Source organism: Alphaproteobacteria bacterium, assembly GCA_040220875.1.
GTDB lineage: Bacteria > Pseudomonadota > Alphaproteobacteria > JAVJVX01 > JAVJVX01 > JAVJVX01.
In genome coordinates this window covers 1-57,671 of record JAVJVX010000003.1, presented here as the reverse complement: position 1 = coordinate 57,671, position 57,671 = coordinate 1, and the positions used below count along the sequence as shown (strand labels likewise).

Annotated in this window: 47 protein-coding genes, 1 tRNA gene and 2 rRNA genes (1 of these 50 running past the window's edge); 18 read left to right on the top strand and 32 right to left on the bottom strand. The window is 60.5% G+C overall.

The genetic code is table 11. The annotated features are described in order from the left end of the window. The 4 genes from RLQ26_00320 to RLQ26_00305 form a co-directional block, all read right to left on the bottom strand. Positions 1–338, bottom strand: partial view of a succinylglutamate desuccinylase/aspartoacylase family protein gene (locus tag RLQ26_00320; GenBank protein MEQ9087169.1) — the beginning only. The gene continues 700 nt to the left of window position 1, outside the view; only the first 338 of its 1,038 coding nucleotides appear in the window; the start codon lies at positions 336–338; its stop codon lies beyond the left edge, outside the window. A gap of 3 nt (positions 339–341) precedes the next feature. Continuing rightward, a complete protein-coding gene (gene rimK / locus RLQ26_00315; protein ID MEQ9087168.1) occupies positions 342–1,247 on the bottom strand; it encodes a 30S ribosomal protein S6--L-glutamate ligase in 906 nt (301 codons plus the stop codon). Between the two features lie 60 nt (positions 1,248–1,307). Continuing rightward, positions 1,308–1,835, bottom strand: coding sequence for an ATP-dependent zinc protease (locus RLQ26_00310; GenBank protein ID MEQ9087167.1), 528 nt, complete (start codon positions 1,833–1,835; stop codon positions 1,308–1,310). Positions 1,836–1,949: 114 nt separating this feature from the next. Then, positions 1,950–2,873: a glycosyltransferase family 2 protein gene (locus RLQ26_00305; GenBank protein ID MEQ9087166.1), complete on the bottom strand. Its 924-nt coding sequence runs from the start codon at positions 2,871–2,873 to the stop codon at positions 1,950–1,952. Positions 2,874–3,087: 214 nt separating this feature from the next. Here RLQ26_00305 and RLQ26_00300 point away from each other — a divergent pair, with 214 nt between their 5' ends. Genes RLQ26_00300 through RLQ26_00290 form a run of 3 tightly spaced genes read left to right on the top strand, consistent with a single transcriptional unit; the run spans position 3,088 to position 4,499 of the window. Next, the gene (locus RLQ26_00300; protein MEQ9087165.1) at positions 3,088–3,393 is read left to right on the top strand and encodes a ferritin; all 306 of its coding nucleotides are present in this window, start codon (positions 3,088–3,090) and stop codon (positions 3,391–3,393) included. Between the two features lie 60 nt (positions 3,394–3,453). Continuing rightward, positions 3,454–4,029, top strand: coding sequence for a hypothetical protein (locus tag RLQ26_00295; GenBank protein ID MEQ9087164.1), 576 nt, complete (start codon positions 3,454–3,456; stop codon positions 4,027–4,029). A gap of 50 nt (positions 4,030–4,079) precedes the next feature. Next, positions 4,080–4,499: a nuclear transport factor 2 family protein gene (locus RLQ26_00290; protein MEQ9087163.1), complete on the top strand. Its 420-nt coding sequence runs from the start codon at positions 4,080–4,082 to the stop codon at positions 4,497–4,499. 324 nt (positions 4,500–4,823) lie between these two features. On the opposite strand, the gene RLQ26_00285 is transcribed toward RLQ26_00290, so the two are convergent. Continuing rightward, the gene (locus RLQ26_00285; GenBank protein ID MEQ9087162.1) at positions 4,824–5,558 is read right to left on the bottom strand and encodes a TerC family protein; all 735 of its coding nucleotides are present in this window, start codon (positions 5,556–5,558) and stop codon (positions 4,824–4,826) included. 128 nt (positions 5,559–5,686) lie between these two features. On the opposite strand from RLQ26_00285, the gene RLQ26_00280 reads away from it, so the two are divergent. The 5 genes from RLQ26_00280 to RLQ26_00260 all read left to right on the top strand — a co-directional run bounded on the left by RLQ26_00280 (position 5,687) and on the right by RLQ26_00260 (position 11,748). Continuing rightward, complete coding sequence (locus RLQ26_00280) at positions 5,687–5,998, top strand: DUF1971 domain-containing protein (protein ID MEQ9087161.1); 312 nt, start codon at positions 5,687–5,689, stop codon at positions 5,996–5,998. Between the two features lie 34 nt (positions 5,999–6,032). Next, positions 6,033–6,665 carry a DNA polymerase ligase N-terminal domain-containing protein gene (locus RLQ26_00275; protein MEQ9087160.1) on the top strand — a complete coding sequence of 211 codons (633 nt, stop codon included), beginning with the start codon at positions 6,033–6,035 and terminating at the stop codon, positions 6,663–6,665. A gap of 64 nt (positions 6,666–6,729) precedes the next feature. After that, positions 6,730–7,647 (top strand): non-homologous end-joining DNA ligase, encoded by a 918-nt coding sequence (gene ligD / locus RLQ26_00270; protein MEQ9087159.1) that lies wholly within the window; start codon positions 6,730–6,732, stop codon positions 7,645–7,647. 170 nt (positions 7,648–7,817) lie between these two features. Next, positions 7,818–9,758 carry a methyltransferase domain-containing protein gene (locus RLQ26_00265; protein MEQ9087158.1) on the top strand — a complete coding sequence of 647 codons (1,941 nt, stop codon included), beginning with the start codon at positions 7,818–7,820 and terminating at the stop codon, positions 9,756–9,758. Between the two features lie 136 nt (positions 9,759–9,894). Next, positions 9,895–11,748 (top strand): methyl-accepting chemotaxis protein, encoded by a 1,854-nt coding sequence (locus RLQ26_00260; GenBank protein MEQ9087157.1) that lies wholly within the window; start codon positions 9,895–9,897, stop codon positions 11,746–11,748. On the opposite strand, the gene RLQ26_00255 is transcribed toward RLQ26_00260, so the two are convergent. Beyond that, positions 11,745–13,163, bottom strand: coding sequence for an MFS transporter (locus RLQ26_00255; protein MEQ9087156.1), 1,419 nt, complete (start codon positions 13,161–13,163; stop codon positions 11,745–11,747). The genes RLQ26_00260 and RLQ26_00255 overlap by 4 nt on opposite strands. A 78-nt stretch (positions 13,164–13,241) precedes the next feature. Beyond that, a complete protein-coding gene (locus tag RLQ26_00250; protein MEQ9087155.1) occupies positions 13,242–13,685 on the bottom strand; it encodes a BLUF domain-containing protein in 444 nt (147 codons plus the stop codon). A 292-nt stretch (positions 13,686–13,977) separates the two neighbouring features. Here RLQ26_00250 and RLQ26_00245 point away from each other — a divergent pair, with 292 nt between their 5' ends. From RLQ26_00245 to katG, 5 genes are all read left to right on the top strand, one after another. Continuing rightward, positions 13,978–14,973 carry a sensor domain-containing diguanylate cyclase gene (locus RLQ26_00245; GenBank protein ID MEQ9087154.1) on the top strand — a complete coding sequence of 332 codons (996 nt, stop codon included), beginning with the start codon at positions 13,978–13,980 and terminating at the stop codon, positions 14,971–14,973. A gap of 41 nt (positions 14,974–15,014) precedes the next feature. Continuing rightward, the gene (gene modA, locus RLQ26_00240) at positions 15,015–15,845 is read left to right on the top strand and encodes a molybdate ABC transporter substrate-binding protein (GenBank protein MEQ9087153.1); all 831 of its coding nucleotides are present in this window, start codon (positions 15,015–15,017) and stop codon (positions 15,843–15,845) included. Positions 15,846–15,854: 9 nt separating this feature from the next. Further along, positions 15,855–16,544, top strand: coding sequence for a molybdate ABC transporter permease subunit (gene modB / locus RLQ26_00235; protein ID MEQ9087152.1), 690 nt, complete (start codon positions 15,855–15,857; stop codon positions 16,542–16,544). Beyond that, positions 16,541–17,662 (top strand): molybdenum ABC transporter ATP-binding protein, encoded by a 1,122-nt coding sequence (gene modC / locus RLQ26_00230; GenBank protein MEQ9087151.1) that lies wholly within the window; start codon positions 16,541–16,543, stop codon positions 17,660–17,662. The genes modB and modC overlap by 4 nt, the downstream gene beginning before the upstream one ends. Positions 17,663–17,802: 140 nt before the next feature. Next, positions 17,803–19,971 (top strand): catalase/peroxidase HPI, encoded by a 2,169-nt coding sequence (gene katG / locus RLQ26_00225; protein MEQ9087150.1) that lies wholly within the window; start codon positions 17,803–17,805, stop codon positions 19,969–19,971. 79 nt (positions 19,972–20,050) lie between these two features. Here katG and RLQ26_00220 read toward each other — a convergent pair whose 3' ends face one another. The 3 genes from RLQ26_00220 to RLQ26_00210 all read right to left on the bottom strand — a co-directional run bounded on the left by RLQ26_00220 (position 20,051) and on the right by RLQ26_00210 (position 21,691). Continuing rightward, positions 20,051–20,767, bottom strand: coding sequence for a cytochrome c biogenesis protein CcdA (locus RLQ26_00220; protein MEQ9087149.1), 717 nt, complete (start codon positions 20,765–20,767; stop codon positions 20,051–20,053). Positions 20,768–20,810: 43 nt separating this feature from the next. Continuing rightward, positions 20,811–21,212, bottom strand: coding sequence for a thioredoxin family protein (locus RLQ26_00215; GenBank protein ID MEQ9087148.1), 402 nt, complete (start codon positions 21,210–21,212; stop codon positions 20,811–20,813). A 92-nt stretch (positions 21,213–21,304) separates the two neighbouring features. Beyond that, on the bottom strand, positions 21,305–21,691 hold the full coding sequence (locus RLQ26_00210; protein ID MEQ9087147.1) for a hypothetical protein: 387 nt from the start codon (positions 21,689–21,691) through the stop codon (positions 21,305–21,307). Positions 21,692–21,794: 103 nt separating this feature from the next. Between RLQ26_00210 and RLQ26_00205 the strand changes: the two genes are divergently transcribed. After that, positions 21,795–22,235: a MarR family transcriptional regulator gene (locus tag RLQ26_00205; GenBank protein ID MEQ9087146.1), complete on the top strand. Its 441-nt coding sequence runs from the start codon at positions 21,795–21,797 to the stop codon at positions 22,233–22,235. A gap of 107 nt (positions 22,236–22,342) precedes the next feature. Here the strand turns inward: RLQ26_00205 and RLQ26_00200 are convergent, their stop codons facing one another. Continuing rightward, positions 22,343–23,314, bottom strand: coding sequence for a tetratricopeptide repeat protein (locus tag RLQ26_00200; protein ID MEQ9087145.1), 972 nt, complete (start codon positions 23,312–23,314; stop codon positions 22,343–22,345). 644 nt (positions 23,315–23,958) lie between these two features. Here RLQ26_00200 and RLQ26_00195 point away from each other — a divergent pair. The 3 genes from RLQ26_00195 to RLQ26_00185 all read left to right on the top strand — a co-directional run bounded on the left by RLQ26_00195 (position 23,959) and on the right by RLQ26_00185 (position 25,966). Next, on the top strand, positions 23,959–25,074 hold the full coding sequence (locus RLQ26_00195) for a site-specific integrase (protein ID MEQ9087144.1): 1,116 nt from the start codon (positions 23,959–23,961) through the stop codon (positions 25,072–25,074). Next, positions 25,071–25,607: a hypothetical protein gene (locus RLQ26_00190; protein ID MEQ9087143.1), complete on the top strand. Its 537-nt coding sequence runs from the start codon at positions 25,071–25,073 to the stop codon at positions 25,605–25,607. The genes RLQ26_00195 and RLQ26_00190 overlap by 4 nt, the downstream gene beginning before the upstream one ends. Before the next feature lie 65 nt (positions 25,608–25,672). Continuing rightward, positions 25,673–25,966: a DNA-binding protein gene (locus RLQ26_00185; protein MEQ9087142.1), complete on the top strand. Its 294-nt coding sequence runs from the start codon at positions 25,673–25,675 to the stop codon at positions 25,964–25,966. A gap of 65 nt (positions 25,967–26,031) precedes the next feature. On the opposite strand, the gene RLQ26_00180 is transcribed toward RLQ26_00185, so the two are convergent. The 14 genes from RLQ26_00180 to RLQ26_00115 form a co-directional block, all read right to left on the bottom strand. After that, complete coding sequence (locus RLQ26_00180) at positions 26,032–29,280, bottom strand: DEAD/DEAH box helicase family protein (protein ID MEQ9087141.1); 3,249 nt, start codon at positions 29,278–29,280, stop codon at positions 26,032–26,034. A 3-nt stretch (positions 29,281–29,283) separates the two neighbouring features. Beyond that, a complete protein-coding gene (locus RLQ26_00175; GenBank protein MEQ9087140.1) occupies positions 29,284–32,535 on the bottom strand; it encodes a site-specific DNA-methyltransferase in 3,252 nt (1,083 codons plus the stop codon). Positions 32,536–32,566: 31 nt separating this feature from the next. Then, positions 32,567–35,416 (bottom strand): SNF2-related protein, encoded by a 2,850-nt coding sequence (locus RLQ26_00170; GenBank protein MEQ9087139.1) that lies wholly within the window; start codon positions 35,414–35,416, stop codon positions 32,567–32,569. 3 nt (positions 35,417–35,419) lie between these two features. Beyond that, entirely contained in the window at positions 35,420–35,605 is a 186-nt protein-coding gene (locus tag RLQ26_00165) for a helix-turn-helix domain-containing protein (protein ID MEQ9087138.1), read from the bottom strand. A 196-nt stretch (positions 35,606–35,801) separates the two neighbouring features. Next, positions 35,802–36,986, bottom strand: a complete 1,185-nt coding sequence (locus RLQ26_00160) for a ParB/RepB/Spo0J family partition protein (GenBank protein ID MEQ9087137.1) — start codon at positions 36,984–36,986, stop codon at positions 35,802–35,804. 411 nt (positions 36,987–37,397) lie between these two features. Continuing rightward, positions 37,398–38,807, bottom strand: coding sequence for a DUF2779 domain-containing protein (locus RLQ26_00155; GenBank protein MEQ9087136.1), 1,410 nt, complete (start codon positions 38,805–38,807; stop codon positions 37,398–37,400). A gap of 66 nt (positions 38,808–38,873) precedes the next feature. Continuing rightward, the gene (locus RLQ26_00150) at positions 38,874–39,821 is read right to left on the bottom strand and encodes a phospholipase D family protein (protein MEQ9087135.1); all 948 of its coding nucleotides are present in this window, start codon (positions 39,819–39,821) and stop codon (positions 38,874–38,876) included. A gap of 1 nt (position 39,822) precedes the next feature. Beyond that, positions 39,823–41,658 (bottom strand): ATP-binding protein, encoded by a 1,836-nt coding sequence (locus tag RLQ26_00145; GenBank protein ID MEQ9087134.1) that lies wholly within the window; start codon positions 41,656–41,658, stop codon positions 39,823–39,825. Then, complete coding sequence (locus RLQ26_00140) at positions 41,636–43,294, bottom strand: DEAD/DEAH box helicase (protein ID MEQ9087133.1); 1,659 nt, start codon at positions 43,292–43,294, stop codon at positions 41,636–41,638. Before RLQ26_00140 ends, RLQ26_00145 begins: the two co-directional genes overlap by 23 nt. 84 nt (positions 43,295–43,378) lie before the next feature. Continuing rightward, the gene (locus RLQ26_00135; protein MEQ9087132.1) at positions 43,379–44,641 is read right to left on the bottom strand and encodes a DNA sulfur modification protein DndB; all 1,263 of its coding nucleotides are present in this window, start codon (positions 44,639–44,641) and stop codon (positions 43,379–43,381) included. Beyond that, positions 44,641–45,162, bottom strand: a complete 522-nt coding sequence (locus RLQ26_00130) for a hypothetical protein (protein MEQ9087131.1) — start codon at positions 45,160–45,162, stop codon at positions 44,641–44,643. The genes RLQ26_00135 and RLQ26_00130 overlap by 1 nt, the downstream gene beginning before the upstream one ends. Positions 45,163–45,183: 21 nt before the next feature. Further along, the gene (locus tag RLQ26_00125) at positions 45,184–46,008 is read right to left on the bottom strand and encodes a phosphoadenosine phosphosulfate reductase family protein (protein ID MEQ9087130.1); all 825 of its coding nucleotides are present in this window, start codon (positions 46,006–46,008) and stop codon (positions 45,184–45,186) included. A gap of 11 nt (positions 46,009–46,019) precedes the next feature. Beyond that, the gene (locus RLQ26_00120) at positions 46,020–49,418 is read right to left on the bottom strand and encodes an ATP-binding protein (protein ID MEQ9087129.1); all 3,399 of its coding nucleotides are present in this window, start codon (positions 49,416–49,418) and stop codon (positions 46,020–46,022) included. Continuing rightward, a complete protein-coding gene (locus tag RLQ26_00115) occupies positions 49,418–50,380 on the bottom strand; it encodes a DUF4007 family protein (protein MEQ9087128.1) in 963 nt (320 codons plus the stop codon). Before RLQ26_00115 ends, RLQ26_00120 begins: the two co-directional genes overlap by 1 nt. Before the next feature lie 153 nt (positions 50,381–50,533). On the opposite strand from RLQ26_00115, the gene RLQ26_00110 reads away from it, so the two are divergent. Then, a complete protein-coding gene (locus tag RLQ26_00110) occupies positions 50,534–51,721 on the top strand; it encodes a cysteine desulfurase family protein (protein MEQ9087127.1) in 1,188 nt (395 codons plus the stop codon). A 47-nt stretch (positions 51,722–51,768) separates the two neighbouring features. Here RLQ26_00110 and RLQ26_00105 read toward each other — a convergent pair whose 3' ends face one another. The 7 genes from RLQ26_00105 to RLQ26_00075 form a co-directional block, all read right to left on the bottom strand. Then, a complete protein-coding gene (locus RLQ26_00105) occupies positions 51,769–52,443 on the bottom strand; it encodes a hypothetical protein (GenBank protein MEQ9087126.1) in 675 nt (224 codons plus the stop codon). Between the two features lie 14 nt (positions 52,444–52,457). After that, on the bottom strand, positions 52,458–52,802 hold the full coding sequence (locus RLQ26_00100; protein MEQ9087125.1) for a DUF2958 domain-containing protein: 345 nt from the start codon (positions 52,800–52,802) through the stop codon (positions 52,458–52,460). A gap of 558 nt (positions 52,803–53,360) precedes the next feature. Next, on the bottom strand, positions 53,361–54,557 hold the full coding sequence (locus tag RLQ26_00095; GenBank protein ID MEQ9087124.1) for a site-specific integrase: 1,197 nt from the start codon (positions 54,555–54,557) through the stop codon (positions 53,361–53,363). Positions 54,558–54,693: 136 nt separating this feature from the next. Further along, positions 54,694–55,965, bottom strand: a complete 1,272-nt coding sequence (locus RLQ26_00090; protein MEQ9087123.1) for a site-specific integrase — start codon at positions 55,963–55,965, stop codon at positions 54,694–54,696. 150 nt (positions 55,966–56,115) lie between these two features. After that, positions 56,116–56,192: transfer RNA gene (locus tag RLQ26_00085), tRNA-Met, on the bottom strand. A 170-nt stretch (positions 56,193–56,362) separates the two neighbouring features. Then, positions 56,363–56,478 (bottom strand): 5S ribosomal RNA (gene rrf / locus RLQ26_00080). Positions 56,479–56,682: 204 nt separating this feature from the next. Further along, positions 56,683–57,671, bottom strand: a 23S ribosomal RNA gene (locus RLQ26_00075); the annotation flags it as partial.

The following is a 57,671-nucleotide window of genomic DNA, read 5'->3' as shown; positions in this document are numbered from 1 at the left end:
TTGCCGGGGAAGGCGCGGTTGAGATCGCGGCGATCCGGCAGGTAGCGGGAATGGCTGATGAAGCCGAAACCGTTGACGATGGGGATCGCCAGCAATGTGCCGCGCAACCGGGACAAGGCGGGCACATTGAGCAGCCGGCGGATGATCTCGACCCCGATGATCTCGTCACCATGAACCACACCACTGACGAACAGCGTCGGCCCCGCGCGGCGGCCGTGCACCACCTGTGTCTGCAGCGACATCGGCGTGTGGTTGGACAGGACACTGACCGGCAGGTCTACCGTCTGGCGGCTGCCGGGCGGCACGTTGACGCCGCCGATCGTGAACCCTTCCGCCATGTCCTATCCCTTGCCCTTCGTCCGGGTCTTGCCCGGGCGGGCGTTCTTTTCGATGAACTGGATGATGGTGTCGGCAACGTCGGTTCCTGTGGCTTTTTCCATACCCTCCAGGCCGGGCGACGAGTTCACCTCCATCACGAGCGGGCCGCGGTTGGCACGCAGCATGTCGACGCCACAGACGTTGAGTCCCAGCGCCTTTGCCGCCTTGACGGCCGTCGAGCGTTCGATCGAGGTGATCTTGATGGCGCGGGCCGATCCGCCCCGATGCAGGTTCGAGCGAAAGTCGCCGTCGGCACCGGTCCGCTGCATGGCCGCGATCACCTTGCCGCCAACCACGAAGGCGCGAATGTCGGACCCCGCCGCCTCCTTGATGAATTCCTGCACGAGGATATTCACATTGACGCCCCGGAACGCCTCGATCACCGATTTGGCCGAGCGCGCCGTGTCCGCCAGCACCACGCCGATCCCCTGGGTCCCCTCCAGCAGCTTGATCACCGCGGGTGCACCGCCCGCAATATCCAGCACCTGTTCGGTCACACGCGGATCATGGGCAAAGGCCGTGACCGGCAGGCCGATCCCCTCGCGCGCCAGGAGTTGCATGGAACGCAGCTTGTCGCGCGAGCGGCCGATGGCAACCGATTCGTTGAGCGGATAGACACCCATCATCTCGAATTGCCGCAGGACGGCGAGACCGTAGAACGTGATCGAGGCCCCGATCCGGGGAATGACCGCATCGTATCCCACCAGGCTTTCGCCATTATGATAAACCTCCGGCCGATAGGAGGTAATGTTCATATAACAGCGCAGAGTGTTGATGACATGGATTTCATGGCCTCGCGCCTCGGCAGCCTCCACCAGCCTCCTATGAGAGTAGAGGTCGGGATTTCGGGCCATCATGGCTATTTTCATGGACGGCTTCCTTCCGGATCAGACCCGGCGACAACGATAAAGCAAATTGGGGCAATGACCCTATTTGCCCTGGACGAAGGACCGCGCGGGATGAACGAACAGGCGCCCCGTGCGCAGCGCCGTGCGACCGACAAGCATCTCGAACCCCATGTCGCTGCGATTCGTCAGGGTCACCTCGATTTCAAACTGCCGCCCGCCAATCGCAAGTGCGGTCTTGATGACATACCGGCTCTCCACCGAGCCGCCCGAGTTCCGCACCGCGCGGCGATCCCACAAAGGGGCCCGGCACTCGATGGCAGCGTGGTCGCTCCCGCCCCTTACATGAGGCTCGACGGTAAACGCAAGCCATTCATCGCCGTTCGTCTCAAAAGGACGCAAATTGACCGCGTGGAGCGCCGAAGTCCGCGCGCCCGTGTCGATCTTGGCCTTGAGGCGGGGGACGCCGAGGTCGGGCAGCGCCACCCATTCGCGCCAGCCGACCAACCGGCCCCGGCCGATCAGGTGATCGAGATCGGCCTTGAGACTGGGCGGGCGCCGGGCGCGCGTTTTTGCCGGCGACTCCTTTGGTGAGGGCGGCTTTCTGCTCATGGCGAAACACTCGGCTGAAATACGGGTCCCGGATATTGGCCCGAAAAAGCAGACATGAGAAACCGAAACCGGCGGGCGGACATCCGGCATCCCGGGCACGGCGGCAGGTGGCCTTCAGCCGCCCTTGTCGAGCGGCAGCCCGGTATGTCGAGCCAGGGCGGCGAGCCGTTCCTCGGCCGAAGAGAGCGGGGCAAGCGCCCTCTCAAGCTCGAAAACCTTGGCCTCCACCAGCACCCGATACCAGTAGCCCTGGAGAAAGTGATAGATGAAGCCGGGCTTGCCGTCGAGGAAGCCCAGAAGCAGGAAATAGCGCCAAATGAAGTACAGCGTCGCGTTGAGAACGGCAGGCGCAACGTTATAGACATTTTCCTTCAGATACCGCTTCAGAGCCGGGCCGGAGAGTTTGTTTCCCGCTGTCATGATCTCGTCGCGCGGAAAAAGCCCGTAGCGCTGGTTGATGATCTCGACCGCCTCCCGCGTGGCATAGCGATTGTGCTTTTCCGTAAAGGCCGTGATGTCGTTCAGATTGTGGTCGGCAAAGCCGCCCCGGAAGGTCACGACCCGGCCGCGCAACAGGACGATGTGCTCGTCCATCCAGCGCTGCTCGGACCGCGCGGCGCCGTTCCGCCAGAGGCGCAGTAAGGTGACCGGGTAGCGCCCGCCCCAGCGGATCCAGCGCCCGAGAAAAATGTGCTTCCGGCGCAGCCTGATCCCCGCAATCTCCGGACCGAGGGCGCCAAGGCGGGCTTCGATCTCGCGCGCGAGATCGTCCTCGACCACCTCGTCGGCATCGAGGCGCATGACCCAGCCCGTCGTTACCCCGGCGTTTTCGAGCGCCCAGTTGAACTGCTGCGCCTGATTGACAAAATCATGCTGGAGGACGTCGGCCCCCGCGTCGCGGGCAATGCGGCAAGTGGCGTCGTTTGAGTGCGAATCGACCACGACGATCCGTGCCGCCACAGGCCGTACGCTGGCGAGGGCGCGGGCGAGATGCTTTTCCTCGTTATAGGTCAGGATGATGACTGTCAGGTCCGCCATGGGGCCGGCTCGAAACTACCCAAGTCCGTGAATTCGCAGGCAATCTAAGGGCGGGAGATTGATGACGGCAAGAAAATACGCGGGCGGCCGGCTTTACGGGGCCAGGTCAAGGCGCGATGGAGGCCGCCTTTTAGGTTAGTATATGTGAATGCTGACGCCAGCCGGCTGTGCTGGCATGCCAACAGGTTCCGGAAATTTTCCAAGAGGATAGCAGATGTCGAGTGAAGCCCTACATGCGCCGCGCGAGAGATTGAGCCCGAAGACGCTGGCCCTGCATCAGGCCATCAGATCCCTGATGGAGGAGATGGAGGCTGCCGACTGGTACCGCCAGCGTGCGGACGACTGTGAGGACGCGCCACTGAAGGCAATCCTGCTCCATAATATGCGCGAGGAGCTGGAGCATGCGGCGATGCTTATCGAATGGCTCCGTCGGAACAATCCCGATTTCGAGAAAGAGTTGAAGGACTATCTTTTTTCGAGCGGGGATATCGCGAAGATCGAGGAGGAGGTCAGCCGCTGACCCGAATAGCCCGGATCACAAGCGTGACCTGCACAAGACCTGCCTGTTAGGATCAGAAAAATGACTGATATATCGGAGCACACCCACACCGAGGTGGTCGGCGTTTTTCACGATGCGGTCAGCCTGGAAGCCGCCGTGGACGAACTTCTGAGTTCGGGCTTCGACCGCGCCGGCCTCAGTCTGCTGGCTGGCGAGAATACCGTGGCCGAGAAACTGGGCCACAGGTACTCGAAAGTGGCCGAGCTCGAGGATGATCCCGCCGCACCGCGCGCCGCCTATATATCAACCGAATCTATCGGCGATGCGGAAGGCGGGCTGATCGGCAGCCTTCTCTACGTGGGAGCCGTGACGGCTGCGGGGGCCGTGGTGGCCACGACCGGCTCGGTCCTGGCCGCCGCCGTCGCGGCTGTTTTCGGCGGCGGAGCCGGCAGCATGATCGGCACGGCGTTGGCCGATCTGGTGGGCGAACACCATGCCGATTATCTTCAATCGCAAATGGACAAGGGCGGGTTGCTCCTGTGGGTGCGGACAGGGACTCGGGCGGAAGAAATCAAAGCCCGTCGAATTCTCGAAACCCACTCGGCGGCGGACGTCCATGTCCATGAATTGCCGGCCCCGCAATCGGCGGGCTCCTGATCGCCCGGATACCAGCCGGCCTCATTTTCTCATCAGCGGAGATGCACGATATGACGGAGACACTGGAGAAGAACGCGGGCAGCCGGGCATCCACGGCGCAATGGCGCCAGGCGCGGATCATCGAATTGCTGGACGATGCCCTGACAGGGCGCGACGTGGCGCGGGTCAAGTCGTTCATCACCCCGGATTGCGAAATCGTCTTTCCCGGATTTTCCGGCACCGGACACGCCGGTGTCGACGACATGTACCGCATGATCGACCAGCTCTTCACGAGCGTGCCCACCAAATCATTCGATCTCTGGATCCATGGAGAGACTGCGGTCAACGTCCACGGCAAGCTCTTCGGTCAGATGACGGATGGTCCGTCCATCGACAATGCGCGCTACACCGACACTTTCGTATTTGATGCGGATGGCCGGATTAGCGAATGGCGCGTCTTCAATGACGTCGCCTTGCTGCTTCTGAAATAGGCCGGAAGGTGACCGGCCGGGATCGGTCCGATGAACGAGGCGGAGATGGCGGCGCTGACCGGGGCGCTCGAGGACGAAGACAAGGCGCGCGCCACCTGCGCCAGGGTGATCGAAGCCTTTGGCCCGGCCCAGCCTCTCGTAAACATTCTGGAATCCGAAGAGCGTCACGCGCAAGCGCGGCTTGCCCTGTTCCGGCGCGACGGGCCAAGCCGGCCCGAAGACAGGTGGAGGGGCCGGGTGCCGGCGCCCGCGTCCGTCGCCGCCGCCCGTGGGGCGGCCGTCGCCACCTCGCGGGGGAGATCGCGCGCGATTCCTGAGGCCGGGTCAGGCTCCCCGGCCGCCCGCGCCCGCCTTGCGCCGCGCCGCCAGCAGGATCAGTGCCTGGACCAGCACCGAGAAGGCGAGGGAAAAATAGATATAACCTTTCGGAATGTGGAAGTGGAGCCCGTCGGCGACCAGCACCGCGCCAATCAGCAGCAGAAAGGCAAGCGCAAGAATCTTGATGCTGAGATGGCGGTTCACGAAGTCACTGAGGGGACGCGCGGCCAGCAGCATAACAACCATCGCGACCGTGATTGCGGCGATCATAATCAGCAGCTGATCCGTCAGGCCGATCGCGGTGAGGATGGAATCGAAGGAAAACACGAGATCGAGCAGCACGATCTGGACGATCACGGCTGTAAACCCGGCCGCAATGGGCTTCGCTGCAACGTGCGTCTCGCTGCCCTCCACCGTTTCATAAATCTCGATCGTCCCCTTGGCCAGAAGAAACAGGCCGCCGCCAAACAAAATCAGGTCGCGCCAGGAGAAGCCGAAATCCATCACCGTCACGATCGGTGTCGTCAGCTTGATCAGCCAGGTGATCGACAACAGCAGCGCGATGCGCATGGCCAGCGCCAGGGCCAGACCGATGAGGCGGGCGCGCGGCCGGAGCTCGGGCGGCAGCCGCTCGGCCGCGATCGAAATAAAGATGATGTTGTCGATCCCGAGGACGATCTCGAGAACCGCGAGCGTCAGGAAGCTCACCCAGATCGCGGGATCCAGCATGATTTCGATCACAGATTACCTCAATTCAATTCGGCTCTTGACCGCGACACCATAGTGCGGGGCAATTTCCAGCGCTATCCTGACATGCACGCGCGACACCGTGATTGTCCACCCAGATGACGAAAACCCGGAGACAGATCGTGAGCGAGAAAACGCCACAGCTCCCCGCCGACGCTACAGCCTACAAACGCACGCCCGTCTTCGACGCGGCGACCATCCCCGCGGCCCTGACCCACGAGCACCGCACCAAGCGCGGCACCTGGGCGCTCATCCAGGTTCTCTCGGGCTCACTCCTCCTGCGACGCCTCGCGCCGGAAGCCGGAAAGGCAGCGGAAAGCCGCCTTGTTCCGGGAACGCCGGGCGTCATCCGGCCGGAAGAGCCGCACGAAGTCACCCCCCGCGAGGGAACGCGGTTCTATGTCGAATTCTACCGCCAGGCTGAGAAGCCCTAGAAGGGCCGGACAGGCCCGGCAGAACAGGCCAGGCATGGGACAATCGGAATACGAAAAGAAAAGGGACTTCCGTCTCACCGGTGAGCCGCGCGGGGACGCAGAAAAGCGTCGCGCCGGCAACCATCCGATCTTTGTGATTCAGAAGCACGATGCGACGACGCTTCATTATGATTTTCGCCTCGAAGTTGCGGGGCAGCTCGCGTCCTGGGCGGTCCCCAAGGGCCCATCCACCGATCCGCGCGAAAAGCGCCTGGCCCTCCGGACAGAGGATCACCCGCTCGCCTATGCGGAATTCGAGGGTGTCATTCCCGAAGGCGCCTATGGCGCGGGGCCGGTGCTGATTTGGGATCGCGGACGTTACGACAACATTACCGAGAAAAACGGCAGGACTGTCCCGATAGCCGCGGCCATAGACGACGGTCACGTGCTGGTGCGCCTGCACGGCAAGAAGCTACAGGGCGGATACGCCCTTCAGCGCATGAAAGAAGGCAAGAAAAAAGGTGCGGGCCGGGACGACGACCAGCAATGGCTCCTGATCAAGACAGATGACGCGGCCGCCGATGCCCGGCGTAACCCCGTCTCGAGCCAGCCCAAATCGGTCAAGAGCGGCCGCACGATCACGCAAATCCGGGCGCGCGCTCGCAACGGGAAGGGAGGCCCAGGCTGAGCGATATCTTTTCCCGACCGGGCGCGGCGGCGCGCGAGACCCGGAACAACATGGCGAGGCACCCATGAGCGGGGCCGCGGAAAAGACGATCCGGCTGGACGGACATAGTCTCACCCTCTCCAGCCTGGACAAGGTGATGTTTCCCGAAGACGGGATCACCAAGGGCGATGTCGTGGATTACTATGCGCGGATCGCCGAGACCGCAGTTCCGCATTATCGCGACCGTCCGCTGACCATGCAGCGCTTCCCCGACGGCATCGATGCGAAGGGATTCTTCCAGAAAAACATGCCCGAGCATTTTCCTGCCTGGATGGCGCGCGTCACCCTGGCCAAGGAGGGCGGAGAGATCACCCATGTCATCGCGAACGACGCGGCCGCCCTCGTCTACCTTGCCAATCAGGCCTGCCTGACCCCCCACCTCGCGCTCTCTCGGCGCGACCGGCCCGGGCACCCTGACCGACTCATCTTCGATCTCGATCCGTCGGATGACGATTTCAGCAAGGTCCAGTTTGCCGCGAGGACACTCAGGGCGGGGCTCGATGAGCTCGACCTGCCCAGTTTCGTGCAAACCACGGGCTCGCGCGGGCTGCATATCGTGGTACCGCTCGACCGCGAAGCCGGGTTCGACCGCGTCCGGGCCTTCGCGCGCCGCCTCGCCGAGAGCCTCGCCCGCCGCCACCCGGACCGCCTGACCACAGCCCAGCGGAAGGCGGATCGCGGCGACCGGGTCTTCATCGACTATTTGCGCAACGCCTATGGCCAGACCGCGGTCGCGCCCTATGCGCTCCGCGCTCGACCGGGCGCACCGGTGGCCACGCCCCTGCGCTGGGAGGAGGCGCTCGCCGGCGGTCTCGGGCCGCGGACCTATACGCTCGGGAATATTTTTCGCCGCCTCGCTCAGACAGACGATCCCTGGAAGCCCATGGCGAGGCGGGCGACGGGACTGAAAGGGGCGGAGGAACGTCTCGCGTCCGGGAATTGACGCCGCCCCGGACGGCGCGTCCGTATTTTTTCATGTCCCTATTGACTGCCGGCCGGAAAGGAGTATTTGAGCAAAATCGGCGAGCGGAAGACGGTTCCGTATCGCGACCGAGGGCCGATCCGCCAGCCGACCCGGCGAGCGCCCCGGACACGCTTGGAGTTTCTTGAATAATGGTCCAGGTCCCCACCCGCGCGAAGCGGGCGCGCCGGTCACAGGCGCAACGCAGTCTTGGTCCCGTCGCCGATCTGGAAGCCCATCTTCCGGAGGAGTGGTGGCGCACGCTGTTCAACGCCCTTTATGTCAAGACCGACGGCGACGTTGTCGAGAATGACGAGAACACGCGGCGCGACGTCGATTTCATCCTGTCCGCCACGTCCCTGCGGCAGGAAGATCATATCCTGGATCTATGCTGTGGACAGGGGCGGCACGTGCTCGAGTTGGCCGGGCGCGGCTTCGCAAACGTGAGTGGCCTCGACCGGTCGCGCTATCTTGTCCGCCTGGCCAAGAAACGCGCGGCGGCGCGCAAGCTTACAGCCTTTTTCAAGGAGGGTGACGCACGCACCCCCCGCCTTCCCGAGGAGAGCTACGATTGTGTGACGCTGATGGGAAATTCCTTCGGATATTTCTCCAGCAAGCACGACGATGAAAAAGTGCTGGGCGCCGTGGGCCGGCTCCTGCGCCAGTCCGGCACGCTTGTTCTCGATCTGGCCGATGGCGAGTGGCTGAAATCCCATTACGAGCCGCGCTCGTGGGAATGGATCGACGATCACCACTTCGTCTGCCGTGAACGCTCGCTGGCGAGCGATGGCGAGCGACTGATCTCGCGTGAGGTCATCACTCATGACGAGATGGGCGTCATCGCCGACCAGTTCTATGCCGAACGTCTCTATACGCGCGAAGCCATCACGGCCCTTCTGGAAAAGACCGGGTTCCGCAACGTCCGCCACCACGGCAACCTGGACTCCCTGTCCGACCGGGGGCATGACCTGGGCATGATGGCCCGCCGCCTGCTGATCACGGCGGACGCTCCCGTAAGGACGGCGCGCGCCAGCCGGGGACGTGACAAAATCCTTGAAGTCACCGTCCTGCTGGGCGACCCGCGCCTGCCAGATACCATCAAACGCGGCGGACAGTTCAACCCGGAGGACCATCAGACCATCCGTGCGTTGAAGGACGCCCTCGGCGAGCTCAAGGGCTTCAATTTTCGCTATCTCGATAATCACGCGACGCTGGAACGCGACCTCTCGGCGCTGCGGACCGACCTGGTTTTCAATCTGTGCGATGAAGGCCTCAACAACGATGCCTTCAAGGAATTGCATGTGCCGGCGATCCTCGAGATGCACGACCTGCCCTACACCGGCGCGCCGCCGCGCTGCCTGGCCGCCTGTTATGACAAGGGGCTCGTGCGCGCCGTTGCCACCCAGCTCGATGTCCCGGTGCCGCTTGAGAGCTACATCCGGCCCGACGACCAGGGCGCCACCCTGCCCTCGGTCTTTCCTGCCATCCTCAAGCCCAATTTCGGCGATTCGAGCGAGGGTATCACCAAGGAAGCGGTCGTATCGGACCAGAAGTCGTTCCTGGCCTATCTCGAGAAACTCCATGTCCAGTTTCCGAAACGCCCGGTCCTGGTGCAGGAATTCCTGACCGGTCCCGAATACACGGTGGGCCTGATCGGCAACCCGGAACAGGGATTGCGGGCACTCCGCCTGCTGGAGGTGGACTATACCGGCCTTGACCCGGCCCTTCCCCGGATCCTTGGCTACGAATCGAAATGGCTGCCCGAGAGCCCCTACTGGACCCAGATCCGTTACCGCGAAGCCGCCCTGCCCGACAGTGTGCAATCGGCCATGATCGACCATGCCATGCGGCTCTTCGAGCGCCTCGGCTGCCGCGATTACGCGCGCTTCGATTTCCGGGCCGATAGCAGGGGCAAAGTCAAGCTGCTCGAGGTCAACCCCAATCCGGGCTGGTGCTGGGACGGCAAGATGAATCTGATGGCGGAGTTTCAGGGCATGCGCTACGCGGAATTGCTGCAGGCGATCCTGTCGTCCGCGGAAGAACGGCTGGGCCTCGCCACCCGGCGTGAACACCGCCCCGCCCTCACCGCCTGACCGGCGGCCGGTCGGGGGTCCGGCAGACGTTTAAAAAGTTCTCCCTATTGCACCGCCGCAAGAAATTTTTAAGGTCATTCGCAGACAATCGCGTGTATCCGGCGACCGCGTCGCTTATGCCTCGGAGCACTCGAGAATGTCATTTTTTCGTAGCATTTCTGTCACCTGGAAACTTCTGGCACTCGCCGTGATGAGTGCCCTGTTCACCGCCCTGGTCGCCGGGACGGGGATCTTCCAGATGCAAAGCATCGGCGAGGAGCTGACCGGCATCGCGAAACGCGACGTTCCGCTGACCGAGGCCTTCACGAAAGTCACCACGCACCAGCTCGAGCAGGCCATCCGGTTCGAACGGGCCGTCCGCCACGGGCAGCAGATCGGTGCAGACCTCGCCGCCCGCCAGTCCTTTGCGGCCGCGGTCGAGGAATTCGAGGCTATCGACACCAAGGTCAACCAGGAAATCGAGGCCGGCCGGGTTCTGACGACGAGCGCCCTCGAAGCTGCCGACATAGCGGCGGAGAAAGCCAACTTTTCCCGCGTGCTCGATGAGTTGAAGACCATCGAGACGCACCACACTGCCTATGCCGATCACGCGGACGAGGTTTTCGCGCTGATCACGGCGGGCCGTGCCGACAACATCGCGGATAAGCTTCTGATTCTGGAACGGGAGGAGGAACAGCTCAATCGCGAGATGCAGGACCTTCTCGCGACAATCGAGGGCTTTACGCTCGCCGCCGTCAATGAGGCCGAAGAGCATGAGGCGGCGGGTGAAAGACTGATGATTCTCATCACCCTCTTCGCCCTGGTCGCCGGTCTTTTTCTCAATTTTATACTTGTTCGTTTCGGTATCTCCAAACCGTTGGGCGAGGTCGTGCATGCGTTGAATACTCTTGCGGCCGGCGATACCAGCGTTGACCTGAAGGTCCGTTCCCGCGATGAGATCGGCCAGGTCAGCACGGCCTTCCTGTCGTTCAAGCGGAGCATGCTCGAAATGCAACGCATGACCGAGGAAAAGCGCCAAGCGGAAGAGCGGGCGGCGGAGGAAAAACGCCAGGCCGAGCTTCGGGGGGTGGAGGAGAGACGTGCGGCCGACCAGCGGGCGGCAGAGGAAAGACGCCAGGCTGACGAGAGGGCCGAGGCCGAGCGCCGTGGGGCCCTCCTGAACATGGCGGACGAGCTTGAATCCAGCATCAAGACAGTTGTCGAGGCGCTCGCATCGGCGACATCCGAAACGCGGGCATCGGCCGAGACCATGGCGGATATCGCCCAACGCACAAACGCCCAGGCAGTAACGGTTGTCACCGCGTCCGACCAGACGGCGGGGAACGTGCAGACCGTGGCCAGCGCAACGGAGCAGCTTGGGAACGCCGTCCAGGAAGTCAGCCGGCAGATCATGAATGTTGATGAGATGGTCCGCCGGGCGGTCGAACGTGCCGAACGTGCGACGGCGACCGTCACCGACCTGTCGCAAGCCGCGGAACGCATCGGCGAGGTCGTGGAGCTGATCAATGAAATCGCCGGGCAGACCAACCTGCTGGCCCTCAACGCGACCATCGAGGCGGCCCGCGCGGGGGAAAGCGGCAAGGGATTTGCCGTCGTCGCCTCCGAGGTCAAGGACCTCGCACATCAGACGGCCAAGGCAACGGAAGAAATAAGCGCGCAGATCGCGGGGGTACAGGCGACCGTGGCGGATACGTCTTCGGCGATCGGTCAGATTCGCGAGGACATCAACAGTATCAGCGAAGCCGCCACCACCGTGGCCTCGTCAGTCGAGGAACAGAGCGCAGCCTCCAGCGAAATCGCCGGCAACGCCCAGCAGGCCGCCCTCGGCACGCAGGAAGTCAGCCGAAGCATCTCGGAAGTGACCGCGGCGGCGGACGAGACCGGGCAGTCGGCGAATAATCTGTTGGGGGCGGCGGACGAGTTGTCACAACAGGCCCAGTATCTGCGGACCAATATCGACGAATTCCTGGCAAGGTTGCGGGCCGCCTAACCGGTCCCGGGCCGCCCCGCGGTCCCGGATTCCAACCCCGGCGCCCGGATCAGGCCGACGCTCAACGCCGCGATCAGGACCGGCCCGGCGGCCAGGACCAGGAAATAAACCCAGCGCTCGAATCCGGCGCCGATCATCCAGCCGGCCGCCAGCGGCCCCACGACCGCCCCCCAGCGCCCGATTCCGATCGCCCAGCCGACACCCGTATTGCGGATTTCAGTCGGGTAGAGCCGGGCCGCAACGGCGTAGAACCCGACCAGACCCGCCATCGCCAGCCCCATGAGAAACGCCAGCCCCAACAGCACCGGGGCCGGCAACGGTACGGCGGCGAAGACCATGATGACGACAGCCGAAAGCCCGAGGAGGAGCTGGATCACCCGCCGCAGGCCGAACCGCACCGAAAGCGCGCCCAGCAGCAGCATGGCGAAGATGCCGCAAAGGTTCATGAGCACGCCGGCAAACCTGCCCTGATCGGGGGAGAGCCCGGCGTCGCTCAGCACTTTTGGCGTCCAGCTCACGAGGAAATAAAGCGCCAGCATCGCCATGAAAAAACCGGTCCAAAGGGCCAGCGTGGCAGCGAGGTAGTCTTTGGAGAACAGGACCAGGACGCTGACTCGCGATCGATCCGGCCAGGCCGGCCTCGGGGGCAGCGACGACAGCGCGGCATGGCCCTGCCGCGCCCTGATGGCGTTGACCCGATCGAGGGCCCGCGGCGGCTGGCGGATGAGGAGGAACTTGGCCGATTCCGGCAGGCAGAGATAGACCAGCGGGATCATCACCGCCGAGGCGGCGGCGCCGAAAATGAAGACGGCCGGCCAGCCATCGGTCCGGATCAGATAGACCGACACCAGCCCTCCCAGCACGGCGCCTACGGGATAGCCTGCATGCATGAAGGTGATCGCCAGATTGCGCCAGCGGGCCGGCGCATATTCGGCCGTGATCGACGTCAGGCTGGCCAGGATCAGGCCGATGCCCAGCCCGGTGAAGCCCCGTGCGGCGACCATTTCGGAAACCGTCGTGACGTAGGCGGTCACAAACATGCCGAGCGTGATGATGACGAGGCCGGCCAGAATCGTCTTGCGCCGCCCGAGGTAGTCGCCGATGGGCGCCAGGAAAAGGGCGCCGGCCATCATGCCGAAGAGGCCCGCGCTGAACACGACACCCAGCGCCGCCGGCTGCAGCCCCCAGTCGGCCGAGATCTCGGGCGCGGTGAACGCGATCGCCAGCACATCGAATCCGTCGAGCATGTTGATCGTCCAGCACAGGACTACCGCCAGTATCTGGAACGCGGTCACCGAACCCGAGTCCGCCGGTTTCTCGCCATCCGTCCCGACCGATGTCAAATCATTCGAAGAGATAATGCTCCGCTCCCCCATCGCTTCTGCCCCGCCCCGCATCAGCGGGCGAGCGCCCACGTTAGGTCAATTCGGAATACGGAGGAAACGTGAAAGAGAAGGACGGGTGCCGAGACAGGAAGAGGCCATCGCCAGCCCCTATCTCCCCTCCACATAATGGCGCCATTGACCGTCACGGAAGCGCTTGAGGACACTTGCCGCCCGCGATCCGTCGCTGGTGGCGGCATCGAGCTCGGATCGGTAATCGAGAAAGCCCAGGAGATCGCTCGTGCTGTTCGTCGTATCGACGAAGCCCATGGACCAGCCCCCGAACTCCCGTTCCGGAACGAGATCGCGCCAAAGCAGCTGAAAGCGATGGTGCCGCGAATCGCCCTTGATGATCTCGATCAGCCTGTCCACCGCCGCCGACGGCCCCTCCAGAACCTGAAGGAACGAACCCTCGTGATAGACCAGCAGCCCGGTGATTCCCTGAGCGCCATTATGGCGCCGGGATTTGGCCAGAAGTTCGTGGAGTGCCTCGGGGGAGAATTTCTCCACGGCGGCACTGGCGTAGATCACCTGAATAAGACCATTGCCTGGCATTCGTCGTTCCTGGCTCCCGTGCGTGAGAGGCGAGGCAGCCGCTATCCTCTCGCGTGCCTATTTAGAAACTCTTTCTTCCGTTCTTGCCCCTGCGGGTGGCCGGCCCGGCCGGCCCCCCGGTGAAAACAATGACATTTATTATCCTCTTGATGCATCGGCGCGGGAATTGGACCTGGCCATTCACCCCGTTCAGACCGCGTTTACAAGTTTAGGATAATTCTATTCAAGGTTTCTCACAGCTTTTCAACGGTTTACGGAATATTATCCCATCATGTCGGGTGTCGGAACAAAAATGGCAGAAACGCCCCCGCTATCATCCGGGGCCGATATCTCGACCGACCCGGCCGGCAGCGGCTGGATCGAGCCGGCGGATGACAGGCTTTTCCGCTCGATCGTGGCCCATGCGGCCGATGCCATCATCGCCATCGACCGCAACGGCCGGATCATTCTCTTCAACCCCGCCGCCACCGCGATGTTCGGCCACGCAGCCGACGACATCCTGGGGCGGAACATAAAGATGCTGCTGCCTGAACGGCTGCGCGCGCGGCATGACGGATACATGGACTCCTTTGCCCGCGACGCTTCTCCGGCACGCCACATGGGCGAGCGCCAGGCGGAGATCATGGGCCTGACGGCCGCGGGCGAGGAGATCCCGCTCGACATCTCTATCTGCCGCACCGAAACGGCGAGCGGGACGGTTATGGTAGCCATCGTCCGCGACCGCAGCGAGCAACATCGCACGCAACGTCATCTCGAGGATCTCGCCAACACGGACGCCCTGACCGGTGCGTTGAACCGCCGCGCCTTCATGGCGGGCGCAAAGTCCCTCTGCGCGACAGCCGCGCGCTATCATCGGGACTGCGCCCTGCTCATGCTCGACATCGACCACTTCAAGAAGATCAACGACACTTACGGTCACACTGTGGGCGACGACGTATTGAAGGAAACTTTCGAGCGCATCCTTGAGAATTTGCGGGCGAGCGACCTGCTGGGCCGCTGGGGCGGGGAGGAATTCGTGGCCATCCTGCCGGAAACCGGATTGATGGGCGCGCGCGTCACGGCGGAGCGAATTCGCGAATCCCTCGGCGGGACACCGATCGTTCTCTCCCGGGGCGAACACGATGCCGGGACCGCCCTCACCGTGACCGCCAGTGTCGGCGTCACGGCGATGCGCGCCAGGGATGACGGGCCCGGACCCATGATCGCGCGGGCCGACCAGGCTCTGTACCGGGCCAAGCGGGCCGGGCGCGACCGGGTCATGGTGGCCGAGGAGGCCGGCGCCAAATAAGTCTCCGAGTCGGCCGGAACCATGGGCGAAAGGCGCCCGCAATGGTCCTCTGTCATGCGGGGCGCGCCGGCGCTAACATGGCGACCATGATGCCGGGCAGGAAATCGGGAGGCAGGCGCGGACGCACTGGACGGGGAGCTGGCCTGCTCATCGCCGCCCTTGTCTTCGCGATCGCCGGTGACGCCCCGGCGCGCGAGACCCGGGTCGCCGTCGCCGCCAATTTCACCGCGGCCGCGCAGGAGATCGGCAGGGTCTTTCACGAACAGACCGGCCACAGTGCCGCATTCAGCTCTGGTCCGACCGGCGTCCTTTATGCGCAGATCACCCAGGGCGCTCCATTCGAGGTTTTTCTCGCCGCCGACGGGGCCCGGCCGGCGCGAGCGATCGATGAGGGATTTGCTGTTGCAAACAGCCGCTTCACCTACGCGATCGGCCGGATCGTCCTGTTCAGCCGCGACGAAGGCCTCGTCACGGGGCCGGAGACGCTGCGAGAGGGACAATTCGCCAAGATCGCCATCGCCAATCCGGCGACCGCGCCTTACGGTGCGGCGGCCGTTGCGTTATTGAAACGGCTTGATGTCTATGGGGCGCTCCAGCCCAAATTCGTGCAGGGGAACAGCATCGCCCAGACCTACCAGTTCGTCATGAGCGGAAGTGTCGAAGCCGGCCTTGTCGCCCTGTCGCAGGTCGTCCACGAAACCCGCGGATCCCGCTGGGTGGTGCCGGCGGAGATGCATCCCATCCTTGCCCAGGATGCCGTGCTTCTGGAACGCGGCGCCGAGAACGAGGCGGCGCACGCCTTCCTCGCCTTCTTGCAAGAGCCCGACGCGCGCAGGATCATCCGGCGTTTCGGATATGGTATCGGCGACTGACGAACCATCATGCCCGATCTTGATTTCGCGGAACTCTGGTCGCCCATTCGGCTCACTCTCGAGCTGGCCTCGGTCACGACACTCCTGTTGCTCATCGTATCGACCCCGATCGCCTGGTGGCTGGCACAATCAAAGGCGCGCTGGAAAGAAGCCGTGGCCGCCGTGGTGGCGCTGCCGCTGGTACTGCCGCCGACGGTTCTCGGCTTCTATCTTTTGATCTTGCTCGGTCCGCAAGGCCCCGGCGGCTGGGTTGCCGGGCTTTATGGCGCCCGCTCTCTCGCCTTTACCTTCGAGGGGCTGGTGGCGGGCTCGGTCGTCTATTCCCTTCCATTCGTCGTCCAGCCACTTCGAAACGCCTTCGCGGCCATCGGCACCAGACCCCTCGAGGTCGCCGCCACGCTCGGTGCATCCCCCCGGGACCGGTTCTGGACCGTGGCCGTACCGCTGGCGCGCCCGGGTTTCCTGACGGGCGCGGTGCTCGGCTTCGCTCACACGGTGGGTGAATTCGGCGTCGTGCTGATGATTGGCGGCAACATCCCGGGCGAAACCAGGGTCCTGTCCGTCGCGATCTTTGATTTCGTCGAGACGCTGCGCTGGACCGAGGCGCATGTCCTGGCCGGCGGGCTGGTGGTCTTCGCCTTCCTGGTCATTCTGAGCATGATGCTGCTCGAGAAACGGCTCAGGAGGGGCAACCAGTGACGCGCCCGTCGGCCATGATCGAGGCTGCCTTCCGGGGACGGCTCGGGGAATTCTCGCTCGATCTCGAAGTCCGGTTGCCGGGAAGCGGCGTGACGGCTCTGTTTGGGCCGTCGGGCGCGGGCAAGACGACGGTGCTCCGGTGCCTCGCGGGGCTGGACCGAATGTCCGGCCGGGTCCGGATCGGTGACGAGGTATGGCAGGACGACGTGACGGGCCGGTTTCTCCAACCGCATCGCCGGGCCGTCGGTTATGTTTTTCAGGAAGCGAGCCTGTTCCCCCATCTGTCCGTGCGCGACAACCTGGTCTACGGCTTGAAGCGGGCAGCCCGACGCGGCGGGCCCGGCGCGCCCGGGCTTGACGATGTGATCGAGCTCCTCGGCTGCGGCCCCCTGCTGGCACGCGCCCCCGGCACCCTTTCAGGCGGCGAGCGTCAACGGGTCGCCATCGCGCGCGCGCTCCTCACGGGCCCGAAGCTGCTATTGCTGGACGAGCCCCTTTCCGCGCTCGATCAGCCGGCCAGGAAAGAAATCATCGTCTATCTGGAAAAGATCCACCGCGAACTTGCGATCCCCGCCCTTTATGTCAGCCACGATATCGGGGAAGTCGCCCGTCTTGCCGATAACGTTGTGATCCTTTCCGATGGCCGGAAGTTGGCGGAGGGACCTGTCGGCGAAATCCTCGAGCGGCCCGAGTCCAGCCTGCTTGAAGATGAGTCTGAGGCCAGCGTGGTGCTGACGGCGCGCGTTGTGAGTCTGGACGAGAGGTACCGGATCACCCGCCTGGACCATCATGGGCAGCAGATCACCATCCCCGACTGCAACGCCGCGCCGGGTGATACGGTTCGCCTGCGGGTGCGCGCGCGTGACGTCGCGCTTGCGATCGAACGCCCCGCCGGACTCAGTATCCGCAATATCCTCGAGGGCCGGATCGTCGAAATTCGCGCAGACACGGGGGCGGCCTTTGCCGAAATCCTGGTCGATATCGGCGGCGGCCGGCTGCGCGCCGGGGTGACCCGCGAAGCCGTCGAGGAGCTGAGGCTTGCGCCCGGCCGGCCTGTCTTCGCCCTGATCAAGAGCGCCACCCTCGACCGGCCTCCGATCCTTCGCGACAGGGCCTGAGATACCCCCCGATTGGCGGTCGGATTTTTTCCGGCCTACCCCAAAGTTTTTGTGGACTATAAATTAGAATTATTCTAAATATAGAACCCGATGGCCTTCACTGGCGCACCTTTTCACCAAACCCAATTCGGAGGAATGACATGGATGACAGCAGTGGCGCGAGCGCCGGCAAGTGCCCGGTCATGCACGGCGGCAACACTTCCACTGGCAGGGATGTCATGGACTGGTGGCCTAAGGCCCTGAATTTCGACATCCTTCATCAGCACGACACCAAGACCGACCCGATGGGCAGGGATTTCGACTATCGGGAGGAGCTCAAGAAGCTCGACGTCGAGGCCCTCAAGAAGGATTTGCACGCGCTGATGACCGACAGCCAGGACTGGTGGCCGGCGGACTGGGGGCATTACGGCGGATTGATGATCCGCATGGCCTGGCACGCGGCCGGGTCGTACCGGATCGCCGATGGACGCGGCGGCGGGGGCACCGGCAACCAGCGTTTCGCACCGCTGAACTCCTGGCCCGACAACGCCAACCTGGACAAGGCGCGCCGGCTCCTGTGGCCGATCAAGAAAAAGTACGGCAACAAGGTGAGCTGGGCCGACCTGATCATTCTCGCCGGCAACGTCGCCTACGAGTCCATGGGTCTGAAGACCTTCGGCTTCGGCTTCGGCCGCGAGGACATCTGGCATCCTGAAAAGGATATCTACTGGGGTTCCGAGAAGGTGTGGCTCGCCAAGGAACGCTATGCGAGCGCCAGCGACGAGACCTCGCTCGAGAATCCGCTCGCCGCGGTGCAGATGGGCCTGATCTACGTCAACCCGGAAGGCGTCGATGGCAAGCCGGATCCGTACAAGACGGCCGAAGCCGTTCGCGAGACTTTCGCCCGCATGGCGATGAATGACGAGGAAACCGTCGCGCTGACGGCTGGCGGGCACACCGTCGGCAAGACCCACGGCAACGGCGATGCGAGCAAGCTCGGGCCCGAGCCCGAAAGCGCGGACGTCGAGGAGCAGGGCTTTGGCTGGCGCAACCCGTCGGGCAAAGGCAAGGGCCGCGACACCATCACCAGCGGCCTCGAGGGCGCCTGGACGACCAATCCGACCAGGTTCGACACAGGCTATTTCGACATGCTGCTCGACCACGAATGGGAGATCCGGACCAGTCCCGCCGGGGCCCGCCAGTGGCAGCCGGTCGATATCGCCGAAAAGGATATGCCGGTCGATGTCGAGGACCCCGCGATCCGCTGCATGCCGATGATGACCGACGCCGACATGGCGATGAAGGTGGACCCCATCTATCGCGAGATCATGGAGAAGTTCCGTGCGGACCCGGATTATTTCAATGAGACCTTTGCGCGGGCCTGGTTCAAGCTCACGCATCGCGACATGGGTCCGAAGGCTCGCTACTTCGGCCCCGACATACCCGAAGAGGACCTGATCTGGCAGGACCCGATCCCTGCCGGCCCGACCGGCTACGATGTCGACACCGTCAAGGCGAAGATCGCCGCCAGCGGCCTGTCGGTGGACGAGATGGTCGCGACCGCCTGGGACAGTGCCCGCAACTACCGCGGTTCGGACATGCGGGGTGGCGCCAACGGCGCGCGTCTTCGCCTCGCGCCGCAGAAGGACTGGGAAGGCAATGAGCCCGAACGTTTGGCCAGGGTTCTGAGTGTGCTCGAGCCGATCGCCAGGGAGGCCGGCGCGAGCGTGGCGGACGTGATCGTGCTGGCCGGCAATGTCGGCGTCGAGCAGGCATCCAGGGCGGCAGGCTTTGGCATCACGGTTCCCTTCGTGCCGGGCCGCGGCGACGCGAGCGAGGAGATGACCGACGCCGATTCCTTCGAGCCGCTGGAGCCGCTCGCCGACGGCTACCGCAACTGGCTCAAGAAGGACTACGCCGTCAGCCCCGAGGAGATGATGCTCGACAGGACGCAGCTCATGGGCCTGACCGCGCCGGAAATGACTGTGCTGGTCGGCGGCATGCGTGTCCTCGGCACCAACCATGGCGGGACCAGCCACGGTGTGTTTACGGATCGCGTCGGCCACTTGACGACCGACTTCTTCGTCAACCTGACCGACATGGCCAACGCGTGGAAGCCGGCCGGGAACGGTATCTACGAGATCCGCGACCGCAAGAGCGGCAAGGTCAAGTGGACGGCGACGCGTCTGGACCTGGTCTTCGGGTCCAACTCGATCCTCCGCGCATACTCGGAGCTCTACGCCCAGGACGACAATGCGGAGAAATTCGTGCGTGACTTCGTTGCCGCCTGGACCAAGGTGATGAACGCCGACCGGTTCGACCGCGGCTGACGCGGGCGGGGACCTTGAGCGGTTTCCGGCGGGAGGGACGAAACGTCCCTCCCGCCGTATTTTTGTCCGCGGCGTCCCCTCAGAAGCGCGTCGTGAGCTCGACCAGCCAGCGGGGCATCGCCTCCAGCATCCAGGCCTCGACCGCCTTGTCCAGCCGGGTCAGGATCATTGCCCCCACCAGCACCAGCGCGCCGCCGAAAAGCGGTTTGCCGTAGCGTGCCACCGCCTGAAGCCGGTCCTTCCTGGCGGCCAGCGCCTTGCGCGAGCCGTAGGCGAAGGCGAGGATGGACGCCGCCACGCCGAAGCCGAAGACGAGAAAGATGAAGAACGCGCCGATGAGGTTTTCGCCCCGGCTGGCGGCGGCGATGGCGACGCCCAGGGTCGGCCCGACGCAGGGCGCCCAGACGATCCCGAGCAGCGCGCCAATGGCGAACTGCCCGGCCATGCCGTCGCCCGAGACGCGGCCCAGCAACCGGTTGCCACCACTGACGAGCGGCCCCGTCGCGCTCGCGAAGGCCGCCTGCGCCCGAGGCACGAGAAGCAGCGCGCCGGCGGCGATCAGGAGGAAGGCGGCGCCGTTCCGGACGAGCTCGCCATCGAGGCCGATGGAAAATCCGAAGGCGATAATGAGAAGGCCGAAGGTGGAAAACGAGAGTACCAGCCCGGCCGCCAGCGCCGCCGGGCCGAACCGGCTCTCGCTCGCGGCCGATCCGACCAGGACCGGCAGGATCGGCAGCACGCAGGGATTGAGTATCGTGACCAGCCCGGCCAGAAATGCGAGGGCGGCACTACTCATCCGTCACCTCATGCCCGGTGTCAGCGGCGTTGGCCCGGACGGGTCATTTTTCCACCGCGGCGAACACGAACTGCCGCAGCCGGTCCCGGTTCGTCTCCGCGACGGAGCGATCGATCTCCGCCTTGCCGTCGAACACGAGGATCGTCGATTGGCGTGGAATCTGATGCTCCTGGAGAAAGTCCTTGTGGGTATCGAAATCCACGCGGACGAACATGACATCCTTGAGCCGCTCGTCACCGGCGAGCTCCTCGAGGATGGGATGCTGGGCCTTGCAGGTCGTGCACCATTTGGCCGTCACGTCGACGAGCATGGTCTGCCCGGTTTCCTGCGCGCGGGCGAAATTTTCCGGCGAATAATCGACCCAGCGCGCCGAGGCGGAAGCCGACGCCGAACCGAGCCCGATAGCGAGGCTGATCGCAAGGACCAGCGAGCGAAGCCAAGTCATGGGAAGCACCTTTTCCTGTTCGGTGAGGGGGCGGTCAGTTTATGAATGATCGTTCCGGAACACCAGTCACGAAAGCGTCAGGCCTGGCGATGTCAGCAATGGCCGAGCGCCTTGCGGGCGAAGAGTTGGCTGACACCGGCCCAGCCGACGAAGGCGGCGACCAGGAGGGCGGCGATCAGCCCTTCGGGCCGGGTGATCCAGGTGGCGCTGGCGATCAGGCCGAGGGTAGCGAGCACCCAGGCGAAATCGCCGGCGCTGAAATAGAGGATGAGGGCCTTGGGCGGCAGCGCCTGGCGGCTGGCCAGAATAAGATGCGCACCGTTCACGATCAGCGCGGCGCCGAGCGCGGCGAGCAGCCAGGCGGGGGCCGGCGGCGCGCCCAGAAATGCCGCGACGGACCCGGGCAGAGTCAGGAAAACCGCGCCGAAACCGAGGCAGCTTGCGGCGTTGAGGCGGAGGATTGTCTTCAGGGAGGGCATGGCGTATCGTCCTTTTTGTCAACCTCATTGACAATAAAGACGGTAGAAAGCGCACGGGTTCTTGTCAACCAGATTGTCAACAAATCGGCAGACCGATCTCCCCATGGCGGAAAGCCGCAGCCTGGGCCTGGCCCTGCTGCTCGGCCGGGGGCGGGCGGCACTGCTGGCCTGGCTGGTGGACCGGCTGCGGGCGCGGGGCCATGGCGCGCTGACCCTGCCGGCGCTGGAGTTCCTCGGCCAGCTTGATTGCGGCGTCAATCACGCCTCGGACGTGGCCCGCCGGCTCGGCGTATCGCGCCAGATGGTGGCCAAGACGGTCACGGATCTGGCGGGCAAGGGCTGGCTGGCGCAGCGTCCCGATCCGGACCGGCGCAACCGCAAGATCATCCTGTTCACGGCGGCGGGCGAGCGGGTGATGTCAGATGCCCGCGCCATTCTGGCGGAATTGGACGACACCCTGGACGCCCGCCTCGCCCCCGGCTGGGAAACCCGCCTGACCGACGATCTGGGCGCGCTGATCGCCAGCCTGGAAGAGACGGCGTGAGGCCGTAAGAAGGAAATGGCGGTGTGAGGACACGGCGGCGGCTCCCGTTCAAAAGGCAATGGTTCCTTCTTCTCAGAAGATGAAGCCCCGGGCAATCCTGGGGCGGTTCACCAGCAAGATGTGCCACGCGTCATGCATTCTTGGAATTCTAGCTTACTCTTGAAATCCTCGTAGCTTCCACTGTAGCCGCTAGAATCTTCTTCGTCGTGGATCTTTCCGTCAGCCGCATCAATAGCAAAAGCTAACCCGACAAATGCAGCAATAATTCCACCGGCTGTAACGAGGGCGTCGTCCGAATCCATGTTCAAGATGTCTTCGAGCCGGCGAATAGAGGGAAGAGAGCCTTGTGAAGAGGCGGCGCTCCTCATCTTTACCAAATTTGTTTGAGCTTCTTTGTATCCCTGATCAGCAGACATACGCATCCACTTCAGGGCCTCCGCTAAATTCCTTTCAACACCTTGGCCATTGATATACTGAATAGCCAAATTATTTTGTGCCCTGGCATCGCCTTTCTCTGCGGCTTTTCGGAACCACGTCACAGCGTCAGTGCTACTCTTCTTCACGCCGCGGCCATTCTCGTACATGACTCCAAGGTTGGCCTGCGCGCCGGCATAACCCTGCTCGGCTGCCTTGCGGTACCATTTGACGGCCTCAGTATTATTTTTCTCCACGCCAAGGCCATCGGCATACAGGTAGCCAAGAGTGGTGGCGGCCGCGGGATAGTTCGTCGGATCAAGATTGAGCAGAATAGAAAATGACTCTTTAGCGGTTGTCCGGTCTTTCGCCAACGCACGCGCCAACTGGTATTTGAAACGACGTTCGTCCGGGAATTCTTTGACGGCCACCCGACACGCGACAACGGCTTTGCTCGCATCGAGATTGTCCGTATTGATGCCTGGAGAAACGGCATGCTTGTCGAGAGGGTGTGCCGCAAGCCTGTCGCACTCGGTTATGGGAGCAGATGCGTTAGCAATCCAGACCCATTGAGAGCCGACGACTATGGAACCGGCGACTATCAGTACGCATACTAGGGCTATGGGAATCAGACTGTGCCGGCCTTTAAGAAAAGATATTTGCATTGTGTCAACCCTCGGCTGCTACCAAAGTTTGGACATCAGGGCCGAATGCACGGTCAGGAAACTATCCACGCTGGCGGATACCGAGCACGCGATCAGCAATCGGCACGACCCGCCATTCGCCAGGTGAGTACCGAATCCAGTCCTGATGAAAGCCACACGGGCTGCAAACGCCGACAGCATAGCATTGGCGGACCGTTCATTTCATCACATGGAATTTTAACCGCTGTCCCCTCCCCCGTGCTTGTTACCAACCGCAACAAGCTTGCCGCCCAGGTCACGTTCAACATAGGTGGCAAGGACATTCTGCACGAACAGGGCACCTCCGGATTAATGGCGCCTGATTATGTGTAAGGACTGTGTGAGTGTAAAATACATAAAAAAACGGGCTAAGCTTTCGCTTAACCCGTTGATTTATTTGGTTGCGGGGGCAGGATTTGAACCTGCGACCTTCAGGTTATTAGCTTGACGTATCTCTAAAAACGTCAACAAGCGTCAATATTTTCTTGCATATTTTTCAATGGTTTGTCGACATATTGGTTGTTGGCAATTGTTGGGAATATCCATATTTTTTTGTCCCCAAGTGTCCCCAAAACGTCCCCAAAGTGGGCACTTCAGGTTTTTAACGAGTTGAAAGGGTTGGAAAGGTGGCGACGATTGAGAAAAGGGAACGCAAGAAAGGCACAGTCTATAGAGCCGTAGTGCGCGTTAACGGATTTCCAATTCAGCGCCGGTCGTTCAAGAGACTCACCGACGCTCGCCGGTGGGCTCACAAGACCGAAGAGGACATCAAGAGCGGGCAGTTTGAAAACGTCGTCTCTGCCGCGCGGGGAACAACCGTCAAGGACGTAATCGACCGCTATCGGGCGGAGGTGTTGCCCGAGAAATCCCTGTCGACACAGCGGGTGGAAGAAACCTACCTAAAGTTCTGGAAAGCGGAGCTCGGCAAGCACGCCCTCTCCTTCGTCAAACCCGAGCATATCTCAGAGCGCCTGCGAAAGCTGGCCGGTGAAGGCGATAGCCGCATTCAACTCAAAGATGGAGAAAAGCCGCCAAAGCCCAAGAGCCGCAAAACGATCAAACTCTACCGGGACACCCTGGAGCTGCTTTTCAAACACGCCAAGCGCTGGCGGTTGATCGGGAGCAATCCCGTTGAGGGCGTCAACCGCATTATCAACATTCGAAACGAGCGTGTTCGCTATCTCAGCGACGAAGAACGCGCCGATCTGCTAAAGGCATGCAAGGCTAGCGCCAACAAGCTTCTTTACCCGATCGTTGTGTTCGCGATATCGACGGGCGCCCGGAAGGGTGAAATTCTAAAGCTAACCATTGATGATATTGACCTGAAACGCGGGTACGCTGTACTCCGAGACACGAAGAATAAGGATACGCGAGCGGTGCCGGTGGTCTCACACCTGGCCGAGCTCCTTAAGACGCATATCAAAGACGTCAAGACGCGATACGCCGATGCAAAAACCCCTCCGGCCAAGCAATGGGTATTCCCGCGAAAAGATGGCCAGGCTCCAATGGATTTTCGGAAATCTTGGGAAAATGCCCGTGAAGCGGCCGGGATAGAGGATTTCCGTTTTCATGACCTGCGGCACAGTACGGCCAGCTACCTCGCGATGAATGGCGCGTCCGAATTGGAGATTGCCCAGGTCCTTGGGCACCGAACGCTTCAAATGGTGAAACGCTATTCACACCTCTCCGAGGACCACACCAAGGACGTGGTCGAGCTGATGAACGACAAGCTGTTTTCATGACGAGTGAAACCGACAGGCGGCTGTTCAAGAAGCTCACCACGGATAACTGGCTAACGCCCGATGAAACCGCACGCCACATCGTCCGGGTCGCAGCGGACGGGACAACCCACGGGATCACAAAGGAAGATTGGACGGCGCTGATCCTGGAGCATGAGCTCGAACCGTCTGTACCGGAAGACATCCGCAATATGTTCGAAGTCGCCCAGGGCGTCCTCTGCTACGGGTGCTTCTTCTATCCACTCTACACGCTCGGAAGCGAGCAGCTGTATCGCGTGCTTGAGGCGGCGGTGATGCACAAATGCGCATCATCAGGCGCGCCCAACCGATTAAAGCAATACGCCGACGCTCTGAAATGGCTCCGTGATCAGGGCATAATGTCGACCGCGCGCTTCGAACAATGGTCTGCCGCGCGACAGTTGAGAAACCAGGCGAGCCATGCGGACCGCCAGAGCATCTACGACCCTACAATGGCCGTCAGCGGCGTGGCCTTAGCCACCGAATTGATCAGTGAACTCTACGGGGTGGAGAGGTAAACTACTGATTTAGTTTGAAAACTCTATTTTTCTGAGATTTTCCTATTGAGTTTTGAGGGCTTTAATTGAATCTATTAAGTGCCCCTTCGGGGGCATTGTCTCTGGCTATTTTTTGGACAAGGACAAAGGACAGTCCACTGGTCGATTACCAGCAGTTACGCACGGTCCGGCAGCTCGCTGCCGAGGCACCGTTCGTAACGGAGAGCAAGCTCCGCTGGTGGATCTTCCATTCGGATACAAACGGCCTGGATCAGGCACTGATCAAAGTCGGTGGCCGCGTCTACATCGACAGGGCCGAGTTCAACCGTTGGCTGGAAGGCCAGCGGGTGACGCCGAAGGAAGACCGCAGCGCAGCTTGAGACAATTCAACGACGCGTTCGGAACCCCCGCCATCGTGCGGGGGTTTTTCGTTTTCCAACGAAACCTATGCCTGCATGCGTTCCAGAATTTCAGGAACGTAGGTGTCCCTCTGATCCTCCATGAAGAACACATGCATATCCATCAGATCGTCGATGGACTTGCCCCAGTTCAGTTTCCCGAACCGGGTTGGCGTAACGATAAAGCTATTCAAAACGACGTTCTCGCTCGCCAGCCTAGCCTGGATATCCTTGATCACCCGATGGAATTCGATCTTCTTGTGGCCGGGGCCTTCGTGCTGCAATCCGTGAGGCTCAACGAAAGAGAGATACTGACGCCCGTCTTTCACGAGCCACAAAAGGAAGTCGGGATAGAAATTGCCCGCCTCGAAGAACCCGATACCCCTGCCCCGGCTTTTGTTACGCAGAAGGAAAATCTCTATACCTTCGTTCTCCAGCCGAGCCTGCTCGCGCTCCAGACATATACGAAGGTCATCGATGAACTGGAACTCGCTCTCGTTCAACGAGACCGGCGCAATCTGGATTTTACTGCCCTTCGCCGTATGGAGGACCGGCTCATAGAGATGCGCACTGAAAAGACACCCCTTTAGGTCGCCGGCCCGAAGGATGCCTGTCTTGCGGGCGGCAATCTCCTTCGTGAGTGTCTGGATATCGCCTATCAACGCCAACTCATTGGCATCGACGATGAGCTGATATTCGTCCTCCTGCGGGAGGCTGCCATCATTGGGCTCGATTTCGCGCAACTCAAGCCGCGGCTCGATGAACGCCGCCTTGCAATAATTATAATACTCTTCGGCGAATTTTTGCAGAAGCTCGGCTGCCATCTCCTGCCACAGGCTGACGTTCGAGAAGTCTGAAAAGTCCATCTTTCCCGACGGCACAACCAGCTTGTACCAGGTCCTATCGGCGAGCAGTTCGGACAGTTGTTGCTTGGTAATGTTGAAATTGTGCCAGGTCCTCTCCCGCTTGAATTTCTCCAGCCGGAAAAACAGATCGTCGTAATCCAGGAACGCGAGATGGCCGTCCCGGAAAGTAGTCTCTTCCTTCGATCCGAGCTTCACACCCTTCTTCGATTCAAGTGATTGGATACGGGGATACCAGTCGATCTCGACGCCCTTCTGACGGATTTTTTCGGGCATGATCCCGAGCGCAGGAACGGCGCCGTCCCTTTTGAAATCGTACTCCCGCCCGTCGTCGCGTTTTTTTCGGGGCCGCAGCACCTTCAATCGCTTGCCGAATTCGTAGGTTACGTTCAGCGGGACCCTGAAGATGTCTTTTTTGTCGTTTCTAGGCAGCTCTTCTTCCTCAAGGAACTTCCGGAATCGCTCCATGAAATCGGCCTCGATACCGAAGACGTTGAGCGTTTCCACATACTGAATGAAATCCGGCTGGTGGGTCGGAGTCGCAAAACCGCTCCGCTGCAACGTCCAATCGTAGCCTTTCAGTCGAACACCCCGTCCGAACAGCTGAATAATCTGCGCTCCCTCGCTCTTCCCGACATGCATCAGACCGAGCGTGCTCACGCGCCAGCAATCCCACCCTTCGACAAACCGCTTCGATCCGATCAGCAGATTTAACGGCGAACTGGACAGGTTGATTTGGCCGAACATGGTTTCAGCGAACTCGGAGTCATGCACGACCACGTTGTCAAAACTCTGTTCGGCAATATGGCTTGCGAGGCCCGACGCATCGCCGACATTGATCAGGCCGAACGGTACGTCCGCCTGTCCAACGCGAAGCATGATCTCGTTCTCGTCGCCTCTGATCCGCGCGATCGAGAGCTCACCACCGGCTTTGTTCTGAAACAGCTTGGCAAGAATATCGCGATAGAGGTCAGTTGCTTCCCAGCCTTCTCGCAGCATCAGCTGCTGAAGATAGATGAAGCCCCCCGCAAAGATGTCTCCCCCGCTTTCGTCAAGGAGACCGGTCTTTTTAGCGTTGCCTGTCAGGATGCGGTCTATCTCGGACGATGACGCAGCATCACTCTTCAGAAACCGGGCGATGAACGCGAGGATCTTTCCCACATCGGAGACGGTCGCCTTTTCGGCCTTGGTCCCCGTTGCCTTGGTAACGCTTGATCCCACGAACACCCACAACGGCTTCTCGATGTTGTAGGGCGCGTAAAGGCCCTGATTGTCCTCATACAGCTTGAGCTGCTGGTAGAACGACATCAGGCAGGCTGTCAGATATGCGAACTCCAGCTCGCTGAAGGTGCGCGGCAGATTGAAGATGCGGTAGTCCTTGCCGTAGCCGTCCTCGTAGAAATACCGGTACGAATAATCGAATAGGATCGTCTTTGCGTATGACGCCTCGATCTCCGGGCGTTTAGCGGCTGTGACAGCCTCCTTCAGGGTCGCGGAATACTCGAACACGAATCCCTTCTCCGACAGGCGCGCACGACTTCGAAACCAGCCGCGTTCTTCCTGGCTCCCCATGCCCCGGTGCGCCTCATCGACCAGAAGCAGGTTCTTGTCCCCAAGATTGCGCGTGGCGATGACGTTCGGACCATCCGTATCGCCCAGTTTGGTAATCTCGGTGTAGTCCACTTGCCGCAAACCGCTCTTGCCAGAAGACAACAAATCGCCGCTGTCCGTCAGCAACCTAGCAGCCGTGATATCGCTCCCTTTCATCTCACGGGCATGCTGAACCGAGAGGCCTTCGTTCGGCGTAATGAGGATCGTCCGGGTAAGGTCGTGCTTGAACCGCGACGAAGACGCGTAGTGGCGGAATTGAAGGAAATTAACGTGCATCAGCAACGTCTTGCCCGAGCCCGTCGCGTTCTGGAGGCAGAGCTTGTTCAGGTCATCAAGTTCGTATGGTGTGATACCGGTCTCATATCCCTCGTCGGTCCAGTAGGTGTTGAAATCGGCGACATAGGCGTTAAGCGCCTCAAGCAACGCCTCGCGGTCCGCGAAAAACCGGTCCAGATAGATTTCCGCAAACAGCAGCGAGAGCCACTGGTAATACTTCCAGACGATGGGCCGGTCGCGCTTCTCGTTGATCGCCAACGTGTGGCTAACGATGTTGTGTTCGTATCGCAGCAGGTCGGCCCGCGTGATCTTGGCCGATGACTGAAGGTTGATATCCAGCGCCTTGTAAAAGTGGTGCAGGTTTTCGGACGTCATGCCCTCCTGCGCATCCTTGACCACGCTCGCCAGCGGCTGCATGGGCCGCAACGTCCGCTTTCCGTCCTTGTGATCCTTGATCGGGTCGAAACCGAACAGGCTCACAATCCACTGGTTTAGGACGAGCTTGTGACTGAATGGTAACGGTTTGATCTTTTTGCGCGCAGCCACGACTTAACCCTCCACATCCCACATGGCCTGATGGAAGGCTTCTTCGATCAGCCTGACTTTCCAGGTCTCTTCGTCCTTGCGCAAATTGGGAAGATTGTTGGAGCCGTTGACGTAGATTACGTCGAACTCGGTATCCTGTGTGGACAAGCGGCATTTCTTGAACCACTCGTCCAGCACAAGATTGTCCTGCTCCAGATCGTCCGTCAGCTTGCGCCAGATAACGAGCACCTTCTCACGGTCGTTCTGGTCGCCGGGAGTGCGCAGCCTATAGCCTTCGACCTTGCGGATACGCCATGCGCCGTCGTCGGTCTCCTTAAGCGCACCGTCCAAAATCAGGCGCGTATTGGTATCGCCTGGCAGTTCGGGATCAGCCTCTCGCTTGAAGGCAGCGTCATAACCACGCCAGCGATCCAGATGCTCGACATGCAGCCCGATCAACCAATTGAATGTCTCGACCAGATCGACGGCCTTCTCGACATACTCGTCCGTGCCGGGCTTCTTGATCTTTAGCTTGTAGGCTGTTGGATCATCGAACCATTCGATGTTCAGGAGTGACGGACTACCCTTGGACTCAAAGTCGAGCCAGTAGCGGAGCATGTAGTCACGCGCGAAGTCTGGCGAGGCCTGTGCTGTAGACGGGGCCGGCCGGAATGCCAAATTGTTTAAGGCGTCTTCATATGTTTCAAGCCTGACGTACTTTATACATTGGCTAACGCCATTTCTTGATAGCGGCTTTCCGCCATCCCAATCTGAAGAGTATATTGACTTCTGAATGCGTGGCTTCAATACGACATCAAAATAGGACCCCATATCGACAAGAACGTACCGAATGTCATTTTCTTCACTTTTTCTGTTTATCTCAATAACGGCATGTCCAGTCGTTCCAGAGCCAGCAAAGTAGTCGACCACCAATCCGTTGGATTGCCCATTGAGCTGAACCTCAAGAGCTTCACGCACAGTATTTATAGACTTCGGATAAGAAAATTCTTTTGCCAGCTCTTCCCCTAGCATCTTTTGTAGAACTTTTGTGCCATACTCACTGGCATCGTACTGTGCCCCGACCCACAGACTTCTCATTGTCCCCGTATCTTTGTGAAAGATGATCTGGATCGAGTTTCTTCCAGACTTTGGCTCAAGTTTTTCAAGAATTTGAGGTACAGTATCCCAACCATACCGCCATTTCTTCTCGTCACCTCCGTCCGTGAGCGGCCAGACCTCGATATCGCCATTCGGCAAAACAACATTCGCGCCGGTGGGATGAAAATCATCTGGTGGAACCTGCCCAATTTCCACAATCTCGCCATTCCGCACGATAAATGGATAGAAGCAAGTCTTGGCATCAGTACGATCTGACTCAGTCCCTGAGTCCCGTAGTGTCCTCGAATCCACCTCGTTTTTCGGGGTGTCAGCCAAGTATTTCTTCGCGTCAGAGGGATAGGAGAGGATCATATATTCATGGACAGCTGAAACATTCTTACCCTGCTGGCCACGAGGATTGCTAACGATCGGAAGGACGACCGTCTTCATGTCATTAAGAACTTGATCCAATATGATGCTCAGAACTTCCTGTTCGACTTCGTCAATCGCAACAGCATGGACGCCGTCATCCCGCAAAAGGCTTGCACCGGAGTGTATGCGATCCTGCATGAAGGAAAGCCAAGAGGAATGCTTATAAGTATTTTTGTAAGCAATCTCACTCGATTTTGCGTTGTAAGGTGGGTCGATATAGATTGCGGAAGCTGATTTTCTATATTTTGCTTCAAAGAGGCGTACCGCCTGAAAGTTTTCTGAGTGAGCGAGAACACCCTTCGTCTCGTTCTCAATATCCTCAAGCGCACTGATTACCCTGTCTCGAAAATCGTTTCCGAAAAGTGCTGTGTCGACTGTCAAGCTGGTATTGGCCTTTAGAAAGGCGGCATTGAGTGTGCTTGAGTAATCGGACAAGTCGTCAATCGCAAAAAGCCGAACCCATTCTCTCCGCTGCGCGTCGTTGGCCGCGATCTCCGGATAGAACTCCTCAGGAATACGATCGAGCGTGATGCAGTATTGCGTATCGACGACAAACTTCTTCTTAAGCCACAGCTTCTTCTGGAAATTTTCCAACTGCGCCAGAAAATCGATCAAATGCTGCGCGATGCGCCGCAGCACCTTGACCTTGGCAAGATAGCTCTCCACGCGCGGCGCATCGGCGGAGTCGATGTCGTCCAGCCGGATGATCTCGTTCTTGATGTAGAAGTCGAGCTCGCGCCGCAGGAACCCGCCCAGGTCCTTGTGTATGAAATAGTCCATGGTGTTGCGGGCAGTGTACTGCGCCAGATATTTCTCCAGCAGCGTTCGATCCTTCTCCGCTTCCGTGGGCGCCGGCGTCATGAGCGCCGTCACGTAGTCACCGCCGCCATCTAGGCTCGGCAGCAATCCCTTCACTTTCTCAGCTGCCTCCAACAGGCGCTTTTTCCGCCAAGTCCCTTCCTGCCCCGTCTTCTCAGCGTCGGGGCGATATTCGAACTGCATGACAAGCTCCGGTGCCCCGGTCCCCCCCGTTTCCAGCTTCACCGGTTCCGGATCGTGGATGATGAAGTAGCGCTCGGTTTGCTCGGTCGCCTTAACGTTGTTGTGCTCCCCTTCGCTCGCCTCGACGACGCGGCAGTGCACCTTGATCGGCTTGTCGTCGAAAAGCTCGCCATGATGTGCCTTGAACTCTGTCGCCTGCGTCGGGTCGAAGGTGAAGTTGCTCAGATATTCCGATGTCTTGATGTAGTACTGGTCGCGGTTCGCCCAGTGCAGATACACCTCCCGCCCGTCATAAGGAACGGCGTAGGGTGCGGCCTTGCCGTCGGTTTCGCGCGCAAAGTACCGGCGGCTCATGAAATCGCCGTTGTCGTAATAGCGCTCGAAAAACCGGTACAGGTGGTCGTAAACGTCGCCTTCGTTGCTGCCGCTGTCCTTCGCCACGTCCCAGGCAACTTTGACTTCCTTCACCTTCGGCGCGGCATCCGGATCAGGTGCTCCGAATTCCTCGGCCTGCTTTTTCGCCGCCTCATAGGCTGCCCGGGCTTCGGCAATCCGCGCATCATCCGCTTCGCCGAACGCCTCGCGGATGATGCCAAGCAGATCCTCTTCGAGAAACTTGCTCACCTGACCGGCCTTCGCATGCATGATGCGATAGAAGCCGAAGTCCAGGTCGGGCTGGTCTAGCTGGAACAGCTCCTTCAACAGGACTATCAGGCGTTCGCGCTGCTTCTCGATATTTGCCATGTAACTCGGTTCTCCTGCCTAATTTCCGTCCCTACGCGACCGTCCAACGGATCGTGAAGAGCTCCTGTTTGCTTGTATGCTGCTGAATGCGAGCCTCCAGGTCGGTGATCATCCCGTCCCGCTGCTCGATAATTTCGTCCTCGACCTCGAAGATGCGCTGCCTCAGCCGTCGCTTGGACTTCTCCAGTTCCTGTATCTGCGTCTGGATACGGTGCTGCTGTTCCGGCGTCTCGACGGCGCGTGCTTCACGCTTCAATTCGAGTATCCGGGCCTTGGCATCGGACAGCTCCTTCTCGGCAGCGAATACCTTGTCCTCGGCCCACTTCTCCAGTTTCTGGCTTTCCTCCGCGAACCACTGCGCATTCTGTCGCTTCAGCTCTTCGATCAGCTCCTGTTCGCGTTTCGCCAGAACCGGGTCCAGTCGAGCACGCTCGTTTCCAATGTCGCCTGCCTCTGTCCGGCATGGCATCTCGAACAGGCGGCGAGCGACCTCCGGCTCGATGTCGCGACCGTCATCGGCCTTAGCCGCAAACAGAATATGGTCCTGCTCATCGAAGCCCGTGAAGCTCAAGCACTCGGCAACCATGACACCGGATTGACCGACCAACGGCTCGACACTCACAGCCTTTGCGGGCCAACCCGAATAGTCGAAAACCAGCGTCTTGCCGTTGAGCGACCGGTCTCGGGCTTTGGAAACAACGTGCTGAGCCAGCGGATGTCCTAACCGATAGCGGTGTTCGCTCAAGCCTTGTTTCGCGATCCCGTATCCGCCGGACGGTACATCCACGCCATCGGGCACACGCTTCAACGTGAACGTCAGATACTCATCGTCAAACTTGGCGTGCTGGCGAAGCTCATGCTGGGTCACGGCCCACAGCATGCGTTCGTATCGCCCGATATACTCCTTGCTCTTGTCGAGATTGATTTTCAGACGGTCATGGACTTCCGCATCGAAGTTTTCGAGCAGCTTGCGACGGGTGTCTTCCATCGTCGCGTCGATATTCTCGTCCATCTCGGTACGGAGCAATTCGAACTCGGTCTCGATTTCCTCCGTCGATCGACAATTCTGGTATATCGAGACAATGCGCTTCTCGAATTCGACGCCGGATTCGATAGCACCCAAAATCTCGTCCGAAGCCCCGAACACGCCTGAGAAGAGCTGGAACTTCTCAGCGAGAAGCTCGTAAACGCGCTGATCGGCGGCATTGTTCTTATTGAGAAAATTGACGACCACCACATCGTAGCGCTGACCATAGCGGTGACAACGGCCGATACGCTGCTCAATGCGTTGCGGGTTCCAGGGCAGATCGTAATTTACGACGATGGAACAGAATTGAAGGTTGATACCTTCAGCCGCCGCCTCCGTCGCGATCATGATCGAGGCTTCTTCGCGGAAATAGTCGACGAGCGCCGCCCTAATATCCGCCGTGCGGGAACCCGAGACGCGATCCGTACCACGATGTCGTTCGAGCCAAGCCTCGTAGATCGCCTTCGATTGCGGGTCCGAATTCGAACCGTTGAAGAGGACGATCTTGCCCTCGTACCCGTTCTCCGACAGCTGACGAACCAGATACTCCTGGGTGCGGCGGGATTCAGTAAAGATAATGGCTTTCTCCGCGCCACCAAGCTCAGCCGTTTTTTCGAAGCCGGCCCGCAAGGCGCTGAGAAGGGCCTGTCCCTTCGCATTCTCGGATATGGAGACCGCAAGGTCGCGAAACGCGCGAAGGTCGACGATTTCAGCTTCAATCGCCGCGATGTCCTCTTCGTTCAGGAGCTGAGGGTCCTCCACCTCGTCGGACCATTCATCGGCGATTTCATCGAATTCCTCATAGTCTTCGGCCAGCTCCTGCTCCAGCTTCTCACGCAAATTCTTGTCGTCGCGCAGCTGCCGCTCAAGTTTGCGAGCCAGCGTATCGAGCGCGCCAGCGATAGCGAAGGTCGATGACGCCAACAGCTTACGCATGATCAGCGTCATGAGCGTGCGTTGACTAGACGGAAGTGCCTGCAAAGACGGCCTGCGCAAGTAATCCGAAACCATGTCGTAAAGCGATTGCTCGTCTTCCGTCGGCACGAATTCCTGCGTAACGGGGATACGATTGGTATAGCGGATATATTCAAGCACCTGACGCCGGAGCGTCCGGTGACAAACCGGCTGTAACCGGCTCTTGAGCTCGTCGAACTGCCCGTCGCCTGAAAGTCGCGCATACTGGGAGCGGAAGCTCTTTACATCGCCGAACGCGTAATCGTCGATCAGGCTGACGAGGCCGTATAGCTCCAGCAGCGAATTCTGCAACGGCGTCGCCGTGAGCAGCACCTTCGGCGCATTGACGAGAGCATTTTTGAGTGCCTTGCCGATTTTATTGTCCGGGCGGTAGACGTTGCGCAACCGGTGCGCTTCATCGATGACGACAAGGTCCCACGGTACGACCATGAGTTCGTCAGCATGGCGCGCGGCAAACTGGAACGAGCAGATAACGAGGCTTTTCTGTTCGAAAGGACGGCGAACGCCTTCTTTCACCATCTTGTTGTAGTTTTTCGCCTCCAGGATGATCGTCGGGAGAAAGAACTTTTCCTCAATCTCCTGAGACCACTGCTTTCGCAGGTTTGCCGGTGTGATAACCAGAATGCGGCGCTTCCGCTCAGTCCATTTCTGCGCGAGCACAAGCCCGGCTTCGATCGTTTTGCCGAGCCCAACCTCGTCAGCAAGAATGGCGCCCTTGGAAAGCGGAGACTTGAAGGCGAACAGGGCCGCCTCGACCTGATGCGGATTGAGATCGACCTGAGCATCCAGCAATGCGCCCGCCAGCTTCTCGGCATCCGCTACGGAATGCCGCCTGCTCAGCTCATGAGCAAACAGTTTGGCGTGGTACTCAGTGATCAAGGCCTAACCCTTCGTTGATTCTTTCGTCTTCCGTTCGATCCACTCGTCTATTTCGGAGCGCCGGAACCGCCAGGCGCCACCAACCTTGAAGCCGGGTATCTTCCGCTCTGCCGCCAACCGATAAGCGGTTTTCTCAGTCAGCTTCAGGTACTCCGCGACCTCTTTGATGGTCATAATGTCTGTCTGCATGACGTGTCCTGCGACGCATGTCCCTATGAGAAAATACGGGAAAAATCGGGAACCCGCAACGAAAGACCGCCGCAGGCCATTCTGCCTCTGATTGCACTGCGCTGACCTAGATCGGACCCCGGCCAGACCGCCGGTCCCGACTAATCGTCGTCCTTGGGCATCTTGAATTCCGGAGAGCGCTCGCCATCGGCGTCCTTCACCGTGTCGTCTGGCTCGGGAGCGCTATCTGCGGATTGAGGCTTGGATGGCTTTCGTGCACGTCGTTCATGTGCCCGAGCCGGTCGATGATCGCGACGATCTTCGCAACGCGCGGATTGCGCATCAGCACAGATTGCACGGCCAGGCTCTTTTGATACGCCATGTGGCGGCACAGCGGCCCGCTGTAGGAAGGTTTCGGCTTCGAGGGTGCTGCCGGCGTATCGGCCGTCGCCTGCGCGGTCTTACGGTCCAGTTCGTAGGACACCGCGTTCTCGCGGATATCCACGTCGCCATGCGGGGAGAGGTTGATGATCGTGACACCATCCTCGCCGTCTTCGGCATCCCGGTACTGCCAGTTCGGGATCGAATAGGCTTTGGTGATCTCAACCTTTCTGCCTTCAGCCACGAATTGCGCGGCCTTCTCGTTAACGGCCTGTTCCTGCAATTCAAGGAACTGGTCGATGTCATCGAAGAAGGTTTCGTCGTCCTTGCCGAACAGGTCCTGCGTATAGGTGCCGGTATAGCGTTCCAACGGGAACATCGCCTCGCTGACGGACGGCTTGCGGTCCAGCAGGTTGTGACGGATATCGTCGGTATCCGGCGCCCAGCCGCGCTCTATCGCGTACTCGATTTCTTCGAGTATGCCGCGCTGCCGGTCATGCGATCCAAGCGTCATGGTCTCGGCAACCGCCAGCGTGATGCGGTTATCGCGTAGCGCCTGCTTGACCTCGTCGCACAGACCCGCGATCGCCAGACGGCGCTTCACGGTATCGACCGACTTGCCGGTCTCGGCCGCGATGTCGTCGAGAGAGACACCGTTGCGCGCCAGTTCGGCGAAGGCTTCGGCCTCGTCTATCGGCGCCAGGTTCTCGCGCTGCACGTTCTCGACGGTGGCGATACGCAGCTTGTCGCGTTTGCTCAGCTTGCTGCGAATTTCGACGGGGACCTCGAAACTGTCGTCGATGTCGCCACGCTCGCACAGCAGCTTCAGGGCGCGAAAACGCCGCTCGCCGCTGATGACCTTGTAGGTCTTGCCGCGTGACGGCGCGACCACGAGGTTCTGCAGCAGTCCGTCTGTGCGGATGCTTGCCGCCAGCTCGTCCAGCGCATCGTCGGCGATGACGCTGCGCGGATTGTGCGCGGGCGGCCTCAGATCAGCCAGTTGGATGGATTGAATGCTCATTTTAGTGACTCCTTTTCAGTCTATGAGGCCGCGACCCTCGCGGCCTTTCACGGCAGACGAACCGGGGCCGGTGCAGGGACGGAGCCGTCAGGCTGTTTTTTGCTGCGCGAGGAAGCCCGTCAGGGCGGGGAAAAAACCGCTTGCGGCGACGGCCGCCGGCCCCAGGCTGCCGGTGATGAAAGGCCGGGTCGCGGGGCGCTGAATGGAAAAAGGAGCGCGATGAGCTTCGGGACAGCGGCGGTCGAGGCCGCCGCGCCGGATCACTGCAAACCGGACAAGGATACGGGGCGCGTCAGCAGCCCCGTGCGCGAGGGATCGACGCCGGATGGCCGAAACCCGCACCAGGCGGGGTTCGGTTCACGAGAGCCCGGCCCGGCGCAGCCGGGCGCGCCCTCTACGGCAGACCAGGGGCTATATCCCGGAGAGAAAACGGTAGATTTCCACCATCGCGAAGGTATCCCGATCGCAATAACTCAAGAGAGATTGGGCAACGCGCTCCGCCTCTTGAGGCTCGGCATTGAGCATACGCTCCCATGCCTCCATCGCCGATGACCCGTCCTGAACGTCGAGATCGCTGTAATCGAGATCGGGGCACAGAACGGGAAGCACCTTCTTGATAGACGTCGAACCATCGAACCTTGCATCGACGTAGTCCGCCTTAAACACGTCCTCTAGGTCCACCATCCGGTCATTCAGATCGTTCAGAAAGTCGGCCTTGTCGGGGAAGTTCCTTGCCATCTCCCGGTTGCACATCTTCTCGAACGACGCATGCCACGAGACGATGCTGCCCTCAGACCCGATATCAGCCTGCATCTGCTCGATGAGCCCAAGCGGCATCCGCGCTTCTCGGGCCAGATACTCCCGGTGCGCGAGGGTGCCGTCCTCTTCCAGAATGTGCAGCGAATACTGAACCGGAAAATGCTTGTGGGGACTGGCCCCGTCGACCAGCGGCACTGCGGACGCATAGGTTTCATAGTCGAAAAAATACAGCGGGAAGGTCAGTCTCGACAGAAACGCGCGGACACCCGCGGAGTTGATCTGCGGCTCGCCACTCTTCGCGGCCTGCACCACCAGCCTTTGACTTTCCGACAACGGATAATCGTCCGCGACGGCATCCAGCGCCAACACGCCCTTCGTCAGGAAGTCGCTCCGCTTCTTTGCGCTCAGTCTCGGCAGACTGTAGATCGACGGCGTGGGAACACCGGGGTTGAAGAGCGTGAAGGTATCGCAGTGATTGCCTCGGGATAACTCGACGCAGGAACAGCCGTTCCTGTCGATTTCATTCGCGAGGAACGCAAGCGCTTCGTCGATCTCCGCGACGGTTTCAGCGGAAATGCCATCCACCTGATCGGTCACGTCGGCAAACACCAGCAATTCTTCGGGGGCGACATCACCGGCACGGACATATTCCCCGTTCAGGTGCAAGAGATACACCCGGTCGATGCGCTGTCCGGCACGCTCTGCGCAGACCTTTTGAAAACAGGCATCCTTGACGTGGTTGTGCTGGTTATCGGTTTTCACGCTGGTCGAAGATTTGATCTCGAAGAGCACGGTCTCGCCGTTGCCCGTCACCTCGACGGCATCGGCCCGCGCGAACAGGCCGTCCTCCGTCTCGAACACCCGCTGAAAAGTGACCGCACGATCTCCGGCGTCCTCAAAGAACTGCCGGACATATCGCTCGACCTCGTAGCCTTCGCGCACAAGCTTTTGCATGAAGGCGGAAAACTCACCGTGGGGGTAGTTCTCCGGGGCCCGCTTGAGCAACCAGAGCGACTTCGGGCAATTCAAATACTGAATAAAGTCAGTCTTCGTGAATTGCATGTTGCCCGCCTGCGTCAATGTTAAATGAAGCGTCCCTACAATATCGGCGATCGCGTAAACGACCGATCATCGTCGAGGCAGCTCTCTGCCCTTCACAAGAACCTCCTGGCCGGTTTCAAGCCGGTAGGTGTCGGGGAAGAAATGCACCAGCCAGAGTTTGACCACGCGCCAGATCTGCGCGTGGTCCTCTTCCGCAACGGTGCCGCCGAGACTATCGGCCAGGAACTCGTACGCCTTCGTGTCCGTCAGACCGGCCGCCGCCAGCTTGTCTATCTCGGCGAGCAACGGCATCTGTTTCAGTATACCCGCCACATAGGCGGTGAAGAGATCCTGCGTCAGCCCCTGCGGCGGGGACAACGCCGCCAGATCCGCCTGGGCCGCCTCGAACGCGCTGCTCACCATCGTATCGGCGCCGCGCCCGCGATAGACCTGCCAGAGGCGGTCCGGCGTCGGGCATTGCGGCACCCACAATGTCTGCTCAGCCTCTATCGCAGCATCGTCTTCAACCTCCGGAAGACGGCGCGGGGTTTCGTCCTGTTTCAGGGCGTCGGCCTGCCGGCGAATGCGGTCGCGCAACTCTTCGGTGGCTTGCACGGCGGAGCCCAGCAGCCCGTATTCCCATTCGGCCAGCCCCTCGAACTCGGCCGGAAGGGCGACAAGCAACTCGACATTGGACGGCGTGTGCCAGCCGAGTCCCCGCGCCGTGAGATTGGCGGAACCGACGAGACAGTCCCTGCCGTTCGAATAGTATTTCGCATGCAGGTGCGGATGGACCAGAAGGCGTCCGCCGCGCGCGCCGGCGATGTCGTCGAGGATTTCGAGATCACAGACGCCGGAGGCGATGTCTTCGGGAAGCCAGCGCGTGACGCAGATGCATTCCGACACCGTCTCGGGGACGGCATCGAGCAACCGGCGCAGGGTCGGGGATTTGATGTACGGCGCTGCTATGACCACCCGGTCGGTGGCGGCCGTGACAAGTTCGAGAATACCGTCGCCGGGAAGGACAACCGCCATATCATTCGTCGTCCTCTTCCGTGAGGAAGAAGCGCGCCATCTTTCCCCATTCCTGCCGCATCTCGAACAGCCGGTTCTTCTGCCGCACTTCCTCCATCTCATAGCGCGCCCAGGCTGCGAACAGCAGCTCCAGCGTATCGGCGGCCGTGTGTATCCGCTCCATCAACTCGGCGTCGGTCTCGTCGCCGATATCGGGCCGCAGCGATTCTATGAGCTGGTCGTAAAAGGGATGGTTGCTGTTGAAGACGACTTCAGTCAGCCCGCCCTGTTTGTGTTCGACATTGAAGAAGGCATAGCCTTCCATCGCCTTTTCAAGGAACAGGACCTTCCGTTTGCGCGTAAAAGTCGCTTCGGCGATTTCGCGGGCAACGTCCTGACGGTAGTGTTTGTCCTCCATCAGGTCTTTCTCAAGATCGTCGCGATCCTTCTCCGTGAACTCTTCGCGGTCGGACTCAGTCTCGTGTCCCTGTTCGGCGCGCTCGCGGAATTTTGTCGTGGCCAGGTCGGACACGTCAGGCTCGTCATGCCTGTCTTCTTTCGTCCGGCGTCCGACATTCTGTTTCTTGAGGCGCTTGCGCACCTCCTGAATCTGATCGCGTATGTGATCGACGATCGGCAGCAGAATCGCACGCGGATCGCCTTCGCCCTGTATGCGTTCCTGGAACTCCGACCGCGATTCTCCCGGATTGGCTTCCGCCTTCCAGTCGAACTGGGCCATATGCGAGAAGATCGTGGCGCTTTGTTTGGTGTTCGTAACGCCGAACACCTCGTCGAGTGTGGAAGGGAACTCAACCTCGACGCCCCACCAGCGTTCGGTCGGGTCGTAGCTGTTGGTCCATGCGGGGTCGAGGTCCAGTTCGCGGCCCTCGCGGACAATGGACAGGCCGATATTCTTGGCGGCGTGTTTGCCGTAGGGCTTCGAGCCGCGGTCGCTCCTGTCTTCCGGCACGGTTTCTTCCCGCGCCCAGCTCATGCGGACCACGACGTCATGTGTTGCGCCGTCATACTCGATTGAGAACACCTCGTCGGCGTCGCCCCAGGGCTGAAACATCGGCTCGATGTTGAACGGGGCGGGGGTCGATGAATTTCGCATCAGGTAGAGCGGGTCGTTGACGCGCACCGGTTCGTCGAAGGTCGGATCATCCTCGTCTTCGAGCAGTGCCAGGAGCCGGATCGACAGATGCCCGCTGTCGATGAACTTCCTGTACATGCGCCCGACAAGCGATTCCGTATGGCGTAGTGTCGCCAGCGCGCCGCGCCAGCTCAGCCGATGATCGTCAAAGTTTCTCCAGAGTACGAGCGTGCCGGTCGTTTCAACATTGTCGGAACGGGCGCGCCATTCCTCGGGCAACGGCTTGTGCTCGGGGGCCGGAACGGCGAACAGGCGCCGCCCCTCGATTTCATCGACATCGAGATAGGAATACATGGCGTTGTCCGGACCGTTCTGCCACGTCCAGACTTCCACGCGACGGCACTGCGATATCGAGGAATTCGGCAGGCCCATGCCGAAGCGGCCGATCCCTTTTCTGTCCGTCAGGTGCGTGCCGTTCCCGAACTGGAGGGCGAGACGCAGCGTCTCGGGCGTCATGCCGTCGCCGTTGTCGAGAATACCGATTGCCTGAATCCTGCGGCTGGCGCGTTCGTTGACCTGCCGATAGCCCTCAAGACAGATCACCTCGACATTGCTTGCGTTCGCCTGGACGGAATTGTCGATCAGTTCGGCGAGCGCGTATGCGGTGTTCTTGTAGCCGCTGTCGCGCATGGCCTTCACGGCCAGTTCAGGCGGAATGATTTCTCCGTCGAGCCTTTGCGACTCAGCAGCTTCTGTCAGGCTCATCCCAAACGTCCTCCCAGTTCTTGAATGCGTCGGCAACGCTGCCAAAGCCCGGCAAGTGCGGATCGACAACCGTTACAATCTCGGCCTCGTCGTTTCCACCGGCACGTGTACCGCGCGTCGCCCTGCCGACCATCTGGCTGTAAAGAACAAGCGACCGTGTCGGGCGCGCGATGACCGCCGCGCTTGTCGCGGGCGCATCGAATCCGGTGGTTAAGACACCATAGTTCACAACCACCATAGCGCGATTATCTTTACTTTTAAAACGCCTTATTATTCTTTCCCTTTCCGCCGTATTGCTTTGTCCCGTCACGACGAATGCTTCATGTCCCCGTATGGACAAGATCGCCGTAAGCATGCGCGCATTCTCCACGGAAGGCGCAAAAACGATGACGCGGCGGTGCCGCGTCATCAGGTCTTCGACAGCGGACAGGATTTTCAGGTTGCGCTGCGTGTCCGTACCCAGACGTTCCAGAATCTGCTCCGGCACGTCGATCGCGGACGAGAGCGCATTTACATCGTTCTCGCTCAGTTTGAGGCCCGCATCGGAATTGAGTGTGCGGAAGATAGGCCGCGCAAGGTACTTCTGGTCGATCAGGAACGAGACCGGGTCGTCGTAACCCTCGACTTCGAGCGTGACCTTGCGGCCGTCGAAATAATCCGAAAGCTTGCGGTCCTCGCCGATATCCGACCAGCTTCGTCCCGGCGTCGCCGTCAGTCCGAGCAAGGCGTTGTGCGGTCGCTTGCTGTAGAGGGCCGTGAGGATCGCCGCGTAGGTCGGCGCAATCGCCTGGTGCGCCTCGTCGATGATCGTCAACGAGACGCGGTCCGCCAGACGCAGCAGGGTTGCGGGATCGCGGTTGTCGAGCGCGGACATCTTGGCGAGGCCGGAGACGATCACGCCGTCCTGTATGTCGAGAACATCCGGTCTTCTGTGCCCCCAGAAACGCACGAGTCCGGTTTCCCGGTTGCCGAGGAAGCGCCATGCGTTTTCGAACTCGTCGGCGGCCTGGTCGAGAAGTTCCGCATTCTGGGCCAGCCAGCAAACGACGGTGGGCTCGCTCCGGCGCAGATGCTCCGCGACGATGTGCATTGCCGTGCGGGTTTTGCCGGCACCGGTGGGCATATGAAGAATGACCTTGTGCGGCGCGTTACCCAGAGCGTGAACGACACGCTCGGCGGCGGCGCGCTGGTGATCGAACAGCGCGTAACCGGCAGCCGCCTTCATGGCGTCCGGCGATGAGTCCGCCGGCGCGCGAACGTCCCGGACCACGCCGAAGAACGAGTACAACACAGTCAGCGCCGCGGGGTCGGCGGCGGCTGTGCAGAGATCGTCATAAAGCGTGCGGCCGTCTTTCGCACCGAGATGCCCGCCAAGCTCGCGCGCCTTGGGTAAGGGCAGCATGCGGATGATGCGGTTGCGCATTTCCGGGTCACGCAATGCTTCGGATGGCTCGATGAGGCTGGCCGCCAGCTCACCGAGACGGGTGCCGGAATCCAGCTCGGGATCGAGCCCCCGAAGCGTATCCACGATCGACGGACCGATCACCTCCCGCAATGCCGATGTCTTGGCGTTGCGCAGAAGTGCTTGCAGCGCCATGCCCGGAGCGGTTGAGGATGTATCCGTGGTTTCCGTCATGGCTCACTCAAATACGGGCGCCGCCGCCGCACTCTCGAATGCCTGGCTTTCGGCATTTCGTAGTCGGGTGCTTATGCGACCGTGTCATACGATCTTCTCCGGCAATTCGGCGGTTTCATCCCCGGTTTCCCGTTGATACCGCTCCAACAGCGTCGCTTCCGAGTAGTTCTTGGCGTTCTTGCCGACCATGTACAAAAGAACTTCGCGTATCGTAACCTTGTGTCCGTTCAGCATTGTCTTCTTATTCGGCTCCCACATGAGCCATTGATACGGTTCTTCGTTCAAATCGTGCGGCAGTTCCGATGCGAGTTTCACGGCCTTGCCAAGGCTCATTTCTTTCGTCAGACGGGCGACCACACGCGTTATGATTTCCAGCCCGATCGGCCTGAACAGGACGTGCCCGCCGTGGTTTCCTCGGTATTTTTTGACCACCGGTTCGGTGTTTTTCGCACCGAAAAACTCACTCAGTGCCTTGAAGTTCTTTCCAAGCTCCACGAAGTAGCTCTCGGCCATCTTGAAATATTTTTCGAGAACCTTGTCGTCGGGACGCACCCTCTGCAAATCCGCCTTCTGCTCTCGCAAATCCGAATGCGCGTTTGTAAACAGGATCGTCAGCACGTCGTAGAGGTTGGCGATTGTCGTTAAGCTCGTCGTATTGGCGGTCGGCATGTTGTTGCTGGCGACAAAAGCGATCCTGTTGCCCCCGAAAAGTTCCGTTTGCTCAATGAGTCGCCTCACGCAAATGGCCATCACATCGTCCTCGTCGAGGGCGATGATTTCCCCTTTGGAGACAGGCCGTGCCGTCTTGTTCAGGGTCGTGAACAACCGGCGTGTGCGCTCCAACCCTTTCTTGGTGTCCTTGTGCCCCACGAATATGACGGAGAGTTCATCATATGGGTCGTCGTCCAGACTCTCTTTCACTGCCTTTTTGATGCCCGCCAGACGATGCTGACCATCGAGCGCAAATAGCTTCTCCTGCCCCGTGAGCGTCAGGAATCCGACGGAGGAAACCGTGTCTTCGGTCAGGTTCGTCAGCTCATCCGGGGCGGCCTTGCTGCGAACGTCCGACAGGGCGTGCCAGTTCGGCTGGCCGCCGTATGTCGCGATGACGAGGGAATTGAAGAAGCGCTCGGGCTGTCTCTTGAGATAGTCCGCGATCTGTGCGGCACGGCCTCTCTTGAGGTGTCTTTGGATCATGTCCGAAAGCGCTTCGTTCTCGTGGATTTCCTCCGCGTAGTTGACGCGGGAACTCAATTCCCCCACGTCCATAAGGCATGAATAGAAAACCCAATCTCCCATGACGCCACGGAGGGCCGGCAGTACAATTTGCTTTTGCTTTTTCGCCATTACCGGAATGCCCTCCGTTTTTGCTTTGTATCGGCTTCAAGGTCTCCTTCGGAGAATGGCGGCATCAGCGCCGTATTGAGCTGCTGCTCAAGTGCTTTCAGGTCATCTGAAGAGGTGTTTTCGTCGATGGGAGCGAAGTAGAACCGCAATACTTGGTGCCAGGTTCCGATCATCCGCGCGATGCGCGCGCGTTTCTTGACCTTCCTGGCGTTGAGATAATCCTTATACCGCTCCCTCAGGGGGCGTTCGGAATCGCGTCCCGCGATTCCGATGTAGAGAATGTACCCGTGAGGCGGAAGCACATCGTTGTTCCTGCAAATCGCGAAGGCGTAGATGCCTCGCTTGTCAGCGGGAACCTTTTCCAACTCTTCCTCGCCGTAGCTGATGGAGTCCCACGCAAGGGCTTCAATTGCGTGCTCATTCGCCATCATCTTCTCTGGCGACAAAGTGACGGGCACCGTGTACTTGGCGATTTCCTCGGTTGCCTCGTTCGCAAAATCTATCAAGGAGTCCAGGTCCAACCGTCCGTGCCCCCGCCTTCTTTATTTGTGACATGCCAGACAGACTTTCGCCTTGCCATACAGGTCGTCGATATCCAGTGGCTCGCTGTCCGGTCGGAGCGGGTTCGGCTGAACCTTCGACTTCATGCGCGCAAGTCGCTGTTCGTGATCTTCCCTGATCTGCGCGACCCGCTCAGGCTGTTCCAGCTCTTCGAGAGATTCGCCCTGGCTCCAGGTGAACGGGGAACCGTGTTCGACCGCGTCCTTCTCATACGCCTTGGCTTCTTCGAATGCTTCCGGGTGTTGCTCCTTCAGTCGCACCCATTCGATTTTTTGCTGGAAGAAACAGAAGGTGCAGCCGCTGCGAGTTCGCCACTCGTAGTATCTCGGCAAACCGAGCCCGGCCCCTTCCAGAACGTCGAGGACGCCGGCTTTGTCGATTCCGGCTTCCTTGAAAGGTAGCCGAACAATGAGCTTGTCATGCTTCGATGAATACCCTTCGCGGTATTCCTCGTCACTGCGGATGGCGACGTAGCTGTACACCGTCATGCCGTCGTCGAGCATCGGACGTAGCCAGCGCTCGAACGGACGAAGCTTGAGCTGCCGTGTGCACCAGCGTGTCTGGGGTGACGGCAGGAAATCATTGTACTGCTTGAGCCAGAAATCGAAATCGCGGTCGGGGTTCAGCCGCAATATCGGTTGCCCGAGGAATCCCTCCAGCCGCCCGAGATATTCATAGACCTCGGGCAACTCCTTGCCCGTGTCCGTGAAGAAATACTCGATCTCCAGTTCGGGATGATGCTGACGCATATAGACGGCTAGCGCCGCGCTGTCGCGGCCGCCGGAAAGGCCAAGGACGTGTTTCACGGCATCGGTCGTCAAGAGGCGGCTCTTCCTTTCCCGTTCTTCTCGGGCGTTGCGGGTTTTTCCATGTAGCGCGCACTCAGTTCAGCCAGCGCAGCCAGAATGATGCTGCGCCTGGATGTGTCGGATTCGTCGAGTGCCGCCTCGACACGGTCTATGAGTGCGTTCACGGCTGCGCGGTCCGAGTCCGCAACATCGAACTCTTCAAGCATCGGCGCGGGCCGTCCGTTCGTGCCGATGACGACGGCCATCGCATGACGCTTGTCGGGACGGCCCTTCACGCGTGCATATGTTTCCGCGCGAAGGAATTTTTGCGCCATATCGGCGATTTCGATCGCCGCTTGGTCAAGGTCCGGATCGACCCAGTCGCGCGGCGGCTTGTTCGCGGCCAGGCTGGCGATGCCCTCGAAACTCTCTTCCGAATCGTCGAACCGCGCCAGCCGGCCGACGAAGGCGTCGAGCCGGAAGTCGCCGGCGAGCTGTCTGATGTTTTCGGCGCGCTCACGCAGTTCAGCGAGAGACTGCGGCGATATGTTCGGCACCTGCAATTCGGCGAGCATCAGGTCGCGCATGCGATGCAACATCGAAGGATAAGCCTGTACCAGCTCTTCGAGCCCGTCGCGTACACTCTCGATGATCCGACGGAGATCGTCATCCGTATCCAGCGCCACGTCCTCTCCGAGGGTTCCCGGAATATCATCGAACAGGAACCGGTTCGGATCGTGGGCGCGTTTGAACAGGTCGCGAATCCGCACCGCGTTGGCCGACAGGCGCATTGTCCGTGTCGTCCAGTTCGGCAACTGCTCGTAAATCGACATTAACCCGCGACCAACGTCGATGGGTTCGAGATGGACAAGCTCGTTGGTTCGATCGAGATCACGAACGACTTCCGCCATATCCGACAAAAGACGCCGCGCAATATCCGTCAGGTCCATCCAGCGCAATTGGATGACGGTTGCGTCCTTGGCGAGATAATCGGCATCCACATCGTCGAACCGGACCCTGAAAATTCCCTCGCGGTAAACCGCAAGCTTGTCACGCTGGGACTGGATGAACGCGACGGCGAGAAGCGGCATCAGGCCGTCTTTGACGCCGAACGGCGGCTCACGCCACAGCTCGAAAAGCTCCGAAACGGTTACCGTCCGATCGGCATTCTTCTTTACGTGTTCGAAGGCGGCCTGCCACATCGGCGCGAGACGGCACGGATCGTCACCGGCCGCCGGCGCAACGAACCGGAACGTCTTACCCTGCCGGACGTACAGGTGGGTTTTTTCCAGGATGGAAGCGAACAGCCCACCTTCGGCCGGGTAACCGTCGATACCGAGCCGCGCCTCGCCTTCATTGACGACCATGCGGTGCAGAAGCTTGTTCTGCGCCATTATGGCGCTGCCGGACGGCTGCTGCCGGTTTAGCAGTTCATTATGGAGACGCGGGCTCTCGGGGAAGCGGCGATCCGCCAGTTCAGAGGCGATGCTGTTCAGATCGGCCTGTTGCAGCCGCTTCTTGTGGTGCTTTTTGCGGAACCACAGCGCGTTGTCGAAAGCCTTATGCAACTCGGTTTCCAAAAGCGCCTGCAACGCCGCAAGCCGGGCCGAAACCTCCCGTCGGGCAACCTGGTCTCCGGCCAGTTCGGGGTGATCGTTGCTGACGTTCTCCAGCGCGATCAGTTCCCGCGCCAGCGGGACGACGGCCCATGACTGTTTGGAAATGCCGACGACGATATCGCCCTTGTCCTTCTCACTGAGGGAGGCCGCTTCCCGGCACAGCTTTTCAGCCCGCCCCTCTTTTTCTCCCTCCGTCGGGATCGCAAGCAGAAACTGTCCGATTGCGCCGTTCTCCGGTTCGAAACCGGCGGCGAACTCGACGATGCCGCTGACCGGCACGATGTTCACGTCGAACCAGCGCATGGCGCCGGTTTCATGGTAGTGGCGCTTGGCGAGGATCGGCTGGAGACCGGCAAGCGATTTCAGGTGCTCGAAGTCGATCTCGTCGATTTCATCGAGCGCCGTGCGGACCGCCTGTTCGATATCGAAGTCGCTGCCGGCGAAAATGGCGCGAGCGTCGAGAAACTTCTTGAAGATCGTGAGCGACCAGCCATCGAGGTCGGAAAGCGCCTTCTCGATCGCCTTTTGCGCCGTGTCGGGAAAACAGGATCGCAACAACTCGGAATGCGGAACGAGGCCCGAGCGCTCCTTGAACAGGTCGATCACGGCGATGGTCTTGAGCAACCTGACATGCAGCGCATCGCCGCCAAGGGACTCGCAGCGTTCCAGCGCTTCGGCCGCCAGCGCCCACCGGTGTCCGTCAGGCGAAGCCAGTATGGACGGCTCCAGGTTGGCGCGCAGATAGTCCCACAGCCGGTCAGGACCGTAGAGCTCGCCGTCCTTCGCATGGTTCAGGAAATCCTGAAAACCGTGCAGTTCGGATGAATTGAGAAACCCGAAGATACTGCGCTGGTTCTGGCCGAAACGCCGCCGCGAAATCGGACCGAGCAATGCGGCGACGACCGGATGTAGCGGCCAGCAGTCCTCAAGCATCGAAGCCAGCCGCGAAGCATCCTCACGAGGCCGATCGCGCCGCGCGAATGCGGCGACCGAAGACGCAAGAGCGCCCGGTTTCTTCGCGGCGTGATCGCTCTCTATCGCACGGGAGATGAGGTCGATTTGTTCTTCACCCGCCGTATCGACGACAAGGTCGACGAACCGGCCCTGTATCTTCGCCCATTCGTCCCGCATGTCATGCGAGAGCCGGTGCGCGTATTCCTCAAATGCCTGGTGCAGCACGCCGACGATCAGGAGACGCCCGTTGCTTCGCGAAGCCGCTTCCGCGAGCTGCTGAAGGATGTAGATATCCGAGCCGTCCTGCGCGGCGGCTTCGAGAAACTTGCCCATTTCGTCGATGAAGAGGACAAGCCCGCCGTGAGTCTTCGGCTTGCATGCGGCCGCGTCGGCAAGCGTCTCTATCAGGTTGGTCTCGGTCCATCCGCCGCGCGGTACGCGCGGCACAAGCCCGGCTCTTTTGGCGGCTTCACCTATGACTGTGACGGGATCGGCACGCGTACCGACGACGGGAAGGATGCGCCATCCCTTTGTGCCTGTCGGCAAGGCTTTCCGAATGGTGTTCGTCAGGCTCTGCCCGAAAACCTTCGCCGCCTGTTTTTGCAATCCGGCATCGCCGCTCAGCAGAGCGGCGAGCGCAACGGCAAGGCTGGATTTGCCGCTGCCGTAGGGACCGGTCCAGGTGAATGCGCCCTGCCCGGTCTCGGACACGTGCCGCGCCATCGTGGCGAGAACTTCCGCCGAGGACTGAGGGCACACGAAGCCGTCGAGGGCATCGGCGTCCCCGAGGTCCGCGTCGATGCGAACCGATCTCAGGAAGCGGCGGGCGATACGAACGCGATCTTTCAGAAGCATCAGGCGGCCTCCTTCCCGGCGCGCGAAGCATAGTCACCAGGCAGCCAGGAAAGCGCCGTCTCTTCGCCGATCTCGATGTTGCGGACAACCTGCTTGAGCCCGGCGGTTTCCGACCACCGGAGCGCGCCGTCCGTTGCATCGTCGAGTACGGCGAGGCGGTCGGCCACGTCATTCTCGTCGAATTGAAACACGCGCCCCGGACTGCCCGGCGCGTGGGCAATGGCCTCGAAGGACAGAGTGGCGGCGTTGGGATGGAACCGAGACCAGAAATCAACAAGGGCGTAAGCGAATACGCCGTCGCCCAAGGTCGATTTCGGACCGCGCACGAAGCGAAAGCCGTCGTTCTTGCCGATGGCTTTGATGAGTCCCAACTCGGTCAGCGGCGACTCAAGTGCATCGTCATGCCCGGTCTTGCCGGACGGCTGCCGTGCGACATAGGTGCGGATGAAACAGGCCACGTCGTTCTTGAGCGTGGTTTGCGCGACGCGCGACCATCCGCGATCGCTCGCAAGGCGATCGAGTTTCCGGATCAGACCATCCCGCTCAAACGTAATGGCGGGGTAATGGCTGAACGCCCAGAACCATGTGGTTCGTTCAGGGTGTGCCGCAAACTGCCAGTGAAGGAGCCATAGCGTTGCGGGGTATTCCATCCACGGATCGAGTCCGCCCGGACCGAACAGCAACCGACCGAGTTCAGTGGTTTCTACCGTGTTGGTGGCGGGCTCCCGGATAATGCGCGCCGCTTTCGCCCAATAGCGGATAGAGCCGACCATGTTCTTGCCGACACCGAAACGCGCTATGGCATCGTCGTCCCAACACGCAGCGCGGTTGTCGTCGGTTTCGGACTCCGTCTCGGCGACGCGGTCGAACGCCTTTTTCAGCCACCCGTAGCGCAACGGGAAGGTTTCGTGTCCCGAAAACTGCGGGCTGTAGTCATTCTGAAAAAGCGGTCCGCGCGCCATGTCTCCCTCGGGCTGCTGGATGATGCGTCCAGCTCGACTTTAGCCCGAATGACGTGCTATGGTCAACGAATGCTGGAGGCGGGCTCCAGAAGCGGGCGGATGCCGGAAAGCGGCGATCCGCAAGGCTTTTATCCTCTATGTTATTGAGGACAAATGAAAATCGGAAACACGATATATCTCGACCATCAGGCCACAACCCCCGTCGACTCGCGTGTTTTCGCCGAAATGACGCCCTATTTCAGCGAATCTTTCGGCAATCCGCATTCATCGGATCATGTCCTCGGATGGGAAACATCGCGCGCAGTCGAAGATGCCGCCGCGCGAGTCGCGCGGCTGATCGGCGCGGATGCCGATGAAATCATCTTCACCTCGGGGGCAACCGAAGCCAACAATCTCGCCCTGCTGGGGCTCGCGCGCCGGGCAGCCGGCGGCAAGCGCAATCGCGTGCTAGTCAGCGCCGCCGAGCATAAATGCGTGTTGGCGGCGGCGCGGGCGCTTGAGGAACAGCTCGGCTTGCAAGTCGAGCATCTGCCCGTCGACGCGGAGGGTTTCGTCGACGCGTGTACGTTTAAAAACGTGCTGGACGACGATGTTCTTCTTGTCTCGATCATGGCGGCAAATAATGAAATCGGCACGATACAGGATATCGAAGAACTCTCACGAATCGCAAAAAGTTATGGCGCCGTATTTCACTGCGATGCGGCGCAAGCGCCGGTCGCGACTGATTTGAGTAATTTTTCCGAATACGTGGATATGCTCAGCCTTTCGGCGCACAAGATGTACGGACCGAAGGGAATCGGAGCCGTTTACATTGCGCGCGAATTGCATGACCGCATCGAGCCACTGATATACGGCGGCGGCCAGCAGAACGGCTTGCGTTCCGGCACGACGCCCGTCTCGCTTTGCGTCGGCATGGGCGCGGCAGCCGACATGTTTACCGACGCGACTGCCGAAGTCCGGCGCAAGGAACTACGCCACAAGAGGGACAGGCTTGTTAAGGGGCTGAAGCGACTCGCTTGGCCGATCACGGTGAACGGGCCGGAAGGCCCGGCACGCCATCCCGGAAACGCGAATATCGCGTTCTCGGGTTTCGCCGCTCATGACGTTCTGGCTGCCTTGCAGCCATATGTAGCGGCCTCGACGGGCTCGGCCTGCACGTCGGGCATACCGGAACCGTCGCATGTCCTAAAAGCAATTGGTCTGAACAGCGATGCGGCGGAATCCTCGATCCGCTTCAGTCCCGGTTTCGGTACAAGCGATGACGACATTGATGAAGCGGTGAACCGGATCAAAGAAGTCTTGGGGAAGCTATCCAAGGCCGAGCTAGCACAATCGGCCTGAGCCTGCGCCGCAGCGCTCAATTCGGTCAGCCGTCGAAGAACTCCCATTCAGAGGCAACACCGCCGCGCCTCTGCAAGGCATTCTTCCTCGAAGTCGCCGAAATACCCCCAGCAGGAGTCGACGTGATCGCCGTCGCGCTCGATCGCGTAGCCATAGACGTTTCCCCGCAGGTAATCGTCGTAAACGCCGACTTCGGCGCGCAGGGCGCCTTCGACGGTCTGGCGAAGCTTGGCCGACACGCGCCGAACGCCGTATTCACGACGCACGTCTTCAAGACTGACATGGATGAAGCCGACCTGGCCGGAATCCCACGGGCAATGGAACCCCGTGGTGTTCATGGTGATGCCGCTGTGGTCGTAGAGGTAGAGCGGCAGGATGACGGCCTTGGCGGATATGGCGTCGAATAGCCGGGCGCAGCCGTCGGCCGCCCATCTGTGCTCGAACCACGATTCCGAAATCCCGTACAGGTCATCCCAGGACTCACCGGTTTCGCGGTAGAGTCGATGCGCCTTGTAGTCGTCGCGCCAGAGGTCGTTCACGAGTCCGGCGAGATACAGGGGAACGGAGTCACAGGGCTGCTCGTCGCCGAGGATATAGCGACGATGCCAGCAGGTCATCGTGCCGAGATTGTCCCAGTCACGCGGACTTTCAGGACTTTCGTCGGCGTAGATGCTGATGAGACAGCCGTTTTGCTTCTCGGTATGAAGGGGAGCGTATGTCATGGTCAGGCCCTCCCTCATGCCTTGATGTACTGAGCGAGACGGGCCTGATCGGCATAGTCCGACAGGGGCTTGTCGGGTCGGAAAGACAGGTCGCGTTCGACCGGCAGGCCGAACTTGCCGCGGATGGCCTTGATCTCGGAGATGCGCACGCTGCCCAGTTCGGGGCAGCCCATGCCGAGGTCGCAGAGACCGAAGGCGAGGTCCGGGTCGTCGGGGTCCAGCTCGGTCAGGAGCCAGGTCGCATTCGCGTCCGGCGTGAAGAGCTTGACGACAGGTTCGGGATCGAAGTCGGGATCTTCCTGAGACCGGATGCCGTTCTGCTGCATCCGCTCGTATTGCGTTTTGGTGATGAGTTTCATCGTTACGTCCTCCGTGTTCGGTTTAAGCGCGATTGCGGGGACGCAACTGGCCGCCGGTGAGACGGCTGGCGGCAAGGCGGCGCACAGCGACTGGCGCGGGCAGCCTGCAAGAGCAGGCAACACGGGAGCGACCGTGCGCCCTCGCCCTGGCCTTGCCGCGAGCCGGCCGGCGGCCACGGTCCCGCCAACAAGAGCGCGCCGAACACGAGAGGCGGATGAAACGACGAAACGCGTGAAGGGATGTGAGGATCAGGTCGTATGAAGACGGACGATCGACAGGCGATCGGAGACTCGGTTACGAAAGCGCCCCGCGCCGTTGATCCCACGGGGCGGCGCGGACGGCCGCTGAAGGTGCCTTCGCTGCCTGGCTGAAGATCGGCGCACCGCAATGGTCCGGGTTCGGACGCTATGAACTGCGGTGGCCTTCTGCCCGCCCAGCTCCTTAGATGTCCACGGGACAGGAGCTACCGGCTCGTGAAGCTTCCTTCCGAGCCTGACGGGACTGGAAAACGATAAAGAAGGTCGAGCGGAATCCCTGCGGGATGCTTCGGGACGTGATTATATCTCCGGCCGTATGCCGGATTCGTCTTCGTGCGGAAGAATCTGCGGGGCGCTGCGATGTTCGGACCGCAGGTCGTCGAGCAAGGCCCCGACCAGGTCCTGTAGATGCGCAGCGTAGTGCTGTTCTATGGTTTCGACGGATGTGCGGCAGTTCAGCGCCAACTCGTCGAAACCCGCGCCTTCCAGAAGGCGGAAACAGATATAGCTTTGCCTCAGGCTATAAGGTGTCCGGGCTTTGCCCGCCCGGTCATGTTTGAGATTGTTCCGGGCAAGGATGTCGTTGAACTGCTTTCTGATAGTGGCAGGGAACAAACGGTCGGCAGGTTGCGGCGTATTTCGGGCAACCATGCGCTCGAACGCGCACACCGCAGCCGGCGTGCTTAGGCAGATGTCGTCACTATCGCCTATCACGATTTCGAGGATGCTTTCGCCGGCGTCGTCGTCCCGGATGATCTCCACATCATCGTAGGAAATCGCTTCCGCTTCGGACGGCTTCAAGCCGGTATTGACCATGAACACGACGTAGTCATGCAGATGATCGGCGTTCCGGCGGGTCGCGTCACACAGTCGCCGGTACTCCCACGGCGTGAACACGGGCCGCGGTTCGGTTGCGCCTTTCTGCTCGTACGGGTCCGAAAGATCGGGGACCCTGTCGATCCAGCCATGCCGCTGCGCGGTTTCGAGAACCATGCGCAGCGTCTCGATCTCGTCCTCGATCGCCTTCCGACCGGGTGGCTTCCATCCTTTTACGCCTCCGCGGCCAACCGGAGCGCCCGCGCTTTGCGCCTCGCGTTCCGGTTCCGTCAGTCGGTGAGCGCGATATTGCTGTACTGCGCCGGAGTCGATCTCGGACAGGCATGTGGTGTCGAAATACGGAACCAGATGCAGTAACAGGCGATCTTTGTCTGCCTCCACTGCGTCGGGGCTTTGGTAATTTTGCGCGCTCGCCTCGTATTCGGTCACGAATGCCTGCGCGGCCTGAACGAACATCCGCCCACCGTGCTCGGCGCCAAGAAGCCGGGCGGTTAAATCCGCGTACCATTCAAGGGCGAAAAGTTTCGCGCGCGCGAGATTCGTCTCCTTGGAGGATTTGCGATGATACTTGCCTTTGATGTAGCTCGCGCATTGCCAGTACGCGCTTTCGCCGCGCGTGTAGACTTTGAGTCTCTTGTCAATAAGAGTATGGCTTTGCATCAATCTCTCCGTTTTATTTTGTTATCGAGAGTAGTCTTGTCCTGCCACGGGGCAGGTAAAATCAGGCAGTTTCTCGGCCGGCCGAAATATGGACCGGCGAACAGGCGGCATCCCTGCGGGATGCGCCGGGAGCGAACTACGCTTCGGGCCGGTTTTCGGCCTCTTCCTGTTTGGTCTGCTCCTGAAGCTGCCGCTTTTCCTTGCGGACGTTGATGAGCGACGTGTCAATCATGTCCTTCAGGTGCGCCGCATAGTGCTTCTCGATCATCTCGACCGAGGTGCGGCAGTTTTTGGCGATCTGGTAGATGTCCGCGCCTTCCAGCAGGCGGAAACAGATGTAGCTGTGCCGCAGGCTGTAGGCGGTGCGGGCCTTGCCGTTGCGGTCGAATTTCAGCTTGTTCTCGGTCATGATGCCGTTGAACATTTTCTTGAATTCGTTCGGAAAGAGCCGGTGGGTTGGCTCGGGCGGCCCGATCTCGACGTCCTCAACAGCGGGATCGAGCGCGCTGCCATCGACCGGCCGTTCCCGGTCACGCAGCCGCTCGAAGGGACGCACAGCGCCCGGCATGCTTTTGCAATAGCCGACGCCGCGCTTGCCGCGCACCTCGATTTCGAGGATGCGCTTGCCGCTCCACTCGTCGGTGACGATCTCCACGTCACGGAATTCGAGAAGTTTGGCCTCGTCCGGGCGCAGCCCGGTGTTGGCCATGAACAGCACGTAATCGTGCAGTTGCTCCGCGTGCCACTTGTAGCGTGGGCTTTTCGGTTCCGCGGCGTTCTTGCGCGTCGCAGTATAGAGCTGCTTGTATTCGTTCGGCGTGAACCACGGACGGTGCTCGACCTTGCTGCTGCGCCGGTAGGGGTCGGACAGGTCGGGTAGGCTCTCAAGCCAGCCGTGGCGCTGTGCTGTCTTGAGCACCATGCTCAGCGTGACGACTTCATTGTGGATGGTGTTGCGGGCGGGCGGCTTCCATGCCCGGCCCTGTTCGTCATCGTCCCAGTCGGCGGGCTTCGTCATCCGGTGAACGCGATATTCCTGGACCGTGCCGGACGTAATCGACGCGACGGCTTTCTTACCGAAATACGGCATCAGGTGCAGGCGGATGCGATCCTTATGGCCTTGTACCCATTTGGGGCTGCGGTGACCACGTGTCGTTGCCTCGTACTCGGTCTCGAACACCTTCGCCACGTCGGCGAAGGTCTTTCCGGTCTCCAGTTCGCCGTAGTGGTCCTTGGCGCAGAGTTCCATATACCAGTCAGTGGCAACGTCCTTGGCCTTGCCGAGACTCTTTTCCTTGGTGCTTTTGCGCCATTCATTGCCTTTGAAGAAGGTATAGGCATGCCAGTTGCCGCCGTCGACACGGCGGTGGAGAATCACTTTGTCTCCGAGAATTCGGTGTCGTTCCATGCGGTTTCCCCCGTTCTTCTAAAAACGTGCGATTTTGCGCGGTTGTTGTGCGGTTCATTTTTAGGATATCACGGGGCGATTCAGGGAACAAATCGGGAATGAGGCAAAAGAAAAACCCCTTGAAAATCAAGGGGTTGTTTCTCTTAGTGTTGGTTGCGGGGGCAGGATTTGAACCTGCGACCTTCAGGTTATGAGCCTGACGAGCTACCGGGCTGCTCCACCCCGCGTCATGGGTGCTTGTCTCATCTGGCCGGTGTGAGGAGGGGCCGTTGGCGGCCCCACCGGCTGTCGGCTGCTGTACGAAATTGTGCAGAGGGTTGCCTGGATCCGATCAGGAAGGTCGGTCTGGCGCGAAGGTTTGCGCGTTTCCGGAGATGGCGGCCCGCGGACTTGGAAGGCCTGGCAGCGACCTACTCTCCCACGCCTTAAGACGCAGTACCATCGGCGCTGAGGGTTTTCACGGCCGAGTTCGGAATGGGATCGGGTGTTGAACCCCTCGCAATAACCACCAGGCCATCGAAGCCCGCGCAGCCATCCGGAGATTTTTCCTGGAACTACCTGTCAGTTCCTGATTCTTGTGCCTGCTTCTTTGACGGGAGAGCCCTGTTTCAGGGCAATGCGTTCGCGTGCGCGCGCAGCAGGGATTTTCTGCTGTACGTAACGTCCTCTTCCCGGCGGGGCCGAAACCCCGGTCGAGATCGGGCGAGGGAGGTTGAACAAATCAAGCCGATCGAGTGATTAGGACCAGTTAGCTTCACGCGTTGCCGCGCTTCCACACCTGGCCTATCAACGTGGTGGTCTTCCACGACTCTTCAGGGAGAACTCGTTTTGAGGAAGGTTTCCCGCTTAGATGCTTTCAGCGGTTATCCTGCCCGTACTTAGCTACCCGGCGGTGCGGCTGGCGCCACAACCGGTACACCAGAGGTACGTCCACCCCGGTCCTCTCGTACTAGGGGCAGCTCCTCTCAATTCTCCAACACCCACGGCAGATAGGGACCGAACTGTCTCACGACGTTCTAAACCCAGCTCACGTACCACTTTAATTGGCGAACAGCCAAACCCTTGGGACCTGCTCCAGCCCCAGGATGTGATGAGCCGACATCGAGGTGCCAAACCTCCCCGTCGATATGGACTCTTGGGGGAGATCAGCCTGTTATCCCCGGCGTACCTTTTATCCGTTGAGCGATGGCCCTTCCACGTGGAACCACCGGATCACTATGACCGACTTTCGTCTCTGCTCGACATGTACGTCTCGCAGTCAGGCAGGCTTATGCCATTGCACTCAACAGCTGATTTCCGACCAGCTTGAGCCTACCATCGCGCGCCTCCGTTACTCTTTGGGAGGCGACCGCCCCAGTCAAACTACCCACCATGCAGGGTCCCGGATCCGGATAACGGACCGCGGTTAGACATCAGTAAAAGTAAGGGTGGTATTTCAAGGACGGCTCCATCCGAGCTGGCGCCCGGACTTCAAAGCCTACCACCTATCCTACACATGCCGTCACTAATGCCACTGCAAAGCTATAGTAAAGGTGCACGGGGTCTTTCCGTCTAACCGCAGGAACCCCGCATCTTCACGGGGAATTCAATTTCACTGAGTCGATGCTGGAGACAGCGGGGAAGTCGTTACGCCATTCGTGCAGGTCGGAACTTACCCGACAAGGAATTTCGCTACCTTAGGACCGTTATAGTTACGGCCGCCGTTT

Excerpts from the sequence above, each read along its gene's own strand:
- RLQ26_00220 (MEQ9087149.1), bottom strand. The coding sequence starts at position 20,767 with ATGAGTAGTGCCGCCCTCGCATTTCTGGCCGGGCTGGTCACGATACTC.
- RLQ26_00115 (MEQ9087128.1), bottom strand. The coding sequence starts at position 50,380 with ATGGCGCGCGGACCGCTTTTTCAGAATGACTACAGCCCGCAGTTTTCG.
- ligD (MEQ9087159.1), top strand. The coding sequence starts at position 6,730 with ATGAGCGGGGCCGCGGAAAAGACGATCCGGCTGGACGGACATAGTCTC.
- RLQ26_00190 (MEQ9087143.1), top strand. The coding sequence starts at position 25,071 with ATGACGAGTGAAACCGACAGGCGGCTGTTCAAGAAGCTCACCACGGAT.
- RLQ26_00295 (MEQ9087164.1), top strand. The coding sequence starts at position 3,454 with ATGACTGATATATCGGAGCACACCCACACCGAGGTGGTCGGCGTTTTT.
- RLQ26_00095 (MEQ9087124.1), bottom strand. The coding sequence starts at position 54,557 with ATGCAAAGCCATACTCTTATTGACAAGAGACTCAAAGTCTACACGCGC.
- RLQ26_00290 (MEQ9087163.1), top strand. The coding sequence starts at position 4,080 with ATGACGGAGACACTGGAGAAGAACGCGGGCAGCCGGGCATCCACGGCG.
- RLQ26_00275 (MEQ9087160.1), top strand. The coding sequence starts at position 6,033 with ATGGGACAATCGGAATACGAAAAGAAAAGGGACTTCCGTCTCACCGGT.
- modA (MEQ9087153.1), top strand. The coding sequence starts at position 15,015 with ATGGTCCTCTGTCATGCGGGGCGCGCCGGCGCTAACATGGCGACCATG.
- RLQ26_00305 (MEQ9087166.1), bottom strand. The coding sequence starts at position 2,873 with ATGGCGGACCTGACAGTCATCATCCTGACCTATAACGAGGAAAAGCAT.
- RLQ26_00210 (MEQ9087147.1), bottom strand. The coding sequence starts at position 21,691 with ATGCCCTCCCTGAAGACAATCCTCCGCCTCAACGCCGCAAGCTGCCTC.
- RLQ26_00155 (MEQ9087136.1), bottom strand. The coding sequence starts at position 38,807 with ATGCAATTCACGAAGACTGACTTTATTCAGTATTTGAATTGCCCGAAG.
- katG (MEQ9087150.1), top strand. The coding sequence starts at position 17,803 with ATGGATGACAGCAGTGGCGCGAGCGCCGGCAAGTGCCCGGTCATGCAC.
- RLQ26_00245 (MEQ9087154.1), top strand. The coding sequence starts at position 13,978 with ATGGCAGAAACGCCCCCGCTATCATCCGGGGCCGATATCTCGACCGAC.
- RLQ26_00110 (MEQ9087127.1), top strand. The coding sequence starts at position 50,534 with ATGAAAATCGGAAACACGATATATCTCGACCATCAGGCCACAACCCCC.
- RLQ26_00200 (MEQ9087145.1), bottom strand. The coding sequence starts at position 23,314 with ATGCAAATATCTTTTCTTAAAGGCCGGCACAGTCTGATTCCCATAGCC.
- RLQ26_00100 (MEQ9087125.1), bottom strand. The coding sequence starts at position 52,802 with ATGAAACTCATCACCAAAACGCAATACGAGCGGATGCAGCAGAACGGC.
- RLQ26_00090 (MEQ9087123.1), bottom strand. The coding sequence starts at position 55,965 with ATGGAACGACACCGAATTCTCGGAGACAAAGTGATTCTCCACCGCCGT.
- RLQ26_00215 (MEQ9087148.1), bottom strand. The coding sequence starts at position 21,212 with ATGACTTGGCTTCGCTCGCTGGTCCTTGCGATCAGCCTCGCTATCGGG.
- RLQ26_00300 (MEQ9087165.1), top strand. The coding sequence starts at position 3,088 with ATGTCGAGTGAAGCCCTACATGCGCCGCGCGAGAGATTGAGCCCGAAG.
- RLQ26_00175 (MEQ9087140.1), bottom strand. The coding sequence starts at position 32,535 with ATGGCAAATATCGAGAAGCAGCGCGAACGCCTGATAGTCCTGTTGAAG.
- RLQ26_00120 (MEQ9087129.1), bottom strand. The coding sequence starts at position 49,418 with ATGCTTCTGAAAGATCGCGTTCGTATCGCCCGCCGCTTCCTGAGATCG.
- RLQ26_00150 (MEQ9087135.1), bottom strand. The coding sequence starts at position 39,821 with ATGGCGGTTGTCCTTCCCGGCGACGGTATTCTCGAACTTGTCACGGCC.
- modB (MEQ9087152.1), top strand. The coding sequence starts at position 15,855 with ATGCCCGATCTTGATTTCGCGGAACTCTGGTCGCCCATTCGGCTCACT.
- RLQ26_00165 (MEQ9087138.1), bottom strand. The coding sequence starts at position 35,605 with ATGCAGACAGACATTATGACCATCAAAGAGGTCGCGGAGTACCTGAAG.
- rimK (MEQ9087168.1), bottom strand. The coding sequence starts at position 1,247 with ATGAAAATAGCCATGATGGCCCGAAATCCCGACCTCTACTCTCATAGG.
- RLQ26_00145 (MEQ9087134.1), bottom strand. The coding sequence starts at position 41,658 with ATGAGCCTGACAGAAGCTGCTGAGTCGCAAAGGCTCGACGGAGAAATC.
- RLQ26_00265 (MEQ9087158.1), top strand. The coding sequence starts at position 7,818 with ATGGTCCAGGTCCCCACCCGCGCGAAGCGGGCGCGCCGGTCACAGGCG.
- RLQ26_00260 (MEQ9087157.1), top strand. The coding sequence starts at position 9,895 with ATGTCATTTTTTCGTAGCATTTCTGTCACCTGGAAACTTCTGGCACTC.
- RLQ26_00310 (MEQ9087167.1), bottom strand. The coding sequence starts at position 1,835 with ATGAGCAGAAAGCCGCCCTCACCAAAGGAGTCGCCGGCAAAAACGCGC.
- RLQ26_00250 (MEQ9087155.1), bottom strand. The coding sequence starts at position 13,685 with ATGCCAGGCAATGGTCTTATTCAGGTGATCTACGCCAGTGCCGCCGTG.
- RLQ26_00105 (MEQ9087126.1), bottom strand. The coding sequence starts at position 52,443 with ATGACATACGCTCCCCTTCATACCGAGAAGCAAAACGGCTGTCTCATC.
- RLQ26_00140 (MEQ9087133.1), bottom strand. The coding sequence starts at position 43,294 with ATGACGGAAACCACGGATACATCCTCAACCGCTCCGGGCATGGCGCTG.
- RLQ26_00205 (MEQ9087146.1), top strand. The coding sequence starts at position 21,795 with ATGGCGGAAAGCCGCAGCCTGGGCCTGGCCCTGCTGCTCGGCCGGGGG.
- RLQ26_00160 (MEQ9087137.1), bottom strand. The coding sequence starts at position 36,986 with ATGAGCATTCAATCCATCCAACTGGCTGATCTGAGGCCGCCCGCGCAC.
- RLQ26_00135 (MEQ9087132.1), bottom strand. The coding sequence starts at position 44,641 with ATGGCGAAAAAGCAAAAGCAAATTGTACTGCCGGCCCTCCGTGGCGTC.